General features: G+C 71.8%; 54 protein-coding genes, 1 tRNA gene and 1 pseudogene. 22 read left to right on the top strand and 34 right to left on the bottom strand.

Annotated features, from left to right (window positions below):
• Positions 1–22: 22 nt before the first annotated feature.
• Both ME121_RS19905 and ME121_RS19900 read right to left on the bottom strand, forming a co-directional pair.
• Positions 23–1300: a class I SAM-dependent RNA methyltransferase gene (locus ME121_RS19905; protein ID WP_059409488.1), complete on the bottom strand. Its 1278-nt coding sequence runs from the start codon at positions 1298–1300 to the stop codon at positions 23–25.
• The gene (locus tag ME121_RS19900; RefSeq protein ID WP_012320753.1) at positions 1297–2088 is read right to left on the bottom strand and encodes a TlyA family RNA methyltransferase; all 792 of its coding nucleotides are present in this window, start codon (positions 2086–2088) and stop codon (positions 1297–1299) included. The genes ME121_RS19905 and ME121_RS19900 overlap by 4 nt, the downstream gene beginning before the upstream one ends.
• 109 nt (positions 2089–2197) lie before the next feature.
• On the opposite strand from ME121_RS19900, the gene ME121_RS19895 reads away from it, so the two are divergent.
• A complete protein-coding gene (locus tag ME121_RS19895; protein WP_012320752.1) occupies positions 2198–2737 on the top strand; it encodes a superoxide dismutase family protein in 540 nt (179 codons plus the stop codon).
• Here the strand turns inward: ME121_RS19895 and ME121_RS19890 are convergent.
• The 4 genes from ME121_RS19890 to ME121_RS19880 form a co-directional block, all read right to left on the bottom strand.
• Positions 2730–3185 carry an acyl-CoA thioesterase gene (locus ME121_RS19890; protein WP_012320751.1) on the bottom strand — a complete coding sequence of 152 codons (456 nt, stop codon included), beginning with the start codon at positions 3183–3185 and terminating at the stop codon, positions 2730–2732. The genes ME121_RS19895 and ME121_RS19890 overlap by 8 nt on opposite strands.
• Before the next feature lie 25 nt (positions 3186–3210).
• A complete protein-coding gene (locus tag ME121_RS33860) occupies positions 3211–3348 on the bottom strand; it encodes a hypothetical protein (protein WP_012320750.1) in 138 nt (45 codons plus the stop codon).
• A 149-nt stretch (positions 3349–3497) separates the two neighbouring features.
• Positions 3498–3767, bottom strand: a complete 270-nt coding sequence (locus tag ME121_RS19885) for a hypothetical protein (protein ID WP_012320749.1) — start codon at positions 3765–3767, stop codon at positions 3498–3500.
• 164 nt (positions 3768–3931) lie between these two features.
• Complete coding sequence (locus ME121_RS19880) at positions 3932–4117, bottom strand: YegP family protein (RefSeq protein WP_012320748.1); 186 nt, start codon at positions 4115–4117, stop codon at positions 3932–3934.
• A gap of 223 nt (positions 4118–4340) precedes the next feature.
• On the opposite strand from ME121_RS19880, the gene ME121_RS19875 reads away from it, so the two are divergent.
• Complete coding sequence (locus ME121_RS19875) at positions 4341–6479, top strand: molybdopterin-containing oxidoreductase family protein (protein WP_024829112.1); 2139 nt, start codon at positions 4341–4343, stop codon at positions 6477–6479.
• 53 nt (positions 6480–6532) lie between these two features.
• Here ME121_RS19875 and ME121_RS19870 read toward each other — a convergent pair whose 3' ends face one another.
• The 6 genes from ME121_RS19870 to ME121_RS19845 form a co-directional block, all read right to left on the bottom strand.
• Positions 6533–9712: an efflux RND transporter permease subunit gene (locus ME121_RS19870; protein WP_059409487.1), complete on the bottom strand. Its 3180-nt coding sequence runs from the start codon at positions 9710–9712 to the stop codon at positions 6533–6535.
• The gene (locus tag ME121_RS19865; protein ID WP_059409486.1) at positions 9709–11205 is read right to left on the bottom strand and encodes an efflux RND transporter periplasmic adaptor subunit; all 1497 of its coding nucleotides are present in this window, start codon (positions 11203–11205) and stop codon (positions 9709–9711) included. The genes ME121_RS19870 and ME121_RS19865 overlap by 4 nt, the downstream gene beginning before the upstream one ends.
• The gene (locus ME121_RS19860) at positions 11202–11606 is read right to left on the bottom strand and encodes a FixH family protein (RefSeq protein WP_059409485.1); all 405 of its coding nucleotides are present in this window, start codon (positions 11604–11606) and stop codon (positions 11202–11204) included. Before ME121_RS19860 ends, ME121_RS19865 begins: the two co-directional genes overlap by 4 nt.
• Positions 11607–11686: 80 nt before the next feature.
• Positions 11687–12106, bottom strand: coding sequence for a hypothetical protein (locus ME121_RS19855; protein ID WP_059409484.1), 420 nt, complete (start codon positions 12104–12106; stop codon positions 11687–11689).
• 151 nt (positions 12107–12257) lie between these two features.
• Entirely contained in the window at positions 12258–13778 is a 1521-nt protein-coding gene (locus ME121_RS19850; RefSeq protein ID WP_012320742.1) for a DEAD/DEAH box helicase, read from the bottom strand.
• A gap of 266 nt (positions 13779–14044) precedes the next feature.
• Positions 14045–15988 carry an OPT family oligopeptide transporter gene (locus tag ME121_RS19845; RefSeq protein ID WP_059409483.1) on the bottom strand — a complete coding sequence of 648 codons (1944 nt, stop codon included), beginning with the start codon at positions 15986–15988 and terminating at the stop codon, positions 14045–14047.
• Positions 15989–16440: 452 nt separating this feature from the next.
• Between ME121_RS19845 and ME121_RS19840 the strand changes: the two genes are divergently transcribed.
• Positions 16441–17418, top strand: a complete 978-nt coding sequence (locus tag ME121_RS19840) for a helix-turn-helix domain-containing protein (protein ID WP_059409482.1) — start codon at positions 16441–16443, stop codon at positions 17416–17418.
• Positions 17419–17633: 215 nt separating this feature from the next.
• Here ME121_RS19840 and ME121_RS19835 read toward each other — a convergent pair.
• Positions 17634–17718 (bottom strand) — tRNA-Leu (locus ME121_RS19835).
• Positions 17719–17836: 118 nt separating this feature from the next.
• Positions 17837–18142: a FliM/FliN family flagellar motor switch protein gene (locus ME121_RS19830; RefSeq protein ID WP_020095633.1), complete on the bottom strand. Its 306-nt coding sequence runs from the start codon at positions 18140–18142 to the stop codon at positions 17837–17839.
• Positions 18143–18258: 116 nt separating this feature from the next.
• Here ME121_RS19830 and lipB point away from each other — a divergent pair, with 116 nt between their 5' ends.
• The gene (gene lipB / locus ME121_RS19825; RefSeq protein WP_059409481.1) at positions 18259–18990 is read left to right on the top strand and encodes a lipoyl(octanoyl) transferase LipB; all 732 of its coding nucleotides are present in this window, start codon (positions 18259–18261) and stop codon (positions 18988–18990) included.
• A 34-nt stretch (positions 18991–19024) separates the two neighbouring features.
• On the opposite strand, the gene ME121_RS19820 is transcribed toward lipB, so the two are convergent.
• Positions 19025–21151 carry a carbohydrate porin gene (locus tag ME121_RS19820; protein WP_059409480.1) on the bottom strand — a complete coding sequence of 709 codons (2127 nt, stop codon included), beginning with the start codon at positions 21149–21151 and terminating at the stop codon, positions 19025–19027.
• A gap of 353 nt (positions 21152–21504) precedes the next feature.
• Here ME121_RS19820 and ME121_RS19815 point away from each other — a divergent pair, with 353 nt between their 5' ends.
• From ME121_RS19815 to ME121_RS19800, 4 genes are read left to right on the top strand one after another with little or no spacing between them, the layout of a single operon-like run.
• On the top strand, positions 21505–22068 hold the full coding sequence (locus ME121_RS19815; protein WP_041372370.1) for an iron transporter: 564 nt from the start codon (positions 21505–21507) through the stop codon (positions 22066–22068).
• Positions 22069–22085: 17 nt separating this feature from the next.
• The gene (locus ME121_RS19810) at positions 22086–22436 is read left to right on the top strand and encodes a cupredoxin domain-containing protein (protein WP_024829118.1); all 351 of its coding nucleotides are present in this window, start codon (positions 22086–22088) and stop codon (positions 22434–22436) included.
• The gene (locus ME121_RS19805) at positions 22433–23866 is read left to right on the top strand and encodes a 4Fe-4S binding protein (protein ID WP_012320734.1); all 1434 of its coding nucleotides are present in this window, start codon (positions 22433–22435) and stop codon (positions 23864–23866) included. Before ME121_RS19810 ends, ME121_RS19805 begins: the two co-directional genes overlap by 4 nt.
• A gap of 53 nt (positions 23867–23919) precedes the next feature.
• Positions 23920–24744: an FTR1 family iron permease gene (locus ME121_RS19800; protein ID WP_012320733.1), complete on the top strand. Its 825-nt coding sequence runs from the start codon at positions 23920–23922 to the stop codon at positions 24742–24744.
• Between the two features lie 64 nt (positions 24745–24808).
• Here ME121_RS19800 and ME121_RS19795 read toward each other — a convergent pair whose 3' ends face one another.
• A complete protein-coding gene (locus tag ME121_RS19795) occupies positions 24809–25297 on the bottom strand; it encodes a hypothetical protein (RefSeq protein ID WP_012320732.1) in 489 nt (162 codons plus the stop codon).
• A gap of 127 nt (positions 25298–25424) precedes the next feature.
• Positions 25425–26270, bottom strand: a complete 846-nt coding sequence (gene sseA / locus ME121_RS19790; protein ID WP_024829120.1) for a 3-mercaptopyruvate sulfurtransferase — start codon at positions 26268–26270, stop codon at positions 25425–25427.
• A 411-nt stretch (positions 26271–26681) separates the two neighbouring features.
• Between sseA and ME121_RS19785 the strand changes: the two genes are divergently transcribed.
• Entirely contained in the window at positions 26682–26915 is a 234-nt protein-coding gene (locus ME121_RS19785) for a GcrA family cell cycle regulator (protein WP_020095642.1), read from the top strand.
• 49 nt (positions 26916–26964) lie between these two features.
• On the opposite strand, the gene ME121_RS19780 is transcribed toward ME121_RS19785, so the two are convergent.
• The 7 genes from ME121_RS19780 to cpaB form a co-directional block, all read right to left on the bottom strand.
• Positions 26965–27942, bottom strand: coding sequence for a type II secretion system F family protein (locus tag ME121_RS19780; RefSeq protein ID WP_012320729.1), 978 nt, complete (start codon positions 27940–27942; stop codon positions 26965–26967).
• 31 nt (positions 27943–27973) lie between these two features.
• Positions 27974–28951, bottom strand: a complete 978-nt coding sequence (locus tag ME121_RS19775; RefSeq protein ID WP_012320728.1) for a type II secretion system F family protein — start codon at positions 28949–28951, stop codon at positions 27974–27976.
• 4 nt (positions 28952–28955) lie between these two features.
• Positions 28956–30398 (bottom strand): TadA family conjugal transfer-associated ATPase, encoded by a 1443-nt coding sequence (locus tag ME121_RS19770; RefSeq protein WP_012320727.1) that lies wholly within the window; start codon positions 30396–30398, stop codon positions 28956–28958.
• Positions 30399–30455: 57 nt separating this feature from the next.
• A complete protein-coding gene (locus tag ME121_RS19765; protein ID WP_012320726.1) occupies positions 30456–31700 on the bottom strand; it encodes a CpaE/TadZ family protein in 1245 nt (414 codons plus the stop codon).
• A gap of 78 nt (positions 31701–31778) precedes the next feature.
• Positions 31779–32522 (bottom strand): CpaD family pilus assembly protein, encoded by a 744-nt coding sequence (locus ME121_RS19760; protein WP_029359322.1) that lies wholly within the window; start codon positions 32520–32522, stop codon positions 31779–31781.
• Between the two features lie 37 nt (positions 32523–32559).
• On the bottom strand, positions 32560–34200 hold the full coding sequence (locus tag ME121_RS19755) for a type II and III secretion system protein family protein (protein ID WP_029359323.1): 1641 nt from the start codon (positions 34198–34200) through the stop codon (positions 32560–32562).
• 5 nt (positions 34201–34205) lie between these two features.
• Positions 34206–35021, bottom strand: coding sequence for a Flp pilus assembly protein CpaB (cpaB, locus tag ME121_RS19750; protein WP_024829123.1), 816 nt, complete (start codon positions 35019–35021; stop codon positions 34206–34208).
• Between the two features lie 281 nt (positions 35022–35302).
• On the opposite strand from cpaB, the gene ME121_RS19745 reads away from it, so the two are divergent.
• Positions 35303–36508, top strand: a complete 1206-nt coding sequence (locus ME121_RS19745; RefSeq protein WP_085985359.1) for an ABC transporter substrate-binding protein — start codon at positions 35303–35305, stop codon at positions 36506–36508.
• A 19-nt stretch (positions 36509–36527) separates the two neighbouring features.
• A complete protein-coding gene (locus ME121_RS33855; protein ID WP_012320721.1) occupies positions 36528–36650 on the top strand; it encodes a hypothetical protein in 123 nt (40 codons plus the stop codon).
• A gap of 10 nt (positions 36651–36660) precedes the next feature.
• Here the strand turns inward: ME121_RS33855 and ME121_RS19740 are convergent, their stop codons facing one another.
• Together ME121_RS19740 and ME121_RS19735 are read right to left on the bottom strand one after the other, a co-directional pair.
• Positions 36661–37824: an iron-containing alcohol dehydrogenase gene (locus ME121_RS19740; RefSeq protein WP_012320720.1), complete on the bottom strand. Its 1164-nt coding sequence runs from the start codon at positions 37822–37824 to the stop codon at positions 36661–36663.
• Positions 37825–37911: 87 nt separating this feature from the next.
• Entirely contained in the window at positions 37912–38820 is a 909-nt protein-coding gene (locus tag ME121_RS19735; RefSeq protein WP_012320719.1) for a LysR family transcriptional regulator, read from the bottom strand.
• 116 nt (positions 38821–38936) lie between these two features.
• On the opposite strand from ME121_RS19735, the gene ME121_RS19730 reads away from it, so the two are divergent.
• The 7 genes from ME121_RS19730 to ME121_RS19700 all read left to right on the top strand — a co-directional run bounded on the left by ME121_RS19730 (position 38937) and on the right by ME121_RS19700 (position 47434).
• Positions 38937–40433 carry a CoA-acylating methylmalonate-semialdehyde dehydrogenase gene (locus ME121_RS19730; protein WP_024829125.1) on the top strand — a complete coding sequence of 499 codons (1497 nt, stop codon included), beginning with the start codon at positions 38937–38939 and terminating at the stop codon, positions 40431–40433.
• Between the two features lie 196 nt (positions 40434–40629).
• The gene (locus ME121_RS19725; RefSeq protein WP_012320717.1) at positions 40630–41775 is read left to right on the top strand and encodes an isobutyryl-CoA dehydrogenase; all 1146 of its coding nucleotides are present in this window, start codon (positions 40630–40632) and stop codon (positions 41773–41775) included.
• The gene (locus ME121_RS19720; protein WP_029359326.1) at positions 41772–42833 is read left to right on the top strand and encodes an enoyl-CoA hydratase/isomerase family protein; all 1062 of its coding nucleotides are present in this window, start codon (positions 41772–41774) and stop codon (positions 42831–42833) included. The genes ME121_RS19725 and ME121_RS19720 overlap by 4 nt, the downstream gene beginning before the upstream one ends.
• Before the next feature lie 179 nt (positions 42834–43012).
• Positions 43013–43906, top strand: a complete 894-nt coding sequence (gene mmsB, locus ME121_RS19715; RefSeq protein WP_059409479.1) for a 3-hydroxyisobutyrate dehydrogenase — start codon at positions 43013–43015, stop codon at positions 43904–43906.
• Positions 43903–44682 (top strand): enoyl-CoA hydratase, encoded by a 780-nt coding sequence (locus ME121_RS19710; RefSeq protein ID WP_059409478.1) that lies wholly within the window; start codon positions 43903–43905, stop codon positions 44680–44682. Before mmsB ends, ME121_RS19710 begins: the two co-directional genes overlap by 4 nt.
• A gap of 62 nt (positions 44683–44744) precedes the next feature.
• Positions 44745–46478: an AMP-binding protein gene (locus tag ME121_RS19705; RefSeq protein WP_059409477.1), complete on the top strand. Its 1734-nt coding sequence runs from the start codon at positions 44745–44747 to the stop codon at positions 46476–46478.
• Positions 46479–46834: 356 nt separating this feature from the next.
• On the top strand, positions 46835–47434 hold the full coding sequence (locus ME121_RS19700) for a transglutaminase-like cysteine peptidase (protein ID WP_024829130.1): 600 nt from the start codon (positions 46835–46837) through the stop codon (positions 47432–47434).
• 7 nt (positions 47435–47441) lie between these two features.
• Here the strand turns inward: ME121_RS19700 and ME121_RS19695 are convergent, their stop codons facing one another.
• Complete coding sequence (locus ME121_RS19695; protein WP_059409476.1) at positions 47442–47699, bottom strand: hypothetical protein; 258 nt, start codon at positions 47697–47699, stop codon at positions 47442–47444.
• A gap of 319 nt (positions 47700–48018) precedes the next feature.
• Here ME121_RS19695 and ME121_RS19690 point away from each other — a divergent pair, with 319 nt between their 5' ends.
• Positions 48019–48726: a transglutaminase-like cysteine peptidase gene (locus ME121_RS19690; protein WP_083461163.1), complete on the top strand. Its 708-nt coding sequence runs from the start codon at positions 48019–48021 to the stop codon at positions 48724–48726.
• Positions 48727–48732: 6 nt separating this feature from the next.
• Here the strand turns inward: ME121_RS19690 and ME121_RS19685 are convergent, their stop codons facing one another.
• From ME121_RS19685 to ME121_RS19655, 7 genes are all read right to left on the bottom strand, one after another.
• Entirely contained in the window at positions 48733–49062 is a 330-nt protein-coding gene (locus ME121_RS19685; protein ID WP_012320709.1) for a DUF6949 family protein, read from the bottom strand.
• Between the two features lie 147 nt (positions 49063–49209).
• Entirely contained in the window at positions 49210–49425 is a 216-nt protein-coding gene (locus ME121_RS19680; protein ID WP_012320708.1) for a DUF3126 family protein, read from the bottom strand.
• Positions 49426–49516: 91 nt separating this feature from the next.
• The gene (cysE, locus tag ME121_RS19675; protein WP_012320707.1) at positions 49517–50368 is read right to left on the bottom strand and encodes a serine O-acetyltransferase; all 852 of its coding nucleotides are present in this window, start codon (positions 50366–50368) and stop codon (positions 49517–49519) included.
• Between the two features lie 229 nt (positions 50369–50597).
• Positions 50598–51482: a helix-turn-helix transcriptional regulator gene (locus ME121_RS19670; protein WP_012320706.1), complete on the bottom strand. Its 885-nt coding sequence runs from the start codon at positions 51480–51482 to the stop codon at positions 50598–50600.
• 340 nt (positions 51483–51822) lie between these two features.
• Complete coding sequence (locus ME121_RS19665; protein WP_059409475.1) at positions 51823–52803, bottom strand: lytic transglycosylase domain-containing protein; 981 nt, start codon at positions 52801–52803, stop codon at positions 51823–51825.
• Between the two features lie 155 nt (positions 52804–52958).
• The gene (locus ME121_RS19660) at positions 52959–53780 is read right to left on the bottom strand and encodes a Cof-type HAD-IIB family hydrolase (RefSeq protein ID WP_053622660.1); all 822 of its coding nucleotides are present in this window, start codon (positions 53778–53780) and stop codon (positions 52959–52961) included.
• Between the two features lie 4 nt (positions 53781–53784).
• Positions 53785–54351 (bottom strand): gluconokinase, encoded by a 567-nt coding sequence (locus ME121_RS19655; protein WP_053622663.1) that lies wholly within the window; start codon positions 54349–54351, stop codon positions 53785–53787.
• A 175-nt stretch (positions 54352–54526) separates the two neighbouring features.
• On the opposite strand from ME121_RS19655, the gene ME121_RS19650 reads away from it, so the two are divergent.
• The 3 genes and pseudogenes from ME121_RS19650 to ME121_RS19640 all read left to right on the top strand — a co-directional run.
• Entirely contained in the window at positions 54527–54811 is a 285-nt protein-coding gene (locus tag ME121_RS19650) for a DUF3072 domain-containing protein (protein WP_012320702.1), read from the top strand.
• A 143-nt stretch (positions 54812–54954) separates the two neighbouring features.
• Positions 54955–55242: a Flp family type IVb pilin gene (locus tag ME121_RS19645; protein ID WP_043375140.1), complete on the top strand. Its 288-nt coding sequence runs from the start codon at positions 54955–54957 to the stop codon at positions 55240–55242.
• Between the two features lie 272 nt (positions 55243–55514).
• Positions 55515–55791 (top strand): annotated as a pseudogene (locus tag ME121_RS19640) (polysaccharide biosynthesis/export family protein); the annotation flags it as partial.

Below are 55791 nucleotides of genomic sequence, written 5' to 3'. Positions count from 1 at the left end.
ACTTGACCGCAGGTTGCTTGGCTTAGCGCCGCCGTCCCGGCTCGCGCCGGAACACCCCGACCATCTCGACATGGCCCGAATGGCGGAACTGATCGACCGGCGTCACGGTCTCCAGCCGGTACCCGCCGGCGACCAGGGTCGCCGCGTCCCGCGCGAAGGTTCCGGCATCGCAGGCGACGCCGATCACGAGGGGAACGCGCGCCGCGGCGATCTGGCGGGCCTGGGCCTCCGCGCCGGCCCGGGGCGGGTCGAACACCACCGCGTCGAAGGGATCGAGTTCGGTGGGGAGCAGGGGCCGCCGGAACAGGTCGCGGCGCTCGCTGGTGATCCTGCGCAGGCCCGATGCGGCGCGCGCGGCGCGGTCGAGGCCCGCGAGGGCGGCGGCGTCGGACTCGACCGCGTGGACCGCGGCCGTCCGGGCGATCGCCAGGGTCAGCGGCCCGCAGCCCGCGAACAGGTCGGCGACGCGCCGGACGCGGGGTCCCAGGGCCGCCAGGGTCAGGTCGCAGAGCGTCGCCTGCCCGGCCGCGGTCGCCTGCAGGAAGCCGCCGGGGGCCGGGTAGAGGCGCGCGGCGCCGGAGGTGCCGCCGGCGGGATCGCCCGCCGTGACCGAGACCGGCTCGGCCTCCATCAGGCGCTCGCCGTGCAGCGACAGCCGGGCGAGACCGAGCTCGCCGGCGATCCGCACCAGCGCGGCGCCGACGCCGGCGCTCACCGGTCCGTGGCCGCGCAGGTCGACGTCCAGGCCCTGGTCGGTGGCCGTCACGGCCACGTCGAGGGGCTTGCGCCCGTGGCCCAGCGGGGCGGCGAGGCGGCGCGCGACCTCGGGGGCCGGGTGCAGCGCCGGCACGGTGATCGGGCAATGGTCGATCGGCACCAGCGCGTGGCTGCGCGCCGCCATCAGCCCGGCCTCGGCCCGGCCGCCGATCTCCCGCACGTGCAGGGTGAGGCGGCGGCGGCCCGCCCCGTGGGCGTCGAGGGTCGGGCCTGGCGTGACGTCGAGGCGCGCCTGGGACAGGGCCTGGGCGACGAGGTCGCGCTTCCAGGCGAGTTCCGCGGGCCGCGCGAGGTGCTGAGTGCGGCAGCCGCCGCAGCGCATGTAGTACGGGCAGAACGGCTCGACCCGGTCGGGCGAGGCCTGCGCGACGCCGAGCAGGACGCCGCGCCGCGCCTCCCGGCGGATCTCCGCGCGCTCCCCGGGCAGCGTGTAGGGTACCAGAGTCCCGTCCTCGGCGATCCCGTCGCCGCGGGCGCCGAGCGCCCGGATCGTGACCGTCTCGCTATTCGCTGGCTCGCTCACGGGAACCTCGCACCGATCAGGAACTCGGCATTGCCGTCGCCGCCCGGCACCGGCGAGTCGATCAGGCCCAGGATCGTGGCCCCGAGCCCCTCCAGGGTTTCGCGGACGGCCGCGCAGACCTCCGCGTGGACTGCCGGGTCGCGCACGAGGCCGCCGCGGCCGACCCGGGCGCGGCCGGCCTCGAATTGCGGCTTGATCAGCGCGACGATCGCCGATGCCGGCCTCAGCAGGCCCGGGAGGACCGGCAGCACGAGGCGCAGGCCGATGAAGCTCACGTCCACGCTCGCGAGGTCGGGCGGCGGGACGAGGGTGTCCGCGCCGAGGCCGCGAATGTCGGTGCCCTCGCGGTTGGTCACGCGCGGGTCCCCGGCGAGGCGCGGATGGAGCTGGCCCCGGCCCACGTCGAGGGCGTGGACGTGGCGCGCGCCGCGGGCGAGCAGCACGTCGGTGAAGCCGCCCGTCGAGGCGCCGACGTCGAGGGCGACCCGGCCGGCCGGATCGACGCCGAACGCGTCCAGCGCGGCGGCGAGCTTGAGGCCGCCGCGGGAGGCGTAGGGATGCTCGGGTTCCGCCTCGACCCGGGCCCCGGGGGCGATCGAGTCCGAGGGGCGCGCGAGCGGCCGCCCGTCGACCCGCACGAGTCCGGCACGGATCGCCGCCTGGGCGCGGGCCCGGCTCTCGAAATGGCCGTGCGCCACGAGGTACAGGTCGGCGCGTCGCGGACCAGGGTCGTCCGCGGGGTCGTCCGCGGGGGCCGCGCGGTCCGGGCTGGTCCGGTCTCGGGTCATCGGGGCTTCGTGCGGTTCCGGCAGGTCTGCGGCGGAGGTTTCGGGCCGCCGCCCTGTCGAAGGCCGGCGCGCTCCCTAACTAGACCGGGCCGGAAAGGAGAGCCACCGCATGACCCGCACCCTGCCGCTGCTCGCATTGCTCGGGACCGCCGCCGCCGGCGGCGCCCTGGCGCAGGAGCCTCCCAAGGAGGCGGCCAAACCGGCAGAGACCTACACGGCGCCGATCAAGAACGCGAAGGGCGACCCGATCGGAACGCTGGCGATCCGCGACGGGGCGAATACCCTGGTCCTGCGCGTGACGATCCAGCCCGGCGGACTGCCGCCCGGCTGGCACGGGATGCATTTCCACGCCGTGGGCGACTGCTCGGACCCGAAGTTCATGAACTCCAAGGCCCACGTGAACCACGACCAGAGCAAGCACGGGCTGCTCAACGCGGAGGGGCCCGACGAGGGCGACCTGCCGAACCTCTACGCGGCGCAGGACGGCTCGGCCAACGCCGAGGTCTCGAGTGAGACCCCGCTGAACGGCGAGGGCGGCCTGAAGGACGGCGACGGCGCGGCGCTGATCATCCACGCCAACGAGGACGACCACAACACCCAGCCGATCGGCGGTGCCGGCGACCGCATCGCCTGCGGGGTGATCAAGTAGCCGTCGCGGAGGGGGACGGCACGGCCGGCGGGATCGGCCGCGGCCGGCCGTCCTCGTCGATGGCCACGAAGGTGAAGGTGGCCTGCGTGACCCGCTCGCGGACCTGGGTGCAGAACCGCCGCGCCCAGGCCTCGACCTCAATCTTCATCGAGGTCCGGCCGACATGCGACACCCGGGTGTAGACGCACAGCACGTCGCCGACCCGGACCGGCCGGATGAAGGTCATCGATTCCAGCGCCACGGTGACCACCCGGCCCTGGGCCCGGTCGACGCCCGCGATGCCGCCGGCCTGATCCATCTGCGAGAGCACCCAGCCGCCGAAGATGTCGCCGTTGGCGTTGGTGTCGGCCGGCATCGCGATGGTGCGGACCGTGAGGTCGCCCTTCGGCAGATCGACTTCCGCGGGCGACGGCGCGCTTCCGGCCGGTGAGAGTGCGACGTGCTGCATGCCGTCCATCCGCCCCCGCGCGCCGTCAGGACATCAGGCCGGCGAGCTTGAGCCCCGCCGCCAGCAGAACGGCGACCGCGCTCAGGATGCATTCGAGCGGGATGGATTGCCAGAGGTCCGGCGTCGCCGCCGCGGGCTCGGCGGGTTGCGCAATATCGTTCATCGGGCTTCCTCTCGGGCGCGCCGATCTGCCGTCGACGGTCCCGTTCCCGGCACGATAAAGCAAGGCTCGCGCTCGCGCACCCCGAATCGGGGCGTGAGAAAGCCCGGCGGCTCGATGGAACCGCCGGGCCGGTCAGGTCGGAGAGCCGATCAGTAGTAGAACCGACGGCGCCAGTAGGGACGACGGTAGTAGGGGCGCGGGCCGTAGTAGAACCGGCGGCCGTAGTACGGGCGGCGCCAGTAGGGGCGCGGGCCGTAGAAGCGGCGACGGTAGTAGTACTGGGCCTTCTCGGCCACCGCCGGCGCGGCTTCGGCCGGCAGAGCCAGCCCCGGGCCGATGGGCGCGGCGGACGCGCCCTCAGGCGCCGCGGCCGCGAAGCCCAGCACCAGCAGGGCCGCGAGCAGGAATTTCCTCAGCACGGTCTCGACTCCCTTGGTATGGTTACGTCCTGGTCGACGAACCGCACGGGAAGCGAGGGCCCTCCGCCCGGTCCGAACCGCTGCAACGCACGGGCGAGCGGAAGCGTTGCAGCTTAACCGCTGCGACGTTTCGGACAGGGTTGACCGCGGGTTGAGACGCGCGGTCAGGCGATCTTCGTCGTCATGTCCTCGATGCGCGCCTCGGCGCTCTGGCGCACCAGGGCGATGCCGTGCTCGCAATCCTCGCGGCGGACATAGCCCTCGCCCGACTCGGCGATTACCTCGCCGTTGCGTGCCCGCAGGCGCCAGCGCCACTCGCCCTTGGCGTCCCGGTAGAGTTCGAACCGCATGCTGCAGGCCCCCGCTTCGTCCGCCCTTCAGATGGGTGCGGGCGCGCGCAAGGGAAGGCGCGGCCATGACGGCTCAGGGGTGCGGGATCATCCTGCCGGCCCGCGCGATCGGCGCCCCGCGACTCGAATTAGAACTTTTCTTCCTCTCGTTGTACGCTTCTCCCGCCGGGAGCCGGGACGCCTGAACAATAACGGGACGCCTGCGGCCGATGAGGGAGAGAGCATGAACGAGATCGTCCAGCCCGAGGCCTACTCGGAGGTCTTCTACGGCGCCTGCCCGCACGATTGCCCCGACACCTGCTCGATGCTCTTCGAGGTGAAGGGCGGCGAGCTCCTGAGCGTGCGCGGCAACCCGGACCACCCGATGACCCGCGGCGGTCTCTGCGTGAAGCTTAAGGATTACGAGAAGCGCCACTACCACCCGGACCGTGTGCTCTACCCGATGAAGCGCGTCGGCCCGAAGGGCTCCAAGCAGTTCGAGCGGATCACCTGGGACGAGGCGCTCGACACGATCGTCGACCGCTGGACGGCGATCATCGACCGGTACGGGCCGCAGGCCATCGCGCCCTACAGCTACCTCGGCAACCAGGGCCTCGTGCACGGTCTGAACGGCGGCGACGCCTTCTTCAACCGCCTGGGCGCCACCGTGACCGAGCGGACGTTCTGCGGCGAGGGCTCGTGCACGGCCTGGCTCCTCACCGTCGGGCCGACGGCCGGCCTCGATCCCGAGAGCTACATCCACTCCAAGTACATCGTGATCTGGGCCTGCAACTCGGTCAGCACCAATCTGCACCACTGGGCGATCGTGAAGGACGCCCAGAAGAAGGGCGCGAAGGTCGTCGTCATCGACGCCTACGCCTCGCGCACCGCGAAGGCCGCGGACTGGCACATCGCGCCGAGGCCGGGCACCGACGGCGCGCTCGCCATGGCGCTGATCAACTCCATCATCGCGCAGGGCCTCGTCGACCAGGACTACGTCGACAACCACACGATCGGCTTCGCCGACCTGAAGGAGCGGGCGGCCCCGCGCACGCCGGAATGGGCCGCGGAGATCACCGGCGTCCCCGCCGAGGATATCCGCAAGCTCGCCTACGAGATGGCGACCGAGCAGCCGGTGGGCATCCGGATGGGCGTGGCGCTGGAGCGGCACTACGGCGGCGGCCAGACCATCCGGGCGGTGACCTGCATCCCGGCGCTCACCGGCGCGTGGCGCCACGTCGGCGGCGGCGTCACCCAGTTCCCGGTCTGGGAGCATCCCTACAAGTTCGACGTGATGTGCCGGCCCGACCTGATCCCGGAAGGGACCCGGGTCGTCTCGAACCTCCAGATCGGCCGGGCGCTGACCGGCGAGCTGAAGCTCGACCCGCCGATCATGTCGATGATGTGCTGGAACTCGAACCCGGTCACGCAGGCGCCCGAGACCGACAAGATCGTCGAGGGCCTGATGCGCGAGGACCTGTTCATGGTCTCGGCCGAGCACTTCATCTCCGACACGGCCGCCTACGCCGACATCCTCCTGCCGGCCGCGATGGGCGCCGAGATGGAGGACATGATCCTGTCCTGGGGCCACCTCTACCTGACCTACAACACCAAGTGCGCGGAGGCGCCCGGCGAGGCGATCCCCAACAACGAGATCTTCCGCCGCCTCGCCGCCCGGCTCGGCTTCGAGGAGGAGAACTTCAAGTGGACCGACGCGGAGTGCCTGGAGCACTACGTCGACTGGTCGTCGCCGGCCTGCGCGGGCATCGACCTCCAGTACATGCGCGCGCACGGTTTCGCCCGGCTCAAGGTCGGCACGCCGGACGACCGCGCTCCGCACCGCGACGGCAACTTCCCGACCGATACCGGCAAGTGCATGCTCAAGATCGAGGGCGCCACGAACTTCGTCGCGCCGCCGTTCCGGCAGATGTACGAGGGCTTCCAGCCGGGCGAGCCCCTCGACCCGCTGCCCGATTACGTCGGCGCGCGGGAATCGCACGCGAACGATCCCGAGCTGGCCAAGCGCTACCCGCTCAACATCGTCTCGCCCAAGAGCCACTACTTCCTGAATTCCTGCTACGCCAACATGGAGGACAAGCAGAAGGGTCAGGGCGAGCAGTTCGTGATGATCAGCCCGGCCGACGCGTCGGCCCGCGGCATCGTCGACGGCGACCGCGTCCAGGTCGCCAACGCCCGCGGCGCCTTCAAGGGCGTCGCGCGCGTGACCGACGACGTCACGCACGGCGTCGTGGTGGCGACGCTGGGCTACTGGCGCCAGCTCAACGAGGGGACGGTGAACAGCATCTCGTCGGCGGCCTTCACCGACATGGGCCACGCGCCGTCGTTCTCCGACAACCTCGTCGAGGTCTCGCGGGCGAACTGATCGGCGCGGCGCGGCGACCCGCTCCCGGTCGCCGCGCTCGCACGGTCGCCCGGTCAGCCGGCGGCGCTGTCGGCGCTCCGCCGCCGGCGGGGCCGCGGCGCCGGCCGGATGTCCCCTCCGGCTGCCGGCAGGCCCCAGCCCTTCACCAGGGCGTAGACCGCCGGGATGACGATCAGGGTCAGGAGGGTCGACGAGACCATTCCGCCGATCATCGGCACCGCGATCCGCTGCATCACCTCCGAGCCTGCCCCCTGGCTCCAGAGGATCGGCAGCAGTCCCGCCATGATCGCCACGACCGTCATCATCTTGGGCCGCACCCGCTCGACCGCGCCGACCATGATGGCCGCCCGCAGATCCGCGCGGGTCAGGGGCCGCCCCGCCCGGTCGCACGCGGCCCGCGCCGCGTCGAGGGCGTGGTCGAGATAGACCAGCATGATCACCCCGGTCTCGGCGGCGACGCCGGCCAGCGCGATGAAGCCCACCGCCACCGCAACCGACAGGTTGAAGCCCATCCACCAGAGCAGCCAGACCCCGCCGACCAGCGCGAAGGGCAGGGACAGCGTGACGATGAGGGTCTCGGTGAGCCGCCGGAAGTTCAGGTAGAGGAGCAGGAACACGAGCAGCAGCGTCAGCGGGACGACGATCGCGAGGCGCGCCTCGGCCCGTTCCAGGGATTCGTACTGTCCGCTCCACTGGAGGGTGGTGCCGGCCGGCAGCGTCACCGCGTCGGCCACGGCCTGCCGCGCCGCCGCGACGTAGCCGCCGAGGTCCCGGCCGGCGATGTCGACGTAGATGTAGACCGCGAGCTGTCCGTTCTCGGTGCGGATCGCCGTCGGCCCGCGGGCCAGCGCCACGGCCGCGACCTCGCGCAGGGGCACGGTCCCGCCCGCCGGAAGCGGCACCTGCACCGTGTCGGCGATGGCGGCCGGGTCCGAGCGGAAGGCCCGCGGGTAGCGGACATTGACCGTGTAGCGCTCGCGGCCCTCGACGGTCTCGGTGACGCTCTGGCCGCCGAGCGCGGTGGCGATCACGTCCTGGACGTCCCCGACCCGCAGGCCGTAGCGCCCGAGCGCCTCCCGGTCCGGGGTGATGTCGAGGAAGTAGCCGCCGATCACCCGCTCGGCGTAGGCGCTCGACGTGCCGGCCACGGTCCGGAGCGCGCTCTCGACCTGCCGGGCCACCCCCTCCATCGCCGTGAGGTCGGTGCCCAGCACCTTCACGCCCACCGGCGTGCGGATGCCGGTCGCCAGCATGTCGATGCGGGCGCGGATCGGCTGCGTCCAGGCGTTCGACACGCCCGGGAACTGCAGCGCCGCGTCCATCTCGGCCTTGAGGCCGGCGAGCGTGACTCCCGGCCGCCACTCCGCCTTCGGCTTCAGGGCGATGACCGTCTCGAACATCTCCATCGGCGCCGGGTCGGTCGCCGTGGCCGCCCGGCCGGCCTTGCCGTAGACGGAGGCCACCTCCGGGAAGCTCTTGATGATCCGGTCCTGGGTGGCGAGCAGCGCGCCGGCCTGCGTCACCGAGATCCCCGGCAGCGTCGTCGGCATGTAGAGCAGGCTGCCCTCGTCGAGGTCCGGCATGAACTCCGAGCCGAGCTGCCGGGCCGGCCACGCGGTCGCGGCCAGGAGGCTGGCGGCGAGCAGGATCGTCGGGACCCGGGCCCGCAGCACGGCGGCGATCACCGGCCGGTAGATCCCGACGAGGAGCCGGTTCAGCGGGTTGCGGTGCTCGGGGACGATCCGCCCGCGCACGCACAGCACCATCAGGGCCGGCACCAGCGTCACCGACAGCAGGGCGGCCGCCGCCATCGCGAAGGTCTTGGTGTAGGCGAGCGGCCCGAACAGGCGGCCCTCCTGGCTCTCCAGGGTGAAGATCGGCAGGAAGCTGACCGTGATCACCAGGAGCGAGAAGAACAGGGACGGCCCGACCTCGGCGGCCGCCGCGATCAGGATCGCGACCCGGTCGCTCCCGGGGGGCGCCCGCTCCAGGTGCTTGTGGGCGTTCTCGATCATCACGATGGCGGCGTCGATCATGGCGCCGACCGCGATGGCGATGCCGCCCAGACTCATGATGTTGGCGCCGAGGCCCAGGGCCTTCATGCCGGCGAGCGCCATCAGGATCCCCACCGGCAGCATCAGGATGGCGACGAGGGCGCTGCGCACGTGCAGCAGGAACACGACGCAGACCAGGGAGACGACGAGGCTCTCCTCCACCAGGGTGTGCCGGAGGGTGTCGATCGCGGCCTCGATCAGCCGGGAGCGGTCGTAGACCGGCAGGATCTCGGTGCCGGCCGGGAGGCTCCGGGCCACCTCGGCGAGCTTCGCCTTCACGCTGTCGATGACGGACAGGGCGTTGGCGCCGAAGCGCTGGATCACGATGCCGCCGGCGACCTCGCCGTCGCCGTTCATCTCGGCGATGCCGCGCCGCTCGTCGGGCCCGAGCTCGACGCGGGCCACGTCCCGCACCCGCAGCGGCGTGCCCGCCGCACTCTTCAGGACGATGTTCTCGATGTCGGCGACGCCGCGCAGGTAGCCGCGGCCCCGCACCATGAACTCGAACTCGGAGAGCTCGACCGTGCGGCCGCCGACATCGGCGTTGCTCGCCCGGATCGCGTCCCGGAGCGCCGCGAGGGTGATGCCCTGGGCGCGCAGCCGGTTCGGATCGACGACCACGTTGTACTGCTTCACGAAGCCGCCGACGCCCGCGACCTCCGCGACGCCCTCCGCGCGCGAGGCCGCGAAGCGGATCACCCAGTCCTGCAGCGAGCGGAGTTCCGCCAGCGTCCGCTCCCGCGCGACCACGACGTACTGGTAGACCCAGCCGACGCCGGTGGCGTCGGGGCCCAGCGTCGGCGTCACGCCTTGCGGCAGGCGGCGCGCCGCGCCGCTGAGGTATTCCAGCACCCGGGAGCGGCCCCAGTACGGGTCGGTGCCGTCCTCGAAGATGACGTAGACGAAGGAGACGCCGAAGAACGAGAAGCCCCGCACCACCTTGGCCCGCGGCACCGTCAGCATGGCAGTGGTGAGCGGGTAGGTGACTTGGTCCTCCACCACCTGCGGCGCCTGGCCGGGATACTCGGTGTAGACGATGGCCTGCACGTCCGAGAGGTCGGGGATGGCGTCCAGCGGCAGCGTCCGGAGGGCCACGAGGCCGGCGCCGACCGCCAGCGCTGTCCCGACCAGCACCAGGACCAGGTTGCGGGCCGACCAGTCTATGAGGCGGGCGATCACGGGGCATCTCCCGCACGGGCGGCCTGCCGGTCGTCCCGCGACGGGGCGAGGCTCTGAAGTGCCGCCTTCAGGTTGCTCTCGGCGTCGATCAGGAAGTTCGCCGCCGTGACCACCCGGTCGCCGGCCGCGAGGCCGGCGCGGATCTCGGTGAAGCCCTCGCCCCGCGCGCCGAGGGTCACGGCCCGCGGCTCGAAGCGGCCCTCGCCGCGCTCGAGCAACACGACCTGGCGCGTGCCGGTGTCGAGGACGGCGTCGTCCGGGACCGCCACCACCGGCTCGGCGCTCCCCGTGGCGATCGCGACGTCGGCGTACATGTCGGGCAGGAGCGCGCCGTCCGGGTTCGGCAGCTCGATCCGCACCCGGGTGGCGCGGGTCTCGGGATTCACCTGCGGGTAGATCACCGCCACCCGGCCGGTGACGGTCCGGCCCGGCGCGGAGCGCGGGCGCACGGTCGCGACCTGGCCGACGCGGATCCCCGCGAGGTCGCGCTCGGGCACGTCGGCCAGCACCCACAGCACCGCGATGTCGGCGATCCGGAACAGCGTGTCGCCGGCCGCGGCCTTCATGCCCTCCACGGCGTTCCGCTGCAGGACGAGGCCGTCCCGGGGCGAGGACCACGTGATGGCCATCGGCACCGTGCGGGTGCGCTCCATCGCGTCGATGACGTCCGCGGAGACGTTGAGGTTCTGCAGCCGCCGGCGGGCGCCGTCGAAGCCGGGATTGGCGATGAGCTGGGCCGCGGCCGCGTTGATCTCCGGCGCGTAGATGTGGACCAGGGGCTGGCCGCGGCGGACCCGATCTCCGGTCGTGACGCCCTCGACCCGGTCGACATAGGCGTCGGAGCGCGTCGCCACGACGGTGACGCGGCGCTCGTCGAGGGCCAGCGTGCCGGGCACGCGCACCGGCTGCGCCACCACCCGCCGCTCGGCGGTCGCGATCCGCACGCCGGTGCGCTGGATCCGGCCGGCCGGGACCGTCACGACCGGGCCGCCCGCCTCCGCGTCGGCGTAGACGGGGATGTAGTCCATCCCCATCGAGTCCCTCTTCGGCACCGGCGACGTGTCCGGCAGGCCCATCGGGTTGCGGTAGTAGAGGATCGCGCGCGTGCCGGAATCGGGCCGGTGGCCGGCGGCCTCCGCGCCGGCCGCGTCGGGGCCGGGAACGTCGTCCGGGAGATCGAAGCGGACGTCCTCGCTGGCGCGCACCGGCCGGAACTCGCGCCCGTCCGCGGTCATCATCGGCGCCAGCGAGTAGACCGGCTTCCCGTCCGGATCCCGGTAGTAGACCACCGGGCCCGTCGCCGCCGCATTCGGCGCCGGGACGGATGGGGCCGGGACGGACGGGGCCGGACCGCTCGGCCGCCACGCGGCGAACCGCGTCCGGGCGGCCGCGACCAGCGCCGGCACGGGGTCGCCCCCGTGCCCCGCGCCGTAGCCGATCCCCCCCGCCGCGAGCGCGGCGAGGGTCCCGGCGAACCAGGCGGTGCGGCTCACTTGGCGGCCTGGACGATCAGCTGGTCGTCGACCGTGCCGGTCTCACCCTGGACCTTCGCGGCGAGCGACAGGCGCCAGCGGCCCTGCATCGAGAGCTTGGCCTTGAAGCGGTAGATCCCGGGCTCGGTGGACGGTAGCTGCTCGACCTTGGTGGCCATCTCCTCCATGGCGTCGGGCGCCATGTCGAGGCGCCTGGCGAAGACCACGGCGTCGGGCACCGGCTTGCCGGTCCGCCGGTCGACGAGCCGGACGGCGAGGATCGCCTCGCCGACCTTGGCGTCGGGCTGCACGAGTTCGAAGCGGTAATCCTTGACGTCGGCGCGCGCCGGCAGGGCCGGGACCGACAGGACGGCGCCGAGCAGCGCGGCCGCGGCGGCGCGCGCGAGGGGAAGCTTGATCACGGGTTTTGTCTCCTGAACGCGATGGGAGGTGCGCGCGGACGCGCGTCACCGTGCCGGCGCGCGCGCCGGCGGCATCGGGTTCAGGCCCGGGGAGGCTCGGGCAGCGGGGCTCCCGGCCGGCTGGCGAAGGCCGCGGCCTCGGGCCAGCGGGTGCTCAGACCGCGCGCGGTCGGTACGGGGAGGGCGATCGCGGCCGGGAGGAGCGAGGCCAGGCCCGCCAGGCAGAGCGCCATCAGCGGGCAACCCTTGGCACAGTCGGGTTTGGCCGGCTTCGGGCAGCACGGCATGGCGTCCATGTCCGCGATCGTGCCGGAAACACCGGACTCCGCGGCGGCCGCCTCCGGCGCGCCGGCGTGGTGGTGGTCCATGTGGCCGTGGGCCGGCGCCGCCATCGGCGCGTGCGGGCCCGCGATGGCCGCGGGCGCGGTCACCGGCGTCAGGGCGAGGCTGATCACCGCGAGGAGCGGTAACAGGCGCCGAAGGGCCGACCAGGGGTTCACGGCGTCAGGATGCCAAATTCCGGGCGGGAGCGGAAGTGCGGACTCGACCCGCGACGAGGGCGCGCCGCGTCCATCGGCGGGTGATCGCCTGAGCGCTCACCGGAAACGAGGCCGCCCGGGACGTTTCCGTCCCGGGCGGCGTGATCGTCACTCAGGAACGGGGCGCCCGCTCCAGCCAGCCGATGCTGCGCCCCTCGCCGCCACCGCCGCCGCTGCGCGGACGGGCCTCGGCGCGCTGGGGACGCCCGTCTCGGTTCGGGCGGCCCTGGTTCGGGCGCTCGCCCTGCGGGCGGGCGGGCCGGTCCGCGCGTGCGTCGCGGCCGTCCTGGGGCCGACCCTGCCGGGGTGCGCCCTGGCCTGGACCGCCGAAGCCGCGGCCGCCCTCGGGCCGGCCCTGCTGGGGACGACCCTGCTGGGGACGGCCCTGCTGCTGCCGGGGCCGCTGGCCCTGGCGGCCGCCGCCGGGGCGCTGCTGCGGACGCTCGGGCCGGCGCTCCTCCTCCCGGGCGATCTCGGCCGCCTCCTGGCGGGACGGCGGGGTGAAGCCCTCGGGGAAGCCCGCCACCGGGACCTTCTGCCGGGTCACGCGCTCGATGTCGCGCAGGTAGGCCTTCTCCTCGTCGTTGCAGAACGAGATGGCGAGGCCGTCGGCGCCGGCGCGGGCGGTGCGGCCGATCCGGTGGACGTAGCTCTCCGGCACGTTCGGCAGGTCGAAATTGACCACGTGGCTCACGCCCTCGACGTCGATGCCGCGGGCGGCGATGTCGGTGGCGACCAGGACCCGGCAGGAGCCGTCCTTGAAGGCGGCCAGCGCCCGCTCGCGCTGCGGCTGGCTCTTGTTGCCGTGGATCGCGGCCGCCGCGATGCCGACCTTGTCGAGCCCGCGCACGACCCGGTCCGCCCCGTGCTTGGTGCGGGTGAAGACGAGCACGCGCTCGATCGCCGGATCGCGCAGGATGTGACCGAGCAGCGCCTGCTTGGCGCCGGTATGGACGAAGATCACCTCCTGCTCGACTCGCTCGGCCGTGGTGGCGACGGGGGTCACCGCGACCTGGACCGGGTCGGTCAGGTACTGCGCCGCGAGGCCGGCGATGTTCTTCGGCATGGTGGCCGAGAAGAACAGGCTCTGGCGCTTCTCGGGCAGCATCTTCACGATGCGCTTGAGGGCGTGGATGAAGCCGAGGTCGAGCATCTGGTCGGCCTCGTCGAGGACGAGGATCTCGACGCCCTCCAGGGTCAGCGAGCGGCGGTCGACGAGGTCGATCAGCCGGCCCGGGGTCGCGACGAGGATGTCGACGCCCGGCGCCAGCGCGCGCTCCTGGCGGCTGATGGTGACGCCGCCGAACACCACCGTCGTGGTGTAGGACAGGTGCCGGCCGTAATCGGTGAACGATTCGGCGATCTGATTGGCGAGCTCGCGGGTCGGCGAGAGCACCAGCACCCGGCAGCCGCGGCGCGGGGCGCGGCGGTCCGAGAGCGAGAGGCGGTGCAGGATCGGCAGCGCGAAGGCCGCGGTCTTGCCGGTGCCGGTCTGGGCAATGCCGCAGAGGTCGCGGCCCTCCATGGCCGGCGGGATCGCCTGGGCCTGGATCGGGGTCGGCGCGACGTAGCCGGCCTCGCTGAGCGCCCGCAGCACGGGCTGGGCGAGGCCGAAATCGGTGAATTGGGTCAAGGATGTATCCGATGCAGCAGGGCCGGCCGGGCGCCTCGCGTCTCGCGCGCGGTGCCGTGTTGAAGCCGGTCCGTTGGCAGGGGGCAGCCCGCGTGATGGGGCGGCCCGGGTGCATGCACGTTATGAAGAGGGGGGCCGGATCACGCCGGGTGGCGCCCGATCCGTCACGCAGCCCCCTCAAGCGGGCCATGACGGCCGCTGACGCTGCGCCGCCGATATGCGTGTGTGCGGCTGCGAAGTCAATGCAGGGCCGGGTTGCGGCCCGGTCAGGCCGAGCGCCGCGCGGTCCGGTACAGGGCCGCCGTCGCGCCGGCGAACAGCGCGAGGCCGGCGAACAGCGCGGGGCCCTGCGCCTCCGAACCGGGCAGCGCCAGGGGCGCGTCGCTGCCCGACAGGTAGACGATCAGCGCGAAGGCGACGCCCCACAGGCTCTCGCCGACGATCGAGCCGGTCGCGGTGAGCGTGCCCATGCGCAGGGCCAGCTCCGGATCGGGCCGCCCCCGGGCCCAGCGGTCGTAGAACGTGCCGATCGCGGCGCCCGCCACCAGCGGCAGGACCAGCTTCATCGGCAGGTAGATCCCGAGGGCGACGGCCAGCGGCGGCAGGCGCAGGACATTCAGGCGCCCGAGAGCCGCGTCCAGGCCGACGAGGCCGAGGCCGGCGACGGCGCCCCAGGCCAGCATCCGCCAGTTGGCATCGCCGGTCAGGACGCCCCGGGCCAGTGCCGAGATCAGCCCGGCCTGCGGTGCCGCGAGGGCGTTCGGGCCCGCCCCGGGCGCGCCCGCGAAGCCGAAGCTGGTGCCGAGGAGGTTCAGCACCGGTGGGATGATGACGGAGCCGAAGGCCACGCCGATGACCAGGGCGACCTGCTGCTTCCAGGGCGTCGCGCCGACGAGCTGCCCGGTCTTTAGATCCTGCAGGTTGTCGTTGGCGATGGTGGCGACGCCGAACACGATCCCGGTGACCGCCAGGGCGTAGGCGACCAGCGCCCGGGTGCCCTCCGGATCGGTCCCGCGGCCGAACAGCCCCAGGAGAAGGGCCGCGCTCGCCAGCACGGCGAGGATTCCGACGCCCGACAGGGGAGAGTTCGAGGCGCCGATCAGCCCGGCCATGTAGCCAGTCACGGCGGCGACGCAGAGGCCGATCACGAGGATGAACAGCAGGGCGCCGGCGATCAGCGGGAGGGCCTCGCCTTCCAGCGGCGTCCCGGCCAGCACGGTCCACAGCAGCCAGCCGATCGGCGCGAGCAGGGCCAGGGAGACCAGCACCACTGCGGCGACCGGCAGGTCGCGCTCCGCGACGGCGAGCGCCGCGCCGGCCGCGCGGGCGCGCCCGGCCGCCAGCGCCGAGCGGATGCCGCCGAGTACCGGAGCGGCGATCCGCACCAGGGTCCAGACCGCCGCGACGCCCATCACGCCGGCGCCGAAGAAGCGCACGTCCTGGCGGAACACCGCGCCGACCCAGGCCTCCAGGCCGGCGCCCGGCATCGGCTGCGCGGCGGTCAGCAGCGGGATGAGGCCGCCCCAGGCGATCGCCAGCCCCAGGGCCATCGCGGCCCCGACCGAGGGCCCGACGAGGTGGCCGACGCCGATCAGCGCGAAGGACAGGTTGCCGGCGATCCCGGTGGCGCCCGCGCCGACCCGGAACCACGTGCCGGCGCTGTCGAGGACGAGCCGGGTCTGGGCCAGCGCCGCGAAGGCCGCCGAGACGAGGCCGTTCCACGCGAGGAGCCGCAGGCCGCGGGCGCTGTCGGCTTCCCCGGCACGGCTGCCGGAGCCCACCGCCAGCACCTCGGCGGCGGCCCGGCCCTCGGGAAAGGGCAGGTCGGCCTCGACCACGAGGGCGCGGCGCAGGAGCACGGAGAACATCACGCCGAGGATCCCCCCCGTCGCGGTGATGCCCGCGGTGGTGAGCCACGGAAAGCCCTGCCACCAGCCGATCATCACCAGACCGGGCAGCACGAAGATGATCGCCGACAGGGTGCCGGCCGCGGAAGCGACGGTCTGGACGATGTTGTTCTCCAGGACCGTGGCGCCGGGCAGGCGCCGCAGGATCGCCATGGAGATGACGGCGGCGGGAATCGAGGTGGCGAAGGTCAGGCCGACCTTGAGGCCGAGATAGACGTTGGCGGCGGTGAAGATCAGCGTGATCGCGCCGCCGAGGGCGATGCCGCGCAGCGTCAGTTCGGCGGGCTGGGGGACGCTGGACATGCGGACCGGACCCGGCTGCGGGACCGGACCAGTCTAGGAACAGGACCGGAGAAAAGACAGCCGCGCCCACGATCAGCCGCCGGTATCCGAAGCCGCGCGGCGGGCAAAGCCGCGTCCCGGTCAAGGATCCCGGCCGCGCCGCGGCCCGGCATTGCCTGGCTGTCCGTCGCCGTCCGGCGGCGGTGCGCCCGACGCGCCGAGGATTTCCCGAGAACCCGGTTCGACCACCGGTCCACGCTGGTGCCGTCTTCCGGACGTTGCCGGGCCGTGCTTTTCTCGGCGCTGTGACGGATGGATGCCTCTGTTTTGCGCGGAAAGCCCTGATTTTTTCAGAATTGACGGTATTTATGTCTCGTTCGATCGTGAGAATGTATGGAAATATACTTAGCGATCGGGCCGAGTGACCGCTGCGCGGCCGGCCGATATCGCGGCGGCGACTCCAGATGTTGCCCATGCAGACTGTGTTCTCGACGGAAGGGCTACACCCGAGGAACGGGTTCAGGCTGTGGCGGGACCTCCTGGGGGAGCGGCTCGTGCCGATCGAGGTCGAGCGCCTCGACGACGGACCGTTCCGGGGCAAGCTCGACATCGCCGAGATCGGCGCGCTGCACGTCTCCCGCCTGACGCAGAGCGCGCTGAAGTGCGAGACGACGCCCAGCGCGGCCCGGCGCCACGACAGGGCCGGGATGGTCGTGGTGCTGTTCAAGCTCGCGGGCCTGTCGACGAGCGTTCAGGACGGCCGGGAGGCGGTGCAGCGGCCCGGCGACATGCTGGTGCTCGACCACCGCCCCTCCGTACTGACGACCCACAGGGACAGCCAAGCCCTGTTCCTGGAGCTGCCACGGGAGCGCCTGGAGGGCGCGCTCGGCTCGACGCGGCTCTACACTGGCCTGTCGGTCGGGGCGGAACTCGCCTCGGCCACGCTGGCGACCCGCTTCATCCAGGAGTTGATCCGGGTGCGTCACCAGCTCACGCCCGACGCCGCCGAGCGCATGTCGGCGATCGGAGTCGACCTGATCGTGGCGAGCCTCGCCGAGCGGCTCGCGCAGGACGTGCCCCGGCCCATCCACGGCAGCGTCGTCGTTCAGCGCGCCAAGGCGTATGTCGAAGCTCATCTGGGCGACCCGGGCCTCGACCCGCCGCAGCTCGCGGCCGTCATGGGCGTCTCGCTGCGCCGCCTCCAGGAGCTGTTCCACGAGCGCGGCCAGCACATCTCAGACTGGATCTGGGAACGCCGGCTGGCGGCGGCGGCCAAGCGCCTGGCGGACCCGGCCTGCCTGCAGCTGTCGATCGGGATGCTCGCCTATGGCTGCGGATTCACGAGCCAAGCGCACTTCTCCCGCCGGTTCAAGGATTGCCACGGCCTGACGCCGCGCGAGTACAGGGATGCGGCCGTGCTGCGGGCCTCCGGCGCTCCGTCGGTTCGCTGACCGCGACGGTGGACGGCCTCGGCCGATCCTGCCCCGCCCCGGCGCGCGGGCCGGCCTCGCGACTCCGCCGATCCGGCGAAGGCGCCGCCGCGCGAGCGGGACTTCAGCCCCGACCCTGCGCGTCCGTTCAGATGATGCTGCGTCGTGATCGGCGGCGTACCGCCCTGTCTTGCACCACATCCGGGCTGCCGCAGATCCGGGCAACCGAAACAATGTGGTGCGGCCAAGAGGACTCGAACCTCCACCCCTCGCGGGACTAGCACCTCAAGCTAGCGCGTCTACCAATTCCGCCATGGCCGCATCGGACGCGAAGATCGGTCCGGTTGCCCGACCGTCGCACCCCGCGGGAGAACCCGGGGCCGCTTTCGTGTCGCGCGGCGCAGCGGATAACAGATCGTCCGGCCGCCGACAAGCGCACTCACGGGGAATCGTAGCCGCCCTCCAAGAATGGCGCCGCACCGTCGCCGATGCTGACGCCCGGCTCGACGATCGAGGCCGCCTTGCGGATCAGCTCGGTCACCTCCACGGAGATGCGGTCGCCCGTCACCACGATCTGCCCGCGCGCGATCGGGTGGTCGTTGGCCAGGATCTCGACCATGTCGCTGTCGCTGGCCTCCAGCTCGATCACGGCGCCGCGGCCCATGCGCAGAAGCATGTGCAGCGGCATGCGGGCGCGGCCCAGCACCACCGTCAGATCGACCTTCAGGGTCTCGAAGACCGCCACCGCCCGCCATCCCGTCTCGCCGCCGGTCCGGTCCGGGCAAGCCTTCGCAGCAAGCCCTTGCAACCGCCGGCCGCGGGTGTTGAAGGCTTCGACCATCGACGCAGGATGGTGAACTCTTGGTAAACGCGCCCCGCCTCACGGTCAGCCCGCACGCGTTCCCGAAGCGGCCCGGCACCGACCCGGTCGCCGGCCCGGTGGGCTGGCGCGTGAGCGACGCGCCGGTGGAGTACGCGGCCGCCCTCGCCTGGATGGAGGCGCGCGCGGAGGCGATCGCCCGCGGCGCGGCGCCCGAATGCGTCTGGCTGCTGGAGCACCCGCCGCTCTACACCGCGGGCACGTCGGCCCGGCCCGAGGATCTCGTGGCGCCGGACCGCTTCCCGGTCCACGCGACGGGGCGGGGCGGGCAGTACACCTATCACGGCCCCGGCCAGCGGGTGGCCTACGTGATGCTCGACCTCGACCGGCGCAGCCGCGACCTGCGCGCCTACGTGGCGAGCCTGGAGGCGTGGCTGATCGAGACCCTGGCCGCCTTCAACGTCCGCGCCGAGCGCCGCGAGGACCGGGTCGGGGTCTGGGTGCACCGACCCGAGAAGGGGCCCGGCGTCGAGGACAAGATCGCGGCGATCGGCATCCGGGTCCGCCGCTGGGTCAGCTTCCACGGCGTCAGCCTGAACGTGGAGCCCGACCTCGCGCATTTCGACGGCATCGTGCCGTGCGGCGTCCGGGAGCACGGCGTGACGAGTCTGGTCGATCTGGGCCTGCCGGTGAGCATGGCCGAGGTCGACATGCAGCTCCGCGCCGCCTTCGAGGACATTTTCGGTGCGACCGCGATCGAGGCGGATTTCTGATCGGGCGCGCCGCCGAAGCCTCCGGCCGCGCCGATCAGAAATCCGCGTGCAGTCGCGAGGCGAAGAAGTGTGCCGGGCCGCGGTCGCGGTTGTATCCGGGATTGTCGATGAACTGGTAGTCGAAGGTCAGGGTGACGAACTTCGTGAGGTTCAGGGCGTAGTAGGTCTCCAGCGCGCGCTCGGTGCCGTATTTGAGGCGCCCGTCCCCGATCAGCAGGCCGAGATAGCCGGCCGCGAAGGCGGCCCGGTGCGACGGCGAGAGCCCGTTCATCGCGGCGCCGATGCCGACCGTGTCGTCGGGCCGGTCCCAGGCCTTGCCCTTCAGCGACAGGCCCCCGGAGAAGCTCTGGTCGATGTCGGTGAAGGAGATGTTCTCGGTGCGCCCGTCGTTCAGGCTCGCCCGGGCGAACAGCCCGAGTTCGGGCGTCAGCGCCTGCTCCAGGTTGATGTAGCCGCCGGTCTTGCGGCGGGGCCGCCGGGTCGCCGCGACGGCGTCATTGATGTCGTCGAACAGGCCGAGCTGCGTCAGGGTGACCACGTCGCGGTTGTTGGCCGAGACGCCGACATTCGAGAACAGCCCGATGCGGATCTTGCCGGGCTGCTCCAGCCACGGGAGGACGTGGCGCTCCTCGAACTCAACGTTCAGCCCGGCGCGCCGGAACACCCGCGGGTCGAGCACGTCGCTCGACGGCTCCTTGGGCACCTGCGTGTAGGCGGCGCGGATCGCGAATTCCGGCCGGTTGTACTCGGCGTAGACGCCCTGCGTGAAGCCCGGGAGATTGGCCGGGAAGTCCCAGGCCGACGAGCCCCAGAGCGACCAGTTGAAGAAGTCCACGCGCGGATCGTGCGCGTAGATGTTGCCGTCGAAGAAGTCGCCCAGCGCGAACTTGCCGGCGATCAGCGTGATCCGCTCGGCGTCGTAGCGGGTGGCCACCTGGTTCGGGCCGTCCGGCACCTCCACGGTCTCGCCGCCCAGCCCGAAGGTCTGCTTCACGTAGTAGCGGTTCGAGCGCAGCTTCGGGAAGGGGGCGCCGGCCTTCTGCGCCTCGCCGTTGACGAAGCCGGCGACGCCCAGCGTCCGCGACAGGCCGAAGCCCTGGCTGAACTCGGGGTTGTAGTAGACCTCGGTGCTGTCGGTGAGCTTGAGCCCGAGGAAGATCGTGGCCGTGGTGGTCTGCCGGGCCTGGTGGGGGATCAGGCTCTGCGCGCCCTCGTAGGGCGAGCGGAAGCCGGGCACGCCCTGCGCGATCAGCGTCGTCTGGCCGTGCAGCGAGAAGCGGCCGGTATCGCCGTTGTCGGGGTCGTGCGGGGCGGTCTCGTCCGGGTCCGGCGGGACCTTCAGGCCGTCCGGGAACCACATCAGCCGCGCGAACAGCTGGTTGGAGTTGAAGCTCGCCCGGGTCGTGACCGGCCCGCCCGCGTCGCCGGGCACAACGCCCAGCGGGAAGCGCCGGCTGCCGCCGAGATCGATGTAGCGGTAGTCGATCCCCAGGGCGAGGCTGTCGGTGATGGCGTACTGCACGCCCGCGCCGAGGGTGAAGCCGACATAGTCGAGGTCCCGCCGCGCCGCGGTCTGCCCGCCCGCGTCGAGGTCCGGATAGTTCGCCAGGATGCGCGCGTTCGCCCCCGCGAGCCCGAAGGTGCCGTAGATCAGGTAGCGGTCGAAGCTGTAGCCCAGCCGGGCACGGAGGGCGCCGTAGAGGTCGGTCTTGGCGCGCACGATGTTGAAGGCCGGCGTCGCGTCCGCGTAGCCGAAGCCCGCGATGGTCGAGGGGACCGGCCGCTTCAGATTCGCCGCGTCGAGACTGGCCTCGATGCCGTAGACCCACGGCCCGGCCTGCCAGTTCCAGCCGCCGAACAGGCCGCCGGTTGCCGTCGTGGCGTTCTTGCCCTGATCGCTGCGGCCCGTGGAATCGCCGCTCTTGAACGGCGGGACCGGCCGGCCGCCGATCGTCGTGGGGCCGAAACTGTAGGCGCCGTAGGAGCCGCCGGCGCTCCCCTCCAGGCCGACATAGCCCCCCGACCAGTCGGTGTAGGCCGGCGCCTGGGCGGTTGGGCGCGGGGCGAACAGGTCGGCCGCCCGTGCCGCGACGGGCGCGAGGAGGGGCGCGGTCAGGACAAGCGCCGCGGTGCGGACCAGGGGCACGGAACGGGTTCTCATCCGACTCACAGAAAAGTATAGCACTTGCTTAAACGGGATCCGGTGTCGCGCAAGCCGCACCGCGCAGTCCAGTCACAGGGCGTCGCGCAGATCGTGGCCGTCCCGCCCCACATTCTCGGTTCGCTGCATGGCACTGGCATGACGAGCCTGGCTGAGCCGGCTCCGTCAAGATCCAGTGCAAGATTTTGGGGCGAACATCTGCGTGAGATCACGTAGTGAGCGTACCGATCTCTCGGGAAGACGTGTGAATACGGTCGTGCCGACTCGACGACGTCCCAGATTAGAATTGTTATTATTTGATGCTCGTGCGATTCCGGTTTGAACTTCGGGCGGGGTGGATTATGTGCGGTCGCATGCACGCGTCGCACATCATCCCGGTTCTCCGCGGCCTCGCCGCGGCCTCGCTCCTCGCGTTCGCGGGCGCCGCGACGGCCAAGGAGGTGCCGATCGGGCCGCACGTGACGCGGAATGGCCTCGAGGTCGCCGCCGTCTATCTCCAGCCGATCGAGATGGATCCGCCCGGCATGATGCGCGAGGCCGCCAAGTCGGACATCCACCTCGAGACCGATATCCGCGCCGCCAAGGACAACCGCAATGGCTTCGCCGAGGGGGACTGGGTTCCGGCGCTCGACGTCCGGTTCGAGGCGGTGAAGCTCGACGGCGACAAGCCCACCGACCAGACGGTGTCGGGCATGCTGATGCCGATGGTCGCCAATGACGGGCCGCATTACGGCGACAACGTCAAGCTGTTCGGCCCCGGTCGCTACCGTCTCAAGGTCACTGTCGCGCCCCCAGGCAAGGACAGCCATTTCGGCCGCCACGTCGACAAGGAGACGGGTGTCGGCCCCTGGTTCGAGCCCTTCGAGATCACCCAGGACTTCACCTTCGCGGGCGTCGGCAAGAAGGGCGCCTACTGAGAGTGCCGGAGCTGATCGTGTCCCGCTTGCCGCGCGCCCTCGTCCGAGCCATCCCGCTGCTGCTGGTCGCCGCCGCGTCGGCCTCCGCGCCGGCGCGGGCCGACGACATGCCGGTCATCAAGGTGGAGATGCGCGACGGCGTGATCATCCCGACGGTGATCGAGGTCCCGGCCAACACCCGGTTCAAGCTTGAGATCTCGAATACCGGCCAGACGCCGGTGGAGTTCGAGAGCACGGAACTCCGGCGCGAGAAGGCGCTGGCCGCGGGCTCGACCTCGGCGATCGTGTTCCGCACCCTCGATGCCGGCACCTACCAAGTGTTCGACGATTTCCACCCGGAAGCGAAGGCGACCCTGGTGGCCAAATGAGCGCGTCCACGACAGCGCCCGGCTCCCTGGCCCTGGCCGGCGTCACGCCGCGCCGGTCCGCGGTCGACGCGCGGCTCGCGCGGTTCGGCGACGTGCTGCGCCGGTACGGCTGGATCATCCGGTCCGTGCAGTGGCTGATCGTCGCGGTCTACGCGGTGCTGGTGATCGTCCCGGCCCTGCTGCCGCTGCCCGACAATGCCGCCCACATCTGGACCAACCTGACGCTGGCCGCCCAGTTCGCCTTCTGGGGGATCTGGTGGCCGTTCGTGCTGGTCAGCATGGTGCTGGTCGGGCGGGCCTGGTGCGGCGTGCTCTGCCCGGAGGGCGCGCTGAGCGAGTTCGCGAGTCGCTGGAGCCGCGGCTACGCCGTGCCGCGCTGGATCACCTGGCAGGGCTGGCCGTTCGTGGCCTTCGCGGGCACCACCGTCTACGGCCAGATGACCAGCGTCTACGGCTACCCGAAGCCGGTGCTCGCGGTGCTCGGCGGCTCGACGCTGGCGGCGATCGTGGTCGGCCTGCTGTACGGGCGCAACAAGCGGGTCTGGTGCCGCTACCTCTGCCCGGTCAACGGCGTCTTCGCGGTGCTGTCGAAGCTCGCGCCGGTGAGCTTCCAGGTCGACCGCGCCGCCTGGGCGGCCTCACCCAAGCCGGTCGGCGGCACCGAGGCCTTCAACTGCGCGCCCCTCGTGCCGGTGAAGACCATGCGCGGCGCGGGCGCCTGCCACATGTGCGGGCGCTGCAGCGGCCATCGCGGCGCCGTGCACCTCGCCCTGCGCTCGCCCAACCACGAGATCGTCCACGTGGCCGGCGCGGAGCCGAGCCTCGACCAGACCATGCTGATCCTGTTCGGCATGCTGGCGCTGGCGGTGGGCGCCTTCCAGTGGTCCTCGAGCCCCTGGTACGTCGATGCCAAGCAGTGGGCGGCCACGTGGCTCATCGAGCGTGGGACGACGTGGCCGCTGGAGCACTCGGCGCCCTGGTTCGTGCTGACGAACTATCCCGACCGCAACGACGTCATGACGCTCCTCGACGGCGGGCTGCTGCTGGCCTACATCGGCGCCGCCACAGTCGTGCTCGGGCTCGCCCTGTCGGGGATCGTGGCGCTCGCGACCCTGAGCCTCGGGGGCTGGTCGCTCCGGCGCTTCCACCACCTGACCCAGACGCTGATCCCGGTGGCGGGCTGCGGCGTCTTCCTGGGCTTGTCGGCGCTCACCGTGACGTTCCTGCGCGGCGACGGCATCGTGATCCCCTACGTGGCGGAGATCCGCGCGGGCCTGCTGGCCGGCGCGAGCCTGTGGAGCGTCTGGCTGGCCTGGCGGGTGGCGGGTCTCGACGCCGGCGGCCTGCGCCGGGTGGCGGCCTCGGCCTGCATCGCCGGCGCGGCCGCCCTCTCGGTGGCCAACTGGGTGCTCCTGTTCTGGATCTGGTAGCGCGCGGTTCGCGCGCCTCGCGTCACACGACCTCACAACTTCTGGAGACCGCCATGATCGGCGCCTTCGTCATCGCCTTCCGCGAAGTCATCGAGGCGGGCCTCATCATCTCCATCGTGCTGGCGGCGACCCGCGGCATTCCGGGCCGGATGCGCTGGGTCCTGCTCGGCATCGCCGGCGGCCTCGCGGGCGCCGCGCTGGTGGCCCTGTTCGCCGAGAAGATCTCCGACGCCTTCGAGGGCAGCGGGCAGGACATCCTGAACGCCGCGGTCCTGATCGTCGCCGTGCTGCTGCTGATCTGGCACAACACCTGGATGAGCAAGCACGGCAAGGAGCTGGCCGGCGAGCTGCGCGCCGCCGGTGCGGCCGTGCGCTCGGGCGAGCGGGAGGCGGCGGCCCTGTCGATCGTGATCGGCGCCGCGATCCTGCGCGAGGGGGCCGAGCTGGTCCTGTTCCTCTACGGCCTCGTGGCCTCGGGCACCTCGGGCGCGGACATCCAGTTCGGGGCGGTCGCCGGCATCGGTGCGGGCGCGCTCCTCTCGGCCGTGACCTATCTCGGGCTCGCCTCGATCCCGAGCCGCTACGTCTTCTCGGTGACCAGTGTCCTGATCATCTTCCTCGCGGCCGGCCTCGCCGCGCAGGCGGCGCAGTTCCTGGCCAATGCCGGTGTGGTGGACGTCCTCGGCCACACCCTCTGGAACAGCTCCGCCGTGATCGCCGAGAATTCCTGGCCGGGCCGCGTCCTGCACGCGCTGGTCGGCTACACCGACCGGCCGACCGCCCTCCAGGGGCTGGTCTACATCGCCACCATCGCGGTCATGGTCGGCCTGATGCAGTGGAGCGCCACCGACAAGCGCCGCGCGGTGCGGGCGGCGTAGGGAACGTCAAGCGACCTCCGCCGCACCGACCGTCGGCGCGGCGGAGGAAACCGTGTGGCCGTCCTCAGCCCTGCGCAGTCCACTTGGTGGGATCGGCCGGTTTCTCCCGGTAGATCGTGCCGGCGAAATCGACGTGCAGCTCCGTTGCCGCCCCGTCGGGTCGGCGACCCAGGACCTCGAAATGCTTCGGCTTGCGCCGCGGCGCGTCCATGACCGCCCAGCCCGCGGAGGCGACCGCCGCGAGAGCGCGCGCGGGATCGGCCGAGGCCTCCGCCCGCGCCTCCGCCCGTTTCGGCCCGTGTGGGTGGTGGGGCTTCTTGTGATGGATCTCCACAGGATCCCGGCCCTCCGCCGAGATCCGCGTGACCTTGATCTCGGAGGGACGGCGTTCGCCCTCGAGAGTCACCCGCAGCCCGTGCGCGATCGGGAAGGCGGCCACGCCTTTCGGGCCGAGGTCAGCGAGATGGGTCTCACCGTCGGCCTCGACGGTGAAGCGATGGGCGAAGACGTGCCCGACGGTGCCCGAGAAGGCGGTGGTGTCGTGAAGCGGCATGATTTTCTCCGTAGAGCGCCCAACCGCAGGCGCATTCGATATATCGAAATCGATCACGGAGCATTCAAGGCGACGCGTGACCAGCCCCGAGCGGACGGGCCGCCGGGCCGGTTCGGGAGGCTGCCTCTCAGGAACCCGTCGCGACCGCCCGGGCCGGGTCGGCGCCCCATTCCGACCAGGAGCCGTCGTAGAGGCCCCGGGCGGGGCGGCCCATGGTCTCCAGCGCCAGCGCGATGATCGCCGCGGTCACGCCGGAGCCGCAGGTGGTCACGATCGGCCGGTCCGGATCGACGCCGTTCTCGGCGAAGACGGCCTGCAGCTCCTCGGGGCTCTTCATCCGGCCGTCGCGCTGGAGGGCCGCGTAGTGCAGGTTGCGGGCGCCGGGCATGTGCCCCGGCCGGACACCGGGGCGGGGCTCCGGCTCCTCGCCGCGGAACCGCGTGCCCGAGCGGGCATCGACCACCTGCGCCGAGCCGGTCTCGAGGGCCCGGGCGACGTCGTCCGCGTCCGCCACGGCGCCGTGGTCGAGGCGAGCGGTGAAGTGCCGGCGCTCGTGCGGGCGCGGCTCGCCCTCCTCGGTCGGGTAGCCCGCCGCCACCCAGGCCGGCAGGCCGCCGTCCAGGACCAGCGCGTCGCGCACGCCGAAGGCCTTGAGCATCCACCAGACCCGCGGGGCCGAGAACAGCCCCTGTCCGTCGTAGACCACGATCTGCATGCCGTCGCCGATACCGAGCGCGCGCATCCGCGCCGCGAACACCTCGGGCCGCGGGAGCATGTGCGGCAGGTTCGACTCGGTGTCGCTCATGGCGTCGAGATCGAAGCGGCGGGCGCCGGGGATGTGGGCCGCGCGGAACTCGGCCTCGGGATCGCGGCCCGCGGCCGGGAGGTACCAGGAGGTGTCGAGCACGACGATGTCGGGGGCCGCGAGGCGGTCGTGCAGCCATTCGGGTGACACGAGGGGCGCTTGGGCCATGGTCGGCGGATCCGGCTCTGTTCGCGTTGCGGGCTCACAGAACCACAGGTCGCAGCGCGTTGCACGTCCGGGCCGCCGCGGGGCGGCGGCGTTCGAGCGGATTCGTCAGCCGCGCCGATGCCGGCCGATGCCAATCGAGCGCGCGTGGGAACACGGAGCTACGCATCCTGCACCGTGGTCCGATGCATCCAGCGCAGGCTGGTCTTGTTTTAAAGAGCCGTAACCCCAGTTACGACACCATGATGACGCCAATCGCGTCGGCCGTACGGCCGGCATCGTGTTGGCCGCCCCGGACGCTCCGCTCGCGGACGCGAAACGGGGCCGTCGCCTGAACGAGATGCGTTCAAACCTTCCCTGTCTGCCCGGGCGCCCGACCCACCGTGCAGGATGCTTATTGAGCCGATCGATACCATGAATCAACTCGTACGCATGTCCCAGATCGGCGACGCCGAGACCGTCGAGGAGCCCTCGGCCGACCTGCGCGTGCCCTTCGCTCAGTCCGGCGCCTTCGTGTGCAAGTACATCATCGGTGAGCCGAACGACCGCGCCGTCTGCTGCGGCGCCCCCGTGTCCGACGGCAAGAGCTGGTGCGCCTATCACCGCCGCATCGTGTTCGAGCCGACCCGCCCCGGCCGCATCCGCTGAGGCCGGTCCTGCCGTATCCCCTGTCGTATCCCCTGGACCATGCCGGCCGTCACTGCGTCCGCATGATCTGGATGACCGCCGGGGTGATGATGACCACGAACAGCACGGGCAGGAAGAACAGGATCATCGGGACGGTGAGCTTCGGCGGAAGCCCGGCCGCCTTCTTCTCGGCCTCGTTCATGCGCATGTCGCGGCTCTCCTGGCTCAGCACGCGCAGTGCCTGACCCACCGGCGTGCCGTAGCGCTCGGCCTGGATCAGCGCCGTGGCCACGGATTTCACCGGCTCGAGCCCGGTGCGCATCACGAGGTTCTCGTAGGCCTGGCGCCGGTCGGGCAGGAACGACATCTCGGCGGTCATCAGCGCGAGTTCCTCGGCCAGCACGACCGAGGACGTGGCGATCTCGGTGCTCACCTTCCGGAACGCGTTCTCGATCGCCATGCCGGATTCCACGCAGATCAGCGTGAGGTCGAGGGCGTCGGGCCACGCCTTGCGGATCTCGGTCTGGCGCTTCTTGGCGGTGTTCACCAGGAACAGCTCCGGCGCCTTGATGCCCATGTAGGCCGCGCCGATCACCAGCCCGAACCGCATGAGGTACGAGGCGTCGAGCACCTCCAGCACGAACAGGTAGAACAGGGCCGCGATCACCGCGACCACCGGCACGACGAGGCGGAAGAACAGGAACGCCGTCTCCGCCCCCTGGCCGCGATAGCCCGCCTGCATCAGCTTGCGCTTGGCGGTGTCCGTGCCGAGCCAGCGGCGCAGCTGGTACCGCTCGACGATGGACTTCATGTAGGCCTTCGGCTCCGTGCGCAGCGTCGCCCGGTTGCCGGTCCGCTCCGCGCTCAGCCGCTCGCGCCGCCGGATCTGCTCGCGCTCGTCGCTGACGAGCTTCATCCGCTTGCCGAGCCGGTCGGTCTCCAGGAAGGGCTGCGCCACCGCGTAGGCGGTCGCGGCCGCCGCGACGGCGGCCAGGACCGTGCCCATGAAGCGCGGATCGAACAGCTTCTCGGCGATGGCGTCGATCATCGGGCGGGATCCGGAAGACGGCGCACCGCGCCTAGAACTCGAAGGCGATCATCTTCTTGATCGTGAAGATGCCGATGGACATCCAGATCGCCGCGCCGACCAGGGCGATCTTGCCCGTATCGGTGGTCCAGAGCAGCGAGATGTAGTCGGGGCTGGTGAGGGCGGTGATGCCCGCCACCGCGAAGGGCAGGCAGGCGATGATCGAGGCCGAGGCCTTGGCCTCCATGCTCATCGCCTGGACCTTGCCGCGCATCTTGGCGCGGTCGCGCAGCACCGTGGACAGGTTGTTCAGCGCCTCGGAGAGGTTGCCGCCCGATTGCTGCTGGATGTTGATCACGATGGCGAAGAAGTTCACCTCGGCGGTGGGCACCCGCTCGAACAGGCGGGTGCAGGCCTCGCCGAGGGACAGGCCCATCGCCTGGGTCTCGACCACGGTCCGGAACTCGCTGCGCACCGGCTCCTCGGCCTCGCGCGAGACCATGCGGAAGCAGTCGCCCACCGGGATGCCGGTGCGGATGCCGCGGACCACCACGTCGACGGCGTTGGGCAGCTCCTTGTTGAATTTCGCGATGCGCTTGAGCCGCAGGTGGCGCAGCAGATAGGCCGGGAGGCCGAAGCCGCCCGCGAAGGCGGCGCCGAGCGCCGCCAGGGCGTTGTCGGTGATGACGAAGAGCAGGAGGCCGAAGACGACGCCGCTCAGGGCCGACATCCCGTAGAAGGTCTGCTTCGTCCATCCGAGGCCCGCGCGGGCGAGCTTCAGCTCGACGCTGGCCTTCGAGGCGCCCTTGGCCTTCGCCTCGATCTCGCTCAGCGTCTTGGCGACCTGCTCGCGTCGGTTGACCGCCACGCCCCGGGTCGCCGCTCCCGAGGCCGAGACGCTGATCGACTTCAGGCGCTTGTTGGCCCGGCGCTCGCCGCCGAGCAGGGGCAGGACCGCCACGTAGGCGACGGCGGCGACCGCGATGCCGACGAGGCCGGCGGCGATCGGCAGGTTGGAGGCGTCCGCCATCGGCTCAGTTCCGGTCGATGACCTCGGCAGCGTCGAGCGCCTCGCCGAGCCGCTGTTCCAGGCCGTAGTAGCGGGCGCGCTCCCAGAATTTCGGCCGGCCGACGCCGGTCGAGCGGTGGCGCCCGATCAGCTTGCCGTTCGCGTCCTCGCCGACGATGTCGTAGAGGAACACGTCCTGCGTGGTGATGACGTCGCCCTCCATGCCGAGAACCTCGGTGATGTGGGTGATGCGCCGGGAGCCGTCGCGCAGGCGCATGGCCTGGATCACGACGTCGATCGAGCCGCAGATCATCTCGCGCAGGGTCCGCGAGGGCAGCGAGAAGCCGCCCATCGAGATCATCGACTCGATACGCGACAGGCACTCGCGCGGGCTGTTGGCGTGGAGCGTGCCCATCGAGCCGTCGTGGCCGGTGTTCATCGCCTGGAGCAGGTCGAAGGCCTCCGGTCCGCGCACCTCACCGACGATGATCCGCTCGGGACGCATGCGCAGGCAGTTCTTCACGAGGTCGCGCATGGTGACCTGGCCCTGGCCCTCCATGTTGGGCGGCCGCGTCTCCAGGCGCACCACGTGGGGCTGCTGGAGCTGCAGCTCGGCCGCGTCCTCGCAGGTGATGACCCGCTCGTCGTGCTCGATGAAGGCCGTGAGGCAGTTGAGCAGCGTCGTCTTGCCCGAGCCGGTGCCGCCCGAGATGACCACGTTGCAGCGCGACTGGCCGATGATCTTCAGGACCTCGGCGCCCTCGGGCGAGATCGCCCCGAAGCGCACGAGCTGCTCCAGGGTCAGCTTGTCCTTCTTGAACTTGCGGATGGTGAGCGCCGGGCCGTCGATCGCCAGGGGCGGCGCGATGACGTTGACGCGGGATCCGTCCGGCAGGCGCGCGTCGCAGATCGGCGAGGCGTCGTCGACGCGGCGCCCGACCTGGCTGACGATCCGCTGACAGATGTTCATCAGCTGCTGGTTGTCGCGGAACCGCACACTGGTCAGCTGGATCTTGCCCCCGACCTCGATGAAGGTCCGGTGGGCGCCGTTGACCATGATGTCGGCGATATCGTCGCGGGCGAGCAGCGGCTCCAGGGGACCGTAGCCCAGCACGTCGTTGCAGATGTCGTCGAGCAGCTCCTCCTGCTCGGAGATCGACAGGACGATGTTCTTGAGCCCGATGATCTCCGTGACGATGTCGCGGATCTCCTCGCGCGCGGTCTCGGCGTCGAGGCGCGAGAGCTGCGTCAGGTCGATCGCCTCGATCAGGGCGCCGAAGATCAGGCTCTTCGTGCGGTAGTAATCCTCCGAGCGCGCGGTCTCGACGACGACCGGGGCCGCCGGTGCCGGGCGCGAGGCCGCCGCCGGCGCGTCGCGCAGCACAGGCGTGGCCGGCGCCGGGATCCGCGCCTGCGGGATCGGCGGGGGCGCCGCCGACGCGCCGCCGGATTGACGCCTACCGAACATGGGTCAGATCCCCGACGCTGACCCGCGGCGCCTGCCGGGCGAAGGATCGCGTCCCCATCAGGATGCCTTGCGGCCGGAAAGCTTGGCGAGCAGCGGCTCCAGCAGGCTCGGACGGCCGCGCCGGCTCTCGGGGCGCCCGAGGGTCATGGCCGCCAGATCGTTGAACAGCTCCGCCACCTTCGAGCCCGCCTGGATCTCGGCGATCATCTGGCCATTGTTGGCCGCCGTGCCGAACAGGGTCGGCTCGAACGGGATCGTCAGGGCGACCGGAGCCTCCAGGGCCTTGGCGAACTCGGCGGTGCCGATCTCGGGCCGCTTGGGCACGCCGACGCCGTTCAGCACGATGCGGGGCGGCTGGTCGTTCGGGCGGCCGTGCTTCAGCGCGCCGAGGAGGTTCTTGGCGTTGCGCAGGCAGGCGAGGTCGGGCCCGGCCACGATCAGGATCTCGTCGGCCGCCGTGAGAACCCGCTTCGACCACGCGTTCCACTGGTGCGGGATGTCCAGGACCACGCAGGGCACGCTCGCCCGCATGTGCTCGATCAGAGTGTCGAAGGCCGGCTCGGACAGGTCGATGGTCCGGTCCAGGCTGGCCGGGGCCGAGAGCAGGCTCAGGTTGTCGCTGCACTTGGACAGCAGCCGCTCGACCAGGGCGGAATCCAGGCGCTCGGGCGCGAACACCGCCTCGGCGATGCCCTGGGGCGGATCCTGGTTGAAGTTGAGCGAGGCGGTGCCGAAGGCGATGTCGAGATCGGCGATCACCGTCTGGACGCCCTGACTCCGGGCCACGGACCACGCGAAATTGTGCGCCACGGTCGAGGCGCCGATGCCGCCCTTGACGCCGTAGACCGCCACGGTCCGTCCCACAGGCTTCACGCCCGGGGCCGTGAACAGGTCGGAGATCGCCGCGATGAGCGTCAGGGGCTCGACCGGCGCCATCAGATAGTCGGACACCCCGCGCTGGATCAGCTGCCGGTAGAGCATCACGTCATTGACGTGGCCGATCACCAGGACGCGGGTGCCCTCGTCGCAGACCTCGGCCAGGGCGTCGAGGCACTCGATCGGCTTCGAGCGCGCGCCCTGGACCTCGATGAGGATGACGTTGGGCGTCGGCGCGTGCCGGTAGGCCTCGATCGCGGCGGCCCCGCCGCCCATCCGCACCTTGACCTGCGCCTTCTGCATGCGCCGGTCGAGGGCCGCGCCCTCGATCATCGCCGCGGTCTCGCCGGTCTCGCAGAATGCCTGGATGGTGATCCGGGGCACCGGGGCGATCGTGCGCTCGGTCGTCTCGGACAGCTCTGCCATGACGGCGCTTTCGGGTTCGCGTGCGGGGCGCGGCGTTGCGGTCGGCGGCGGGGCTGCCCATCCCCGACGCCGGCTGTCTCAGTTCGTGACCTGGGACTTCACGGCGGTCTGCCCATCTTGCCGCCATGTGGTTGACGGATCCTTGCCATCCCGCAACTGGCCAATGTCCCGGACCCGCTTGACCGTGTCGATGCGGCCCTCGGGCCGGCCGCGCACGAGGTCGACCGGGTCGGCGACCTGGGCGGCTACGTTGGACTGCGTGGCGCAGCCCAGGTTCCAGCTCGGCCGGTTGTTGTAGTCGATCGCGAAATTGCTGGTCCCGAGGTCCTGGGGCCAGAGGCCGCAGGCGTCGGCCACCTTGGCCTGCATGCGCTGGAAGCTCAGACGGATCGGCGAGGCGAGGGTCGGCGCGGCCACCGCGTAGCCGGTGACGGTGATCTCGCGGCCGTTGACGCCGTTCTGCGTGCCGAGCCGGCCCAGCACCGACGCGGTCCGCTCCACGGCGACGATCTGGTCGGCCGGGACGCCCTGGGGCACCTGCATCAGCAGGCTTCCGCGGCCGTAGCGCCGGTATTCCAGCATGAAGGCGTCGACATCGGTCGCCTGGCGCGGGTCCAGATGACCCGTGCCGGTGGGGAACACGTCGAGGCTGCGGGTCCCGTCGGTCAGCACGATCGGGTGGCGCGCGCGGTAATCCGTTATGTCGATGCCGCCGGTCGTGGCGGGATCGCTCTTGCAGGCCGCCGCGAGGGTGCCCAGCGCGCAGGCGGCGAGCACGCTCGCGGCGCGGCGGGGCAGGGCGGGCGTGTGACGTCCGGTCATGGGTCCGATCCTGGGGGCGCGGCGGGGCTGCGGGGCGCTACTCGACGATGAAGCCGACGCGGCCGCGGTAGGCGCGGCCGAGCGGCGCCGCGGCGGTCGCGCCGGGCGGGGCGACCTTGCCGTAGATGCGGTTGATCTGGCCGAGCAGCACCGTCTGCCCGTCGCTGGCGTCGACGAAGTTGTCGTCGGGCCGGCTGACCTGCTTCGGCTCCATCGGCCGGGCGATGTAGGGCGTGCACATGATCATCAGCTCGGTCTCCTGGCGCTGGTAATCGCGGGAGCGGAACAGCGCGCCGAGGATCGGGAGGTTGATCAGGCCGGGCAGGCCGGCGATCGCCTGCTTGTTGAACTGCTGGAGCAGGCCGGCGGTCATCATCACGCCGCCGGAGGGCAGCTCGACGGTGGTCTCTGAGCGGCGCACCCGGGTGCCCGGCACCGCGACCGAGGTGTTGCCGATGACGTAGCTGAAGCTCTGTTGGGTATCGATCTCGGTCACGTCCGTGGCGACGCGGATCGAGATCCGGTTGTCGGCCAGCACCGTCGGGGTGAACGACAGGGCGACGCCGTAGGGCTTGTAGGTGATGCCGGGCGAGCAGACGCCGCCGACCGCGCAGGTCGCCGAGGCCGGGACCGCGAACTCGCCGCCGGCCAGGAACTTGGCGGCCTCGCCCGAGATGGCGGTCAGCGTCGGCTCGGCCAGGATGCGCGAGACGCCGGCCTGCTCGAACGCCTTCAGGGTCGCCTGGAGCGAGAAGCCGCCCCCCTGCACGGAGGCCTGGATCAGGTTTCCGCTCGGCGTGTTCGTGTTGATCGGGAAGGGCAGGTTGTTGGTGATCACGTTCGGGTTCATCGCCGGAACCTGCGTGGCCGCCGCGGTCCCGCCGTTCACGAGCGTCTGCCCCAGGTTCCCGACCGGGTTCAGCGCCGCCCAGTTGCCGGTCATGTTGATGCCGAACTGCTTCACGACGTTGCGGGACACTTCGACCACGGTGACGCGGAGCATCACCTGATCCTTGTTGCGGATCGTGAGATTGTTGATCACCGCGCCCCGCGACCCGGCGGCGACACCGCCGCTGGCCGCCCCGGCCGGCCCGGCGGCCCCGCCGCCGCCCAGGCCCACGAAGGCGTTGGCGATGTCGATCGCCTGCTGCGCGTCCGACGAGGAGTTGACCGCCCCCGACAGGAGCACCGAGGCACCCGAGGAGCGCACGTCGAAGCGCCCGCCCGGGATGCTCTGGCTGAGCAGCTCGCGCAGGGTCCCGAGGTTGAGGTCCCGCGCCACCGTCACGTCGAGGGCGGCGATCTGGCGGCCCTCGGCATCCATGATGAAGATCGAGGTCGCGCCGTCGGCCATGCCGATCACGAAGACCTTGCGGGTCGAGCGCACCACCGCGTTGGCCACCGCGGGGTTGGCCACGAACACCTCCTTGGCGTCCCGCGGCAGATCGACGATGACGGAGCGGCCGGCGGTCAGCTCGACCCGCCGGGTGGTGTTGGCTTCCGCGGCCCCGACCGTCAGGACCGGTGCGGGACCGAAGGTCTGGCGGTCCTGGGCGGAGGCCGGCCCGCTCAGGGCGGCCAGCAGGGCGAGGGCGCCGGCCGAGCGGCGGCGCGGGCCGCGGTCGGAGCGCCGCGGCGGGCGGGCGTCGGGCAGCGAAGCGGGCGGAGGAGCGATCATGGCGGTCACGGCGTCTGCTGCCGCGCGACGCCGAAGCGCACCACGGTCAGGGCGGGTTCGGGCATCTGCGCGGCGGACGCGTCGGCCAGCGGCGTGGCTTCGGGCGGCCGCCCGGCATCGGCGAGGCTGCGCAGGGAGAGGGTCAGGGCGCCGACCTTCTGGGCGAGGGCCAGGGTCTCGGCCTGCGCGGGCGTGACGGCCAGCGTCGCGGTCTCGCCGGTGACGACGTTGGTGCCGTTCTTCTCCTGGACCAGCTGACCGATCGCCAGGACGCGGATGTCGGTCAGGATCGTCTGGGAGAGCTGCACGTCGCTGTTGTTGGCCCGCGAATTGGACTCGTCGCGGAAGGTGCGGATCACGTCGACGCGGTCGTTCGGCAGGATGAAGCCGCCGGCCGAGTTGGTGCCGCGGCTGTCGGTGACGATGGCGACCGCGCGCATGCCGGGCGGCAGGATCGCCGCCATGAAGCCGCTCTCCGGGCGCACCAGCTTCTGGGCGCGGATCGGCTCGCCCGTCAGGAAGCCCGAGCGCACGGACGCGCCCACGGTCTCCTCGAGGGCCTTGGGGTTGATCTTGCGGGTCATGTAGCCGTTGGCCACGGCGCCGTCCGGCCAGGGCTGCCAGCGCAGGTCCGCGGCCCGGAGCACCTGGCCCATGGGCATGTCGATGGCGGCCACGAGCACGTCGGTCGTCGGCTGCGGCGGCGCCTCGGCCGCCGGCGGCGGTGGCGGCGGTGGCGGGTCGCCGCCGCTCATCAGGAAGGCCGCCCCGGTCCCCGCCGCGAGGGCGATACCGAGGACGGCGAAACGGGCTGGGTTCATCGCATCGCCACGCGCCGGAGACGGCCGGATTGCCGTCCATGACCGGAACCTGCGCGGGGATTCGTGTAATTATGGTTAAGGTATTATAACCTCTGCCGTTGTCGCCGGTCCGGAAACGGGGCGACCGGAACCGCGTCACAATCCGCGGAATCCTTCAGCCTCCGCTCGACCTCGGCCGTGGCGCAGCGCCGGGTCGTCCCCTATCGTGCCGCCGGAACCGCCTCAGAAGCGGGCACTCGGGCGAACCGGGGGGAGACATGATCAGGACAATCGGCGGCGCGGTGCTGGCGACCGCCCTCGCGGGGACCGCGCTCGGCTCCGCCCCGGCGGCCGCGCAGGGAAGCTTCTCGGACAACGCGATACGGATCGGCATCCTCAACGACCAGTCCGGCCTCTACGCCGAGTACGGCGGCCAGGGCTCGGTCGAGGCCGCCCGCATGGCGGTGGAGGACATGGGCGGCAAGATCGGCAGCGTGCCGATCGAGATCCTCACGGCCGACCATCAGAACAAGCCCGACATCGCCTCGGCGATCGCCCGGCAATGGTACGACCGCGACGGGGTCGACGCGATCATGGAGCTGACCACCTCCTCGGTGGCGCTGGCGGTCCAGGGCCTGTCCAAGGAGAAGAAGAAGATCACCATCACCACCGGGGCGGCGACCAGCGACCTCACCGGCAAGGCCTGCACGCCGTACGGCTACCACTGGGCGTTCGACACGCGGGCGCTGGCGGTGGGCACTGGCGGCGCGCTGACCCGGGCGGGCGGCAACACGTGGTTCTTCCTCACCGCCGACTACGCCTTCGGCTCGGCGCTGGAGGCCGACACCAGCAAGGTGGTGATCGCCAACGGCGGCAAGGTGCTGGGCAGCGTCCGGCACCCGCTCTCGAACCAGGACTTCTCGTCCTTCCTGCTCCAGGCGCAGGGCTCGAAGGCCAAGGTGATCGGGCTCGCCAATGCCGGCCTCGACACCTCGAACGCGATCAAGCAGGCGGCCGAGTACGGCATCGTCGAGGGCGGGCAGAAGCTCGCGGCCCTGCTGTTCACCCTCTCGGAGGTGCACGGGCTCGGACTCAAGGTCGCCCAGGGCCTGACGCTCACCGAGGGCTGGTACTGGGACGCCAACGACGAGACCCGCGCCTTCGGCCAGCGCTACATGAAGCGCACCGGCCGGATGCCCAACATGATCCAGGCCGGCACCTACTCGGCGGTCCTGTCCTACCTGAAGGCCGTCAAGGCGGCCGGCACCGACGAGACCGACGCGGTCAACGCCAAGCTCAAGGAACTGCCGGTGGACGACGTCTTCGCCCATGGCGGGATCGTGCAGCCGAACGGCCGCATGGTCCACGACATGTACCTGTTCGAGGTGAAGAAGCCGGCCGAGTCGAAGGGTCCGTGGGACCTCTACAAGCTGATCTCGACCATCCCCGGCAAGGAGGCCTTCGCCACCCCGGCCGAGAGCGGCTGCCCGCTGACGGCGGCGAAGTAGGGACGAGGGAGGGGCGCAGATGCCCCTCCGTCATCGCGAGCGCAGCGAGGCGACTGAGCGCTACGCGGCCTCGGAGAGCGTGGCGCTGCTCAGGCGTCTCGCTCCGCTCGCGGAGACGACGGCGCTCGCGGGCCGCCGATAGGACGCCGTCGTCAGCCCGCCCAGACGCGCCGGTACAGCGCCACGATCTCGTCGGCGGTGGGCTCCACCGGGTTGTTGGCCGGGGAGCCGGAGGCCAGCGCCTGGGCCGCCATGGTGGGCAGCAGCGCCTCCCAGCGGGCCGGGTCGATCCCGTATTCCCGCGGCCCCGGCACGTCGAGGTCGTCGTTCAGTGCCTCGAGCTCGGCCACCAGGGCCGACACCGCCGAGCGATCGTCGGTGTCGGGGCCGGCGATCTTCATGGCGCGGGCACAGGCGGCGTACCGGTCGACGGCGGCCGGGGCCGAGAAGGCCGTCACCGCCGGCAGCAGCATCGCGTTCGAGAGCCCGTGCGCCACGTGGAAATGCGCGCCGATCGGCCGGCTCATGCCGTGGACCAGCGCCACCGAGGCGTTCGAGAACGCGATGCCCGCCTGGGTGGCGCCGAGCATCATCGCCTCGCGCGCCGCCCGGTCGCCGGGATCGGTCCAGACCCGGCGCAGGTTCGGGGCGATCAGCCGCATCGCCTGCAGCGCCAGCCCGTCCGAGAACAGGTTCGACTTGCGCGAGACGTAGGCCTCGATCGCGTGGGTCAGGGCGTCGATGCCGGTGTCCGCCGTGAGCCGCTTCGGCTTGGTGAGCGTCAGCTCGTAATCGACCAGGGCCGCGACCGGCAGGTAGGCGAGGCCGATGCAGAGCATCTTCTCGTCCGAGGCCTCGTCGGTCACGATGGTGAAGCGGGTCGCCTCCGAGCCGGTGCCGGCGGTGGTCGGGATCGCCACGATCGGCAGGCCGGACTCGTCCTGCTGGCGGGGCGCCTTGTAGTCGCGCATGTGGCCGCCGTGGCGGGCGAGCACCGCCACCGCCTTGGCGGTGTCCATCGGGCTGCCGCCGCCGAAGCCGACCACGCAGTCGAAGTCGCCCGCCTGGAGGGCCGCCAGCGCCGCCTCCACGGAGGCGACGGTCGGGTCCGGCACGGTCTCGGAGAAGATCGTGGCACGCGCGCCCGCCGCGGTGAGCCGCTCGAGCAGCGTGTCGGTGCGGCCGCTGCCGGCGAGGTAGGGGTCGGTGACCACGAAGGGGCGCGACAGGCCGAGCTGGCCGAGCACCTCCGGCAGGAGCCGCGAGGCGCCGGCGCCGACGCGCATCAGCCGGGGCAGGGCGATCGAGGCGACCATTCTGTTGCTTCTCCCTCCCGGCGCCTCTGCTGGTCCGCCGGGACGGCGATCTTAGGACCTGCGCGCGCCGGGCGAAACTGCCGGCGCTTACACTGCCGGCCCGGCGAACAGCGCGGCGGCGGCCTCCACCTCGCCCGCGATGAAGCCCGCCACCGCGCGGATATGGGCCGCCTTCCGGTGATCCTCGTGGATGTGCATGTGGAACGAGCGTGTCAGGGCCACCGCCCCGGGCAGCACCGGCACGAGACCCGGATGGGCCGCCGCGATGAAGGCCGGCAGGACGCAGAGGCCGGCGCCGCCGAGCGTCGCGTGGACCTGGGCCAGGAGGTTGGTGGAGCGCAGCCGCGCGGAGACCGGCGGACCCAGGGCGCCGAGATAGTTCAGCTCGCGCGTGAACAGCATGTCCTCGATGTAGCCGACGAAGGGATGCCCCGAGAGGTCCCCGACCTCCGCGATCGGCGCGGCCCCCGCGAGGTAGGTTTCGGCCGCGTAGACGAGCAGCCGGTAATCGGTCAGCCGGCGCGCCACCACCCGCGCCTGCTGCGGGCCCGAGAGGCTGATGACGATGTCGGCCTCGCGCTTCGAGAGGCTGAAGATCCGGGCGGTCGCCATGATCTCGACCTCCAGCCCTGGGTGGCGGGCGGTGAGCCGGTGCATCCGGGGTGCGAGGAACACGCTGCCGAACCCGTCCGGCGCGCCGATCCGGACCGTGCCGGAGACCGTCTGCGCGGCCTCCGTGGCGGCGCTCGCCGACAGGAACGCGCTCTCCATGGCCTCCGCGACGCCCAGCAGGTTCGCGCCGTCCTCGGTGAGCGCGTAGCCGAGGTTGCTGCGGTGGAACAGCCGGGCGCCGAGCCCTTCCTCCAGGGCGCGGATCCGGCGCCCGACCGTGGTGTGCTCGGTGCCGGTGCGGGCCCCGGCGGCGCTCAGCGTTCCCGTCCGCGCCACCGCGAGGAAGAAGCGGAGGTCGTCCCAGTTGGGCCCCGTCCTGGCCATGGCCGCACCCTCGCTGTGCATCGATGCACGACGGCTGTAAGCGCATCCGGCTTTATCGCTCAAGCGATCCTGATAGGGTGCGCCAAAATCGAACGCCACATCACAGGGAGGCGCGCGTGCGCACGATCGGGCATTACATCGGCGGCCGGAACGTCGGCGGCGAGAGCGAACGGTTCGCGGACGTCTTCCATCCCTCGACCGGCGAGGTCCAGGCCAAGGTCGCCCTGGCCAGCAAGGCGGAGCTCCGCGCCGCCGTCGAGAACGCCAAGGCGGCGCAGCCGGCCTGGGCGGCGACCAACCCGCAGAAGCGGGCCCGCGTGATGATGCGCTTCCTGGAGCTGATCCGCGCCGAGAACGACTCGCTCGCCGAACTCCTCGCCTCCGAGCACGGCAAGACCGTGCCGGACGCCAAGGGCGATATCCAGCGCGGCGTCGAGGTCGTGGAGTTCGCCTGCGGCATCCCGCACCTGCTCAAGGGCGAGTACACGGAAGGGGCCGGGCCCGGCATCGACGTCTACTCCCTGCGCCAGCCGCTCGGCGTGGTCGCCGGCATCACGCCGTTCAACTTCCCGGCCATGATCCCGCTGTGGAAATGCGCCCCGGCGATCGCCTGCGGCAACGCCTTCATCCTGAAGCCGTCCGAGCGCGACCCGAGCGTGCCGATCCGCATCGCCGAGATCTTCCTGGAGGCGGGCCTCCCGCCGGGCATCCTCAACGTCGTCAACGGCGACAAGGAGGCGGTCGACGCGATCCTCGACGACGAGGACATCAAGGCGGTGGGCTTCGTCGGCTCCTCGCACATCGCCGAGTACATCTACGTCCGCGCCGCCGAGACGGGGAAGCGCGCCCAGTGCTTCGGCGGCGCCAAGAACCACATGATCATCATGCCGGACGCCGACATGGGCCAGGCCGTCGACGCGCTGATCGGCGCCGGCTACGGCTCGGCGGGCGAGCGCTGCATGGCGATCTCGGTGGCGGTGCCGGTCGGCGAGCAGACCGCCGACCGGCTGATGGAGAAGCTGATCCCGCGGGTCGAGTCGCTCAAGATCGGTCCCTCGCATGACGGCTCGGCCGATTACGGCCCGCTCGTCACCGCCGAGGCGGTGGAGCGGGTGAAGAGCTACATCGACAAGGGCGTCGCCGAGGGCGCGCAGCTCGCGGTCGACGGCCGCGGCTTCAAGCTCCAGGGCTACGAGAACGGCTTCTACATGGGCGGCTCGCTGTTCGACCGCGTGACGCCCGACATGACGATCTACAAGGAGGAGATCTTCGGCCCCGTGCTCTCGGTGGTGCGGGCCAAGGATTACGAGGAGGCGCTGGCGCTGCCCTCGACCCACCAGTACGGCAACGGCGTCGCGATCTTCACCCAGGACGGCGACGCGGCCCGCGACTTCACCGCCCGGGTCAACGTCGGCATGGTCGGCGTGAACGTGCCGATCCCGGTCCCGATCGCCTACCACACCTTCGGTGGCTGGAAGCGCTCGGGCTTCGGCGACCTGAACCAGCACGGGCCGGACTCGATCCGGTTCTACACCAAGACCAAGACCGTGACGCAGCGCTGGCCGAGCGGCATCAAGAGCGGGGCGGAGTTCTCCATCCCGACGATGCGGTAGAGCGCGGCGGTTCGAGGTCGGGGGCGCGGGTCCCCTCTCCCGTGCGGGAGTGGGACGGGGTCAGGGGCGAGAACTCTCCGGACAGACCTGATCCCTCACCCCAACCCTCTCCCGAACGGGAGAGGGTGCACGCCGCGCCCCACGCGCCGGAGGTGCAGGCCCCGCGCGGTTGCGCGGCGAATCGGAGGGAGTGTCCATGAGTTTCGGGCTCGACGAGGACCGGACCGCGATCCGCGAGATGGCCCTCGGCTTCGCGGCCGAGCACATCGCGCCGCACGCCCTCGACTGGGACCGGGACAAGACCTTCCCGGTCGAGACCCTGCGGGCGGCCGCCGCCCTCGGCATGGCGGGCATCTACGTCCGCGAGGATGTCGGCGGGTCCGGCCTGTCGCGCCTCGACGCGACGCTGATCTTCGAGGCGCTCAGCGCCGGCTGCCCGACCGTGGCGGCGTTCCTGTCGATCCACAACATGTGCGCCTGGATGATCGACGCCTACGGCGACGACGACCAGCGCCGGCGCTGGCTGCCGTCGCTCATGGGCATGGAGCGGATCGCCAGCTACTGCCTCACCGAGCCGGGCTCCGGCTCCGACGCCGCGGCTTTGCGCACCCGCGCCGAGCGGGACGGCGACCATTACGTGCTCTCCGGCGAGAAGCAGTTCATCTCCGGCGCCGGCGCCAGCGACCTCTACGTCTGCATGGTCCGCACCGGCGAGGCGGGCCCTTCGGGCATCTCGGCGATCGTGGTGGAGAAGGGCACGCCCGGCCTCTCCTTCGGGGCCGACGAGCGCAAGATGGGCTGGAACGCCCAGCCGACCCGGGCCGTCCGCTTCGACGGCTGCCGCGTGCCGGTGGGCAACCGCCTGGGCGCGGAGGGCCAGGGCTTCAAGATCGCCATGAGCGGCCTCGACGGCGGCCGGCTCAACATCGCCGCCTGCTCGCTCGGCGGCGCGCAGGCGGCCCTCGACAAGGCGCTCGCCTACATGGGCGACCGGCGCGCGTTCGGGGCCAGGCTCACCGACTTCCAGGCGCTGCAGTTCCGGCTCGCCGACATGGCGACCAGCCTGGAAGTGTCGCGCACCTTCCTGCGCCACGCGGCCGCCGCGCTCGACGCCAAGGACCCGTCCGCGACCCAGCTCTGCGCCATGGCCAAGCGCCACGTCACCGACGCGGCCTTCGAGGTGGCCAACCAAGCGCTGCAACTGCACGGCGGCTATGGCTACCTCGCCGAGTACGGCGTGGAGAAGATCGTCCGGGACCTGCGCGTGCACCAGATCCTCGAAGGGACCAACGAGATCATGCGGCTGATCATCGCCCGCGGGCTGACCGGGGGGCGCCGATGAGCGACGTGATCGTCGAGCGGGTCGGCGCGCTGGGGCGCCTTCGGCTCAACCGGCCGAAGGCCCTGAACGCCTTGACGCATGGCATGGTGGGCGAGATCGACCGGGCGCTCGACCAGTTCTCGGCGGATCCCGGAATCGCCGCGGTGCTGCTCACCGGCGAGGGCGAGCGCGGCCTCTGCGCCGGCGGCGACCTGCGCTCCCTCTACGACAATCCCGGCACCGCCTTCGCCGAGACCTTCTGGCGCGACGAGTACAGGCTCGATTCCCGCATCGCCGCCTACGAGAAGCCGTTCGTGGCGGTGATGGACGGCATCACCATGGGCGGGGGTGTCGGGCTCGCGGGCCACGCATCGCACCGGATCGTCACCGAGCGCTCCCGCGTCGCCATGCCGGAAACCGGCATCGGCTACCTGCCGGATGTCGGCGGGACGTGGCTGCTGCCGCGCGCGCCCGGCGAGATCGGCACCTATCTCGGCCTGACCGGCGAGCCGGTCGGCGCCGCCGACGCGATCTTCTGCCGCCTGGCCGACGTCATGGTCCCGTCCGCGAGGCTGCCCAACCTGATCGACGATCTCCTGGCGCTCGATCCGGATGCCGGGCAGGAGGGCGTGCGGGACGTGATCGCCCGGTCCGCGCAGGACCCCGGCCCGGCGCCCCTGGCCGCGCACCGCGCGGTGATCGACCGCTGCTTTTCCTTCGACATGGTCGACGAGATCCTCTCGGCCCTTGAGGCGGACGGCTCCGACTTCGCCGCCACGACCCGGGCAACGCTGTTGACCAAGGCGCCGTCGAGCCTCGTCCTGACGCTGTGCCTCCTGCGCCTCGGCCGCGGCGCGCCGAACCTGGAGGCCTGCCTGGAGCGCGAGTTCCACGCCTCGCTGGCGCTGCTGGCGGAGGGCGACTTCCGCGAGGGCATCCGCGCCGCGGTGATCGACAAGGACAAGAGCCCGCGCTGGACCCCGCCGACCCTCGACGCGGTCGACCCGGCGCGGATCGCCCGCTGGCTGGAGAAGCGGGCGGCGCCGGTTTTTTCGGGCGCGCGCACGGGGCCGGTGTGATGACGCGTCGCACGTTCCCACCCAAACCCTCGTCCTGAGCCGACGAAGCGTAGGCCTCGAAGGAGGGCTCCAGAAGTCGCTGTGATCCCTGGAACCCTCCTTCGAGGCCCGCTTCGCGGTCGCCTCAGGACGAGGACGCGGGTGGGAGACGCGAGGGACAACAATCAAGGGAGGACGGGATGGCACAGACCATCGGGTTCATCGGTCTCGGCAACATGGGCGGGCCCATGGCGGCCAACCTCGTGAAAGCGGGCCACGCGGTGCGCGGCTTCGATCTCGTACCGGCCTCGCTGGAGGCGGCGCGCGCCGAGGGGATCGCGGTCGCGGGCTCGGCCCTGGAGGCGGCCGAAGGGGCGGATGTCGTGGTCACCATGCTGCCGGCCGGGCGGCACGTGGTCGAGGTCTGGACGCAGCTCGTCGAGGCGCTGCCCGCCGGCACGCTGCTGATCGATTCCTCCACGGTGGATGTCGAGAGCGCCCGCAAGGCCCACGCCCTCGCCGCGGCGCGCGGCTGCCTGTCGGTGGACGCGCCGGTCTCCGGCGGGACCGGCGGCGCGAAGGCCGGAACGCTCACGTTCATGGCCGGCGGCGCCGAGGCCGCCTTCGCCAGGGCGGAGCCGCTGCTGAAGGCGATGGGCAAGAACGTGTTCCATTGCGGCGATGCCGGCGCCGGGCAGGCGGCCAAGATCTGCAACAACATGATCCTCGGCATCTCGATGATCGGCGTCAGCGAGGCGTTCGCGCTCGGCGAGAAGCTCGGCCTGTCGCATCAGGCGCTCTACGACGTCGCCTCGGTCTCCTCGGGCCAGTGCTGGTCGCTGACCACCTACTGCCCGGTGCCGGGCCCGGTGCCGACCTCGCCGGCCAACAACGGCTACAAGCCGGGCTTCGCCGCGGCGCTGATGCTCAAGGACCTCCGGCTCGCCCAGGCCGCCGCCATCGCCGCGGGGGCGGCGACGCCGCTGGGCGCCGAGGCCGCGCAGATCTACGGTCTGTTCGAGGGCGCGGGCCACGGGGGAGAGGACTTTTCCGCGATCATCCGTATGCTCCGCGGGCAGGGAGGCGAGTCGTGAGCGAGCCGTACGAGACGATCCTGACGGAGACGCGCGGGCGCGTCCTGCTGATCACCCTCAACCGGCCGAAGGCGCTGAACGCCCTCAACGCGCAGCTCACCCGGGAGGTGATCCGGGCGGCGACCGAGGCGGATGCCGATCCGGGGATCGGCTGCATCGTCGTCACCGGCTCGGCCAGGGCCTTCGCGGCCGGCGCCGACATCAAGGAGATGCAGCACGCCACCTACGCGGAGATGTACGCGGGCGACCGGTTCGCCGACTGGGACCGCTTCGTCGCCGTGCGCAAGCCGATCATCGCCGCGGTGGCGGGCTACGCGCTGGGCGGCGGCTGCGAGCTGGCCATGATGTGCGACATCATCCTGGCGGCCGACACGGCGCAGTTCGGCCAGCCCGAGATCAAGCTCGGGGTGATGCCGGGGATCGGCGGCAGCCAGCGGCTGACCCGCTTCGTCGGCAAGGCCAAGGCCATGGAGATGTGCCTGACCGGCCGGATGATGGACGCCGCCGAGGCGGAGCGCGCAGGCCTCGTGTCGCGGGTGATCGCGGCCGACCAGCTCCTCGACGAGGCGCTGAAGGCGGCCGAGACCATCGCGTCGATGTCGCTGCCGATCGCCATGATGACCAAGGAGGCGGTCAACCGGTCCTACGAGACCACGCTGACCGAGGGGATCCGGTTCGAGCGGCGAGTCTTCCACGCGATGTTCGCCACCAAGGACCAGAAGGAGGGCATGGCCGCCTTCGTGGAGAAGCGGCCGCCCCGGTTCGAGAACACCTGAACGCGGCCCGTCCCGGCGGGAGGGGCGGGGAGCGAGACCATAAGACAGGGAGGGGAACGACCATGCCGAGCTTCCGGGAGGCCCGCGACCTTCTGCTGGCCCATCGCACCGACTACGCCGCCGCCGTCTCGGCCTTCGCGTGGCCGGATCCGGTGCCGTTCAACTGGGCGCTCGACTGGTTCGACGCCGTCCTCGCCGGACCCGAGAGCCGCGACCGCGCCGCCCTGCGGATCGTCGAGGCCGGCAGCGGGGCCGAGCAGAGCCTGACCTTCGGGGAGCTCGCCCGCCGCTCCGACCAGGTGGCCAACCACCTGCGGCAGCTCGGCCTGAGGCGCGGCGACCATCTGCTCCTGCTGCTCGGCAACGTGCCGGCCCTGTGGGAGACCATGCTGGCCGCGATGAAGCTCGGCGCCGTGGTCATCCCGGCGACCACGCTGCTCACGGCCGACGAGCTCGCCGACCGCCTCGCTCGCGGGCGCCCGCGGGCGATCGTGGCCGGCCCGGAGCAGATCGCGCGGTTCGCCGGCCTCGACACGGGCGGCGCCGTCCGCCTCGTCACCGGGGCTCCGACGGAGGGCTGGGCGGCCTACGACGACGCGTTCGAGGCGTCCGAGACCTTCGCGCCCGACGGGCCCACCGGCGCCGACGACCCGCTGCTCCTCTACTTCACCTCCGGCACCACGGCGAAGCCGAAGCTGGTGCGCCACAGCCACCGCTCCTACCCGGTGGGAGCCCTCTCGACGATGTACTGGCTCGGGCTCCAGCCGGGGGACGTGCACTGCAACGTCTCCTCGCCGGGCTGGGCGAAGCACGCGTGGTCCTCGTTCTTCGCGCCCTGGAATGCCGGGGCGACGATCCTGGTGATCAACCAGGCGCCGTTCAACGCGGCCGCACTGCTGGCGCAGCTGGAGCGCACCGGCGCCACCACGCTCTGCGCGCCTCCGACCGTCTGGCGGATGATCATCCAGGAGGACCTGACCGGAAAGCGCCTCGCCCTGCGCGAGGTCTGCGCGGCGGGCGAGCCCCTCAACCCCGAGGTGATCGAGCGCGTGAAGACCGCCTGGGGCCTCACGATCCGCGACGGTTACGGCCAGACCGAGACCACGGCGCTCATGGCCAACACGCCGGGCCAGCCGGTCGTGCCCGGGGCGCTGGGCCGGCCCCTGCCGGGCTACCGGGTCCGCGTCCTCGACCTCGACGGCCAGCCGGCCTCCGAGGGCGAGGTCTGCCTCGAACTCGGGGCCCACCGCCCCGCCGGCCTGATGCAGGGCTACGACGACGGCCAGGGCAACCTGTCGGGCGCCGCCGGCGACCTCTACCACACCGGCGACGTCGCCTTCGTGGACGAGCAGGGCTGCTACACCTTCGTCGGCCGCGCCGACGACGTCTTCAAGTCGTCGGGCTACCGGATCAGCCCCTTCGAGCTGGAGAGCGTGCTGATCGAGCACCCGGCCGTGGCCGAGGCGGCGGTGGTGCCGGTGCCCGACCCGATGCGCCACACCATCCCGAAGGCCTACGTGTCCCTGGTGGCCGGAGCCATCCCGGGGCCCGAGACGGCGCTCGACATCTTCCGCTTCACCAATGCCCGACTCGCGACCTTCAAGCGCCTGCGCGGGCTCGAGTTCGTCACCGATCTGCCCAAGACGATCTCGGGCAAGATCCGGCGGGTTCAGCTGCGCCGCCTGGAGCACGAGGGCATCACCGAGGATCCGCACCGGGGCCGCGCCTACACGCAGGCGGACTTCCCGGAGCTGAAGGGCGAGGCCGAGCGCAAGCTCGACCAGACGGCGGGGTGAGCGTTTCCACCCCGTGATCGCGGGCGCGGCGAGGCGACCCAGGGCAGCGCGAGATCGGTCGGCGCGGCGTGGCCCCGGATCGCTTCGCTGCGCTCGCGATGACGGCGGCGCGCCTGAAGGCTCGGGTCTACGGGCGACGAAACCTCAAGGTTTCCGGTTTCCGAAGCTGAAGCCGCCGATTTACTGGGGTTCTCAAGTCTCCCGTCGACGCTGTCGCGCGTGACCGGGCCCGCACCGGCGGATCGGTAAAATTGCGCGCATCCGCTTCAGCGCCGCGGAGGCTCTGCGGCGCAATCCTGTCCTCAACAACGGGGACGGGTTCGATGGGCGCGGGGCTTCTCAGGACGGTTCGGGGGATGCTGGTCGGAGCGGCGACGCTGCTTAGCCTCGCCGCCCCGGCTCAGGCGCAGACGCTGGCGAGCCTACCGACCGAGGCCGGTGCCAAGGTCCTGGGCGACGCCAAGCCGATCGCGGCCTGGGTGACGTTCTGCCAGACCTACGCGGCGGAGTGCGCGCTGGACCGGGGCGAGCCGGCCCGGATCAGCCTGACGCCCGCCACCTGGGCGACGATCGTGTCGGTGAACCGGCGGGTCAACAAGGCGGTCGAGCCGATGACCGACCAGGACCACCTGCACGTGGCCGACCGCTGGGACCTGGCCGAGGACGGCATCGGCGACTGCGAGGACTTCCAGCTGCTCAAGCGCCACATGCTGGCCGAGGCCGGGCTGCCGCGCCGCGCGATGCGCATGACCGTGGTGATCGACGAGAAGGGCGAGGGCCACGCCGTGCTGACGCTCATCACCGACCGGGGCGACCTCGTCCTCGACAACAAGACCAACGCCATCCTGCCCTGGCACAAGACCGGCTACGTCTTCATCAAGCGCGAGAGCCAGGACGCCGTCGCCTGGGTCTCCCTCGGCGGCGTCACCTCCCCGGTCACCACCGCCAACCGGTGAAGCGGCCTCAGGCCGCCCGGCTCAGGGAGGGCTGGGCGAGGCTCGCCACGTAGGACTCGACCCGGCCGATGAAGGCCGCGAGATGCGGGGCGACGCCCCGGAGGCTGGCGAGATCCCGCACCAGGATGTCCCGCGACAGCGCCCTGTCGCCCTCGCTCGGGGCGTCGGCGAGATAGGAAGCGACCGCGTGCTCCGCGATATTGATCGCGCCGGCCCGACCATCCTCGGCGAGCGCTCTGATCACCTGCTGGATGGCGGGCTGCATTGCGGGTCCTTTCCTGGGGCGCGGCCCCGTCCGCGACGGGCTGGCCGGCTTCATGCGCTTCGATCGGGCCCGCCGCGAATCCCCTGCGCGAGCCGTTCTGAGAAGCCGGCAAAGCTGACTTGAATCAAGGCCTTCCGCGAGGGCGCAGAGCGGCCATTCGCTCAGCGCATGCTTCCTCGGAGAGCTCTGCGGGTGCAACACTCTCTTAAATCGGAACCGATAGAGCTCGCGGCGCGTTATCTATCTTGCCCTCGCCCATTGTGCGCCGCACGTCGCCGTGTCACCCTTCCGTCATCATCGGGCGGCGGGGGCTTGAACCATGCGGCACGCGGATGGCGGTATCTCGTGTCAGGTCTTCGGCCCGCTGCGATGGCGCGGCTGGACGCACGCCGCGTGCCGGTCGCGGCAGGTGGCGAGTTTCGCCCTGCTGGGCACGATCCTCACGATGGGCGGTGCCACGACCCACGCCCATGCCCGGCTGGTCCTGCCGGATCAGGTGACCGCCGCCGAACCGACCGGTCCGGTACGGGCGATCGCCGGCTGGACGGATTTCTGCACCCGCACACCCCAAGAATGCACGGTCGACACGGCCGAGCCGGCCGAGATCCCGCTGACCGTGGCGGTGTGGCGGACCCTCCAGAGCGTCAACCGCCGCGTGAACGCGCGCATCCGGCCGATCACCGATCAGGCGCACTGGGGCGTCGTCGACCGCTGGGACTTTCCGGATGACGGGTTCGGCGATTGCGAGGATTACCAGCTGCTGAAGCGGCGGATGCTGGTGGAGCGCGGCCTGCCGCGGCGCGCCCTGTTGATGACCGTGGTGATCGACGAGACCAACGAGGGCCACGCCGTGCTGACGGTCCGGACCGACCGTGGCGATTTCGTCCTCGACAACAAGACCGACGCGATCCGCTCCTGGCGCCGCACCGGCTACAACTTCATCAAGCGGGCCGGCCAGGACGGCGCGGCCTGGGTGTCCCTGGAGGGCAAGGACGGCACCGCGCAGGTGGCCACCGCCGAGCCCTGAACCCGGTCAGGCGCCGACCAGCATCGCGGCGAGGTCGAGGGCGACACGGCCCGAGAGCAGGCTCCAGCCGCACGCGATGACGGTCGCCAGCATCACGAACGGGATCGGGCGCCGCTCGATCCGCCGGCCGCGCACCGTGTTGCGCAGGATGATGAACGGCGCCGAGAAGGCGAGCATCGGCAGCGCGGCCACCGCCGGCAGACCGCCGCGCTCCAGCAGGCTGAAGCTCGCCCGCCGCGCCGCGAACAGCTCGAAAGCGCTGGCGATCAGGCCGGACAGCGCCAGTCCGATGCACAGGGTCCGGATCGACTCGAGGGCGGCGGGCGTGAGGACCATTATTCGCGCTCCTGATACAGGTTGAGCGCACTGTACTCACGCCGTTTACCGCTTGTTAAGCACGAGCCTTCGTTAGCGTTAATCCGTGCACAGGTGCGGGCCGGCGGGATCCGGCCCGGGACGTTGGAGGCGCCGAGGCGCCGCGCCTCAGGCCTCTTCCTCGAGATCGATGTCGAGGATCGCCATCCGGAAGACGAAGGAATCGTCGCCGTCCTCCTTGTCGTCGGCGATCACGCCGATCGACTCCTCGCCGATGAACACCTCGGCGGAGTCGCCGGTCTTCATCGCCATGAGGCGGATATTGTTGTTCGCGAACTTGCGGCGCAGATAGTCCTGAAGCTTCGCGGTCTCGGCTTTGGTCACGCTGGTCGATCTCCCCTGGCGGCGCTGGCGCCGCGGATGGGCCGAGGGCTTGCCACGCCGCGGGCGGAGCGGCAAGCGCGACCGCTCCGGGTCAGATCCCGTCGCCCAGGTGGATGAACTGGTCGAGGGCGACGAGCTGGTCCATCGCCCGGGCCGGATCGTCGCAGCCGGCGGTGCCGACCACGCGCGCCGGCACACCGACGACCGTCGTGTTCGGCGGCACCGGCCGCAGCACCACAGAGCCCGCCGCCACCCGGGCGCAGGCCCCGACCTCGATGTTGCCCAGGATCTTGGCGCCGGCGCCGATCATCACGCCGCGGCGGATCTTGGGGTGGCGGTCGCCGCGCTGCTTGCCGGTACCGCCCAGGGTCACGGCGTGGAGGATCGACACGTCGTCCTCGATCACCGCGGTCGAGCCGACCACGAGGCCGGTGGCGTGGTCGAGGAAGACGCCCCGGCCGATCCGCGCGGCCGGATGGATGTCGCACTGGAACACCTCCGAGACCCGGCTCTGGAGGTAGAGGGCGAGGTCGCGCCGGCCGCGGTTCCAGACATGGTGGGCGAGGCGGTAGGCCTGCAGCGCGTGGAAGCCCTTGAAGTACAGGACCGGCTCCAGCGCCCGGAGCGTCGCCGGATCCCGGTCGATCACCGCGCCGATATCGGCGCGGAACGCCTGCCCGATCCCCGGATCCGCCGTGATCGCCTCGTGGAAGGCGTGGGCGACGAGTTCGGCCGGCAGCGACGGGTGCCCGAGCCGGGCCGCGACCCGGTGGGAGACCGCGCCTTCCAGGGTGGCGTGGTTCAGGATCGTCGCGACGATGAAGGAGGCGAGCTGCGGCTCGGTCCGCAGGACGTCCTCCGCCTCGTCCCGCAGCCGCGACCAGACCGGGTCGACGACCGCGAGGTCATGCGAGGGGTGATTGAAGGCAGGACTGGCGCTCATGGGCGGATGCTCACGTCCGGGACTTCGCAGGGTTAGCCGATCGCGCGTGCGGCGGGGCCGGTCCAGCGCCCGCGCGGACGGGCGGATCTCCCGCCCGGGGCGGAGGTGGGCCGCAGGGGCGCCGGACCGCGGGTTCTGCCCTAGCGTGGTGCGCTGCACCGCGGCGATCAAGGGCCGGCGCGGCCCTGAGGTCGCATCGGTCGCATGGCTGTCAGCGACCGGCGGCGGGTCAGTCCGCCAGCGGCACGGGCTGCCCGAACCGCGCCTCGATCGCCGCCGTCAGGCGGTCCAGCATCGTCTGGACCGGGATGTTGGAGGTGTCCACCGTGGCCGGGGCCCGGGCGTAGAGCGGCTCGCGGCTCGCCAGCACGGCGCGCAGCTCCTGCATCGCGGAGGCGTGGTCGCCGGTCGTAGCGAGGTGCCCCTGCTCGCGGACGCGGCTCATGTGCTCCTCCGGCCGGGCGCGCAGCCAGATCGTATAGAACGCCTGCAGGAGCAGATCGTATGTGAGCGGTTCCGCGACGATGCCGCCGCTGGTCGCGAGGATCAGCGGTCCGGGATGCTCCGTGAGGCGCCGCAGGGCCGCCTGCTCCAGCCGGCGATAGCCCTCCTGGCCGTAGATCGCGAAGATCTCCTGGACCGAGAGGGCGTTCTCCCGCTCGATCTCGGCGTTGAGCTCCACGAAGGTCCAGCCGAGGCGCTCAGCCGCGAGTTTGCCGAGGGTCGACTTGCCGGCGCCGCGCAGGCCGATCAGCGCCACGCGCGGCCTGTTGCTCGATTCGGGCCGGCTGCCGCCGGAGAGCGCCTCCTTGGCGGCGACGATCTGCGCCGGGCTCGCCTGCGCAAGGAGGTCGCGCACCACCGGCCAGTCGGGCAGCGCGTCGTTGCCGGTGATCAGGTCGTCGAGCCGCACGCCCATGGCGTTGGCCACCCGCCGCAGCAGGATGATCGACACGTTGCCCTGGCCACCCTCCAGCTGCGCGATGTAGCGCTCGGACAGGCCCGAGGTCTGCGACAGGACCTTGCGCGAGAGCCCGCGCACGGTGCGCGCGTGTCTGACGCGCCGCCCGAGGTCCGTGAGAAAGAGAGATTCCTGTTCTACCACGCCGGTCATGGCGCCGTCCGCTTTCCTGCCAGCTCGAAAGCAGAGTCCGTGCCCTGCATGCCTGCCGCTTCGAGATCCATCGCGCTTTGACGTTCCGCCGGACAGGACACTGCCCGAACGTGCGCGCGTGGACCGGCGTTTCCTGCCCTGAGATCTGTCGTGCGCCACCCGCGTACGGCCGCTGTCTTGCGGCGCCGGTCCGTACCGTAGCGATCCAACCACGTTGCTGGCGTGGCGCCTATGTGTTGCGGATCGACCCGATGGTCAAGCCTTGGGCATGATCCTTGTGTGGGCAGAGGGCCCGGCCGGCCGGCGGTTTCCCGGTGCGCGGCCGGTTCGGAAGGGCGCGCTACTCGACCGGCAGGGCCGTGGCCTCCTGCACCGGCGCGGCGGCCGGCGCGCGCCGCGGTGTGGCGGCGGCGAGCATCTGGAGCGACGGCCGGCGCGGCGGCAGCGGCACCTCGACGGCCTCGACCGCGGCCTCGGTGGCCGGCGCCGGAGCGGCCGCGGGGGTCATCGCAGCGGGGGGGGCCTCGGGCTGCGGAGAGAGCCGGAGCTCCGCGATCTGCGCCGGCGCGGCCGCCGCGACGGCGCTGCCCAGGGCCGCGGGGCGGCGCGGCGGTAGCGGCACCTCCACGGCGGGCGCCGCGGCGGCCTGCGCGGTGCCCGGGGCCGGGCCCGGAGCCGCGGCGGCCGGGTCGATGGACAGGCTGGCGAGCTCGATCGTCGCGCCGGCCAGGGCGGCGGGCCGGCGCGGCGGCAGCGGCACCTCGACGGTCTCGGTCGGAACCTCCGCCACCGCGGCGGCGGTGGGTGCGTAGGCCAGGGCGGCGGCAGCGGGGTTGTTCCGGGTATCGGCGACGCCGCCGCCGAACAGGCTCGCCAGGGCGCTGGCCGACGCCGCCACCGGCGCGACCACCGACGCGACTTCGGTGGAGATGCCCTGGCGCTTGGCGGCGTAGTAGTAGCCGCGGTTGTAGTACTGGTAGGCTTGGCTGACGTTGCCCTTGGCCGTGCGGTAGGCGCCCGCCAGATAGGCCACGCCGTAGCGCAGGTTGGTCTCCGGATCGTACAGGCCGGCGGCGTCGCCGGTGTAGCCCAGGCTGCGCGCGGTCGCGTGCTTGATCTGCATGAGGCCGAGGGCGCTGCCGCCCTTGGCCCGCGGGTTGTAGTTGCTCTCGCGCTTCACCACGGCGTGCACGAAGCTCGCCGGAACGCCGTTCGCCTTGGCCTGCTGCTCGATCAGCGCGTCGATATTGTCGCGCGCGCCCTGCCCGAAGGCGGCGGCGGGCGCGACCGCGAGGACGGCGGCCAGGATGAGGCGATGCATTCCGAGACCCGGTGCTGCTTGTTCTGTGGTCAAGCTAGGTCACGGGGAAATGAGGCCGGAAAGCGGCCCCGGTTCGGCAGCCTGTGGGCGACCGGGGCGACGGGCCCGCTTGTGATCCGCGCGCCACAGGGCGGCGCGCGGACGCGGTCGGCCGGTCAGGGGAGGATGAGGCGCTCGACCGCGCGGGCGAACCCGTCGGCGTCGTTGCTGTCCGTGACCGCGCTCGCGGCCGCCTGGACGCTCGCCTCGGCATTGCCCATCGCCACCGCGTAGCCGCTCTGCGCGAACATCGGGCGGTCGTTCCCGGCATCGCCGAAGGTGGCGATCCGCTCGCGCGGGATGGCGAGGTGCGCGCTCATCCAGGCGACGAAGCGACCCTTGTCGAGATCGGGCGGAGTCACGTCGAGATAGTAGGCCTGCGAGCGGTGGACGGTGGCCCGGCCTGCCAGTGCCGCGGCGATGCGCGTCTCGCAGGCCGCGAGGTGGGCGTGGTCGCGGCTGACGCCGACGATCTTGGCGGCCGATCCCGTGAGCGTGCCGAGATCCGCCACGACCCGGGGCTCCGCGCCGATCGTGCGGCGCTCCAGGTCGGTGTAGGGACCGTCCGGGTCGCGCAGGCACCACGCGCCGTCGGCGAAGACCCACACATCCAGCCCCTCGGCCAGGAGCCGGTCGAGGGCCGACCGGGCCGCCGCCTCGGGAATGGTCCGCTCCTCGATGATCGACAGGTCTGGCCGGACGACGCTCGCGCCGTTGAAGGCCCCCATCGGCAGGTCGAGGCCGAGTTCCGCCACGAGGCTCCGCAGGCCGATCGGGGGCCGCGCCGAGGCGATGCTGAAGCCGATCCCGGCCGCGCGCAGGCGGCGCACGGCCGCCACCGTCGCCGCGGTCAGGCGCTTGTCGCCGGTCACCAGGGTGCCGTCGACGTCGGAGATCACCAGCGCGATCCCCGCGGCCTTGCCGGCTTCTGCTGTCATCGCGTCACTCCCTGCCCGGATCCCGGCGCGCCGCGGCGGCGAGTTCCGCCACGACCCGGTCGGCAATCGCCTCGGGCGGCTCGAGGATCCCGACGGTGATCGGGTGCTCGTCGGCCCCCGGGACCTCGAGGGTCGCGAACTGGCTGTCGAGGAGGTACGGCGACATGAAATGGCCCTGGCGCTCCGCGAGGCGCCGGGCGATCAGGGCCTTGTCGCCGTCGAGGTAGACGAGGCGAACGCGCCGGCTGCCCCGGGTCAGGACGTCCCGGTACGCGCGCCTGAGGGCCGAGCAGACGACCACGCCGGACTCGCCGGCGTCGAGGCGCTGCTGGATCCAGGTCGCGATCCGGGCGAGCCAGGGCGCGCGGTCCGCGTCGTCGAGGGCGTGGCCCGCGCGCATCTTCGCCACATGCTCCGGTGTGTGGAAGCTGTCGCCGTCCACGAAGATCCAGCCGAGCTTCTCGGCGATCAGCGCCGCCACGGTACTCTTCCCGGACCCCGAGACACCCATGACCACGAGCACTTGAGCGGCCGTCCGGGCATCGGGCGTCGGCTGTGATTGGGACGTCATCCGGATCACCGTGCCTCCGAGGTGCGCCGGGGGCGCCGCGCGTCGCAATCATGCGGAGCGGGCGCGAGGAAGGGAAGATCGCCGCGCCCGACGGCGCCGCCGCGGCCGCAGGAACCGGGGCGCGGCCGGCCGCGTTGATGCCTCAGAACGCGAACAATCAGGGAACATCAGTCGCATGGCCACCACCACCGCGAAGGCGACCTCGAAGGCGGGCCGGGATTCCGGAGCGCGCCAGGACGCGCCGGAGAACCCCAAGACCGACCCGAAGGACGTGTCGAACCAGATCAAGGATCCGGACCAGTGGACGACCGGCGGCGAGCCGATGACCGGCGCGCAGGCCTCCTATCTGAAGACGCTGTCGGAGGAGGCGAAGGAGCCGAAGGCGTTCGACCCCGACCTCGACAAGGCCGAGGCCTCGAAGCGGATCGACGACCTGCGCCATAAGGCCGGCCACGCCTGAGCCGTCACGGGCGCGCCCTCGCGGGCGCCCCGTCACCGTGCCGGGCGGTGCCTATCCCGCCCGGACTCGGCCCGATCCCCTGTTTCGAACACTTCGTTAAGCCGGCGGCAATCGGGCTCGGGTACCAGCGTTCGGAGCGCGTGATGTCACGCGGACAGCGGGACTGGAAGGCGCGTTCGACCATGGAAGAGCCGGGCGGCGACGGAGCGGGGCTGCGCGCTGTGCGATCCTGGGCGGCGTCCGCCCCGTCGGGTCGGATCCGGGCCGCGGCCGCACGGTTCGCCCGCGACCTCCGCGGATCCACCGCGACGGAGTACGCCCTGCTCGGTGGCCTGATCTTCCTCGTCGCGGTGGGCAGCATCCGCTACTACGTATCCCGCGTCAGCGCCGTCTACGGCGACATCACCGCGGCGGTGACCCAGGGGCAGTGACGGGCAGCGAGCGGATCGCGCCCGGTCCGGCCGGCCCTGGGCGTCGAGCGGCAGATCCGTTACCGCCGACAGCGTCCGGATTTGTGTCCCGATATTTCGGCCGCGGGCGATACGCCCGGCATATGTCGTTCCAGTGCCCCGAAAAAGCTGTGCTTAACGAGGATGACTTAGCAGTCTCGGCCGTGGCGGGCGGAGTGTGGCTCACCCGCTACGGACACCTGGGCCGCTATGGGCTAGGCACGGGCTCGGCAATACCGATGGGCAACATCTGGATGCGCAAACTTCCCCTCGTCCTGCTCGCCGTCACGGCGATGTCGGGCTGCACGTACCTGCCCGCGGCGGGTCCGACGGCGAGCGCGATCCAGGCCGGGGCTGAGGTCGCCACGGCCGACGGGGGCCTGCTCGCCCGCTACGAGATCATCGACGTCACTCCCTCCGTGGTCGAGGCCCTGCGCGGCCGGCCGCTGGACAGCCTGCTCGCCTCCTTCGGCGACCACCGCCCCTCCTCCGAGCCGGTCATCGGCATCGGCGACATGGTCTCGGTCTCCA

It is taken from the genome of Methylobacterium sp. ME121 (assembly GCF_000974725.1).
Taxonomy (GTDB): Bacteria; Pseudomonadota; Alphaproteobacteria; order Rhizobiales; family Beijerinckiaceae; genus Methylobacterium; species Methylobacterium radiotolerans.
The sequence above is the reverse complement of the archived record's forward strand: the minus strand, read 5'-3'. Positions and strand labels throughout refer to the sequence as shown.

Coding starts and splice junctions, on each gene's coding strand:
- ME121_RS33855 (WP_012320721.1), top strand. CDS start 36,528: ATGCCCCTCCGTCATCGCGAGCGCAGCGAGGCGACTGAGCGCTACGCG.
- ME121_RS19795 (WP_012320732.1), bottom strand. CDS start 25,297: ATGCCGCTTCACGACACCACCGCCTTCTCGGGCACCGTCGGGCACGTC.
- ME121_RS19650 (WP_012320702.1), top strand. CDS start 54,527: ATGGCCACCACCACCGCGAAGGCGACCTCGAAGGCGGGCCGGGATTCC.
- ME121_RS19700 (WP_024829130.1), top strand. CDS start 46,835: ATGCTGGTCGGAGCGGCGACGCTGCTTAGCCTCGCCGCCCCGGCTCAG.
- cysE (WP_012320707.1), bottom strand. CDS start 50,368: ATGAGCGCCAGTCCTGCCTTCAATCACCCCTCGCATGACCTCGCGGTC.
- ME121_RS19895 (WP_012320752.1), top strand. CDS start 2,198: ATGACCCGCACCCTGCCGCTGCTCGCATTGCTCGGGACCGCCGCCGCC.
- ME121_RS19875 (WP_024829112.1), top strand. CDS start 4,341: ATGAACGAGATCGTCCAGCCCGAGGCCTACTCGGAGGTCTTCTACGGC.
- ME121_RS19760 (WP_029359322.1), bottom strand. CDS start 32,522: ATGACCGGACGTCACACGCCCGCCCTGCCCCGCCGCGCCGCGAGCGTG.
- ME121_RS19645 (WP_043375140.1), top strand. CDS start 54,955: ATGTCACGCGGACAGCGGGACTGGAAGGCGCGTTCGACCATGGAAGAG.
- ME121_RS19695 (WP_059409476.1), bottom strand. CDS start 47,699: ATGCAGCCCGCCATCCAGCAGGTGATCAGAGCGCTCGCCGAGGATGGT.
- ME121_RS19805 (WP_012320734.1), top strand. CDS start 22,433: ATGAGCGCGTCCACGACAGCGCCCGGCTCCCTGGCCCTGGCCGGCGTC.
- ME121_RS19775 (WP_012320728.1), bottom strand. CDS start 28,951: ATGGCGGACGCCTCCAACCTGCCGATCGCCGCCGGCCTCGTCGGCATC.
- ME121_RS19690 (WP_083461163.1), top strand. CDS start 48,019: ATGCGGCACGCGGATGGCGGTATCTCGTGTCAGGTCTTCGGCCCGCTG.
- ME121_RS19820 (WP_059409480.1), bottom strand. CDS start 21,151: ATGAGAACCCGTTCCGTGCCCCTGGTCCGCACCGCGGCGCTTGTCCTG.
- ME121_RS19720 (WP_029359326.1), top strand. CDS start 41,772: ATGAGCGACGTGATCGTCGAGCGGGTCGGCGCGCTGGGGCGCCTTCGG.
- ME121_RS19900 (WP_012320753.1), bottom strand. CDS start 2,088: ATGACCCGAGACCGGACCAGCCCGGACCGCGCGGCCCCCGCGGACGAC.
- ME121_RS19755 (WP_029359323.1), bottom strand. CDS start 34,200: ATGATCGCTCCTCCGCCCGCTTCGCTGCCCGACGCCCGCCCGCCGCGG.
- ME121_RS19655 (WP_053622663.1), bottom strand. CDS start 54,351: ATGACGTCCCAATCACAGCCGACGCCCGATGCCCGGACGGCCGCTCAA.
- ME121_RS19845 (WP_059409483.1), bottom strand. CDS start 15,988: ATGTCCAGCGTCCCCCAGCCCGCCGAACTGACGCTGCGCGGCATCGCC.
- ME121_RS19685 (WP_012320709.1), bottom strand. CDS start 49,062: ATGGTCCTCACGCCCGCCGCCCTCGAGTCGATCCGGACCCTGTGCATC.
- ME121_RS19670 (WP_012320706.1), bottom strand. CDS start 51,482: ATGACCGGCGTGGTAGAACAGGAATCTCTCTTTCTCACGGACCTCGGG.
- cpaB (WP_024829123.1), bottom strand. CDS start 35,021: ATGAACCCAGCCCGTTTCGCCGTCCTCGGTATCGCCCTCGCGGCGGGG.
- ME121_RS19785 (WP_020095642.1), top strand. CDS start 26,682: ATGAATCAACTCGTACGCATGTCCCAGATCGGCGACGCCGAGACCGTC.
- ME121_RS19660 (WP_053622660.1), bottom strand. CDS start 53,780: ATGACAGCAGAAGCCGGCAAGGCCGCGGGGATCGCGCTGGTGATCTCC.
- ME121_RS19800 (WP_012320733.1), top strand. CDS start 23,920: ATGATCGGCGCCTTCGTCATCGCCTTCCGCGAAGTCATCGAGGCGGGC.
- ME121_RS19815 (WP_041372370.1), top strand. CDS start 21,505: ATGCACGCGTCGCACATCATCCCGGTTCTCCGCGGCCTCGCCGCGGCC.
- ME121_RS19705 (WP_059409477.1), top strand. CDS start 44,745: ATGCCGAGCTTCCGGGAGGCCCGCGACCTTCTGCTGGCCCATCGCACC.
- ME121_RS19740 (WP_012320720.1), bottom strand. CDS start 37,824: ATGGTCGCCTCGATCGCCCTGCCCCGGCTGATGCGCGTCGGCGCCGGC.
- ME121_RS19770 (WP_012320727.1), bottom strand. CDS start 30,398: ATGTTCGGTAGGCGTCAATCCGGCGGCGCGTCGGCGGCGCCCCCGCCG.
- ME121_RS33860 (WP_012320750.1), bottom strand. CDS start 3,348: ATGAACGATATTGCGCAACCCGCCGAGCCCGCGGCGGCGACGCCGGAC.
- ME121_RS19890 (WP_012320751.1), bottom strand. CDS start 3,185: ATGCAGCACGTCGCACTCTCACCGGCCGGAAGCGCGCCGTCGCCCGCG.
- ME121_RS19880 (WP_012320748.1), bottom strand. CDS start 4,117: ATGCGGTTCGAACTCTACCGGGACGCCAAGGGCGAGTGGCGCTGGCGC.
- ME121_RS19780 (WP_012320729.1), bottom strand. CDS start 27,942: ATGATCGACGCCATCGCCGAGAAGCTGTTCGATCCGCGCTTCATGGGC.
- ME121_RS19735 (WP_012320719.1), bottom strand. CDS start 38,820: ATGGCCAGGACGGGGCCCAACTGGGACGACCTCCGCTTCTTCCTCGCG.
- ME121_RS19665 (WP_059409475.1), bottom strand. CDS start 52,803: ATGCATCGCCTCATCCTGGCCGCCGTCCTCGCGGTCGCGCCCGCCGCC.
- sseA (WP_024829120.1), bottom strand. CDS start 26,270: ATGGCCCAAGCGCCCCTCGTGTCACCCGAATGGCTGCACGACCGCCTC.
- ME121_RS19725 (WP_012320717.1), top strand. CDS start 40,630: ATGAGTTTCGGGCTCGACGAGGACCGGACCGCGATCCGCGAGATGGCC.
- ME121_RS19840 (WP_059409482.1), top strand. CDS start 16,441: ATGCAGACTGTGTTCTCGACGGAAGGGCTACACCCGAGGAACGGGTTC.
- ME121_RS19765 (WP_012320726.1), bottom strand. CDS start 31,700: ATGGCAGAGCTGTCCGAGACGACCGAGCGCACGATCGCCCCGGTGCCC.
- mmsB (WP_059409479.1), top strand. CDS start 43,013: ATGGCACAGACCATCGGGTTCATCGGTCTCGGCAACATGGGCGGGCCC.